Genomic DNA, 57,671 nt, shown 5'->3' with positions numbered 1-57,671 from the left:
GCACCGTACAGCTCACCATTATCTCGCACGATTCCGGTACGGCTCCCTTGACGATGCTGCAAGATGACAAAGTCCGCGGGACGATTGGCGATACGGAGATGATTGACGGAAAAGCCGAGCGCTCCGTCAACAACCAAAACATCGCCCATACCTTTACCATTCCTGCGATTGGCTTAAACTTGCCCATACCCGCAGCACCCGCAGGCCACACAGTCACCGTCACCGCCAAAATTCGGATGCCTCAAGCAGGCCGTTACGGCTGGCAATGCATGGCCCCTTGCGGCACCTCTCCCATGGGCATGGGCGGTCCCATGGTCACTCCAGGGTATATGCAAGGCACTATTACTGTCACTCCAGCGTCTTAAGGACCGCGCCAACAGACGTGACGCCTTGGAGATAAGGCAGGTCACGGTCTCTAAGCTCAATATCAAGAGGCGAGACCATGACCTGATTAACCCAATGCACCTGGCCACCATGACGATACCCCACAAAAGCATGCAGGGCATAAGGACGACCACGGTACATACCTAAGTAAACCATCACGTGCCCTGGCATAAAGAGCACATCGCCCGCTAACGCTCCTTCTAATGCGATCCGGCGCTCATCATATGAGCCCGATAACCGCTGACGCCAAGACACCGCTTGTTCTTGGGCACTGCTATTGCGCGGCATATGAATGCCTAGGGTTTGAAAAACATCGCGAACAAAACTCGAGCAATCATGCCGGTCAAAGCTATCGCCCCAGCCATACCGCTCGCCTAATAAGCTGAAAGCGACACGTAGGAGGTTGGCACGCGTCGCCGGCAAAAACCCCTGGTGCACACCCGGCCCTTTTACCATAAGCGCCGGACGAACGCTCAAGGATCCATCAGCCGCACGCTGTGGCCACCACACCGCCACATGAACCAGCGATGCTTGATGGCCCACTGAGAACGTCGTGGCCTCTGGCAACATGGTGCCTACACTGACCACGTGGGGCTCCTCATCGCTCCCCGGCTCCGGTTCCACCACCTGCCTGGGGTGGGTAATGACAACAAGATGGGAACGATCCGCAAAACGCGTAAACGTCAGCGCGTCACACCAGGCCACATCGTCTTGGCGAACCCATCCCTGATAAATGGGTGACTGCACCAAAAACCATTGGCCATCTGCGCTTTGTCCTAAAATCAAAAGCGGTTCAAAAACCCCAACGCGTGTCTGTTGCAACTGATCAAATTCCTGGTCCTTTGGCGTGCGAAAGACGGGGTCTAAGGTAGGCCATGACCGTAGTGCCGCCCGCGTCACAGAAAATCCCCATCGCTCAGGAAATGGTTCCAGAATGGCATTCTTTTGCACCTGCCCTTGCCACGCCGCTGTCACGGGTTGCCCATGACGGTCATAGCCCTGGGGCACTGCACCCGCAGGGAGAATTAACGCCGCTTGGTCCCCTCCTTGACGAAGTGTTTGGATTGCCTCTTGAAAGGGGAGATGAGGAGGCTTGAGCGCCTGGTTAATAGCCTGTGGATTATAAACACGGTGTGCCGCCTCTTCCCCCATGCGAGCGATCCAGAATTCTGGAGACAGCATGGCCTCTTCGACGTGCAAAATCATACCAGCCCCTCTTCCTGGCCTTGCCATGTGAGCGCCAAACCCGGCTTGTCTGGAAACACAATGGCCCCATGTTCATAGCGAATGCCCCCTTGCGCTTTCGCCTCGTGTAAAAAGTAGCCGGCATCCAAATCAACATAGTGACATTGGTAGGCTTGGGCCAGCGCGGCGGCCGCACTGACCGATGCCGGACCTTCCATCATGCTGCCCACCATCAAGTGCAATCCGGCTGCTTGAGCCCACGCTAACAAGAGCGCCCCTCGGGTCAATCCTCCTGCCTTCATTAATTTGACATTGAGAATATCGGCTGCACGCAAATCCAACAGCCGTTGCAAATCAAGAGGCCCATACACCGCTTCATCCGCACAAATCGGCAACGCGCTGCGGCTTCGTACCTCGGCCATCCCCCGCATGTCGTTAGCCGGGAGTGGCTGTTCAATAAATTCCACCCCATAGGGACCAAGCGCTTCGGCTTGGTCCAACGTTTCTCGGACGGACCACGCTTGATTGGGGTCTACCCACAGACGCACATGGCCGCCCACGGCCTCCCGAATTCGGCGCACGCGCACCGCATCGTCTCCGTCGCGGCCACCCACTTTAATTTTTAGCTGCGAAAATCCTTGAGCCACAAGCGACAAAGCTTGACGCTCCATGGTCTCACTCGTGTCCAAACTGACAGTCGCATCCGTCAACACCGTGGTGCCCTTCCCCCCCAGTTGGCGCACCAACGGCATGTCATCAAAGCGGGCATACAAATCATGTAACGCAATATCCACCGCCGCTTTTGCCGACGTATTGTGTTGCAGCGCATCTTGAACCGCTTGATACGTCGCGTTGCGGTCATCGAGATCGCGCCCATAGAGCGCAGGCAATAGATATTCCCGAATCGCAGCCACGATGCCCGCCGTCGTCTCACCCGTAATCGCCGCCGTAGGAGACGCTGACCCCAGCCCTTGGTGGCCGGAATCGGCTAGCAAGGTGACACGGACATCGTCTACCGCTGTCACTTCCCGTAAACTTGTACGGAATGGGGTCACAAGCGGCAAACGAGCAACATGGACCATCCCTTCTATCAATCGCACCCCAGACCCCTCCTCTTCACCTGTGACGGCCAAGCTTGTTACCAAAAAGATTCGCTTTGGCAGGTGAAAGTTCCTGTCTTTGGGGTGGGATTTTTCTTTCAATCACAGAGATAGCATCTTGGCAATGTCCGGCAGAGCCTCAATCGCCGCATGGCGCCCTAAGGCGATAAGGCGATGATAGTCGTGAAAAGCCCAAAATGGCGTCCCTTCAGTCGGTGGACTTATCACGACTGAGAGGTAGTGTTGATTCTGCACATCGGACAATTCTTGGGTCACAAAAGCCTCCGACCGCGCTAAAATGTCGGCAATCCCCAAATCGGCGCCGTTGACCGGTTTCGTGGGCGCGACATTGACCCCAATAACCGGCCCTGGGCAAAGTTGAAAAGCCCAATTAATCGGCAACGTGTCGGAAATCCCGCCATCGACATACAAGGCCGCCTTGTGGCGCACCGCATCAAATAACGCAGGAATCGCCATCGTCGCCCCTAAAGCCCAACGCAGGTAAGCTTGTTGGATAATTTCCCAGCCCGGCCCTGGGGGCTTAACCCCCAAAACGGGCGTAAAGGCCGCGGGCTGCATTTGCGCAATATTCGTCGCAATCACCGCACAGGGCATCGCCCAATCCGCAATGGTTTGCACAGTGGGAGATAGCGCAATGAGACTCTCCAAGAACTTTTGCGGATTAATGATCCCGGTAGCGGGCTGATGTACCCCCGGCCAAATTTCTTTAACAAATCCCTCCGTATTCAGCTCGAAATAGTCCTCCGGGTGTTCGGTTACGGCTTGGCCCCACGCGACCATATCCTCCACCCCTACCCCTGACGCGACCATCGATGCCACCAATCCTCCGGCCGATGTTCCTGCCACTGCCGACGGCCACAAACCGTTTTCCTCCAAGACTTGCAGCACGCCTAAATGCGCGGCTCCCAGCAAACCTCCCCCAGACAATGCGAGTGCAAACATAATACGATTGCCCCCCTTCAGTGGTCCTTTTACACCATATTCCAAAGGTCCCATGTTTCTTCGGGAAGGCAATAACTGGGGCAAAGAAAAGTTGAAAATCAACCGAAAATCTTAAGACGGATCCCTGGCATCTTCTCGTGCCCATCCATCGCTCTCACTGGCCACCTGTTGCGCCGGATCCGATGAGGGAATGCGCCACGGCCAATACGACGCCCGCCCCAATAAAACGATGGTGCTCGGTACTAACAACGAACGGACAATCCATGTATCCACCAACACCGCAAAGCTCAATCCAAGCGCTAAGGTCTTCATCACCTGCAGCGGGCTGACCATCAAAGATAAGAACACCACTACCATAATCATGCCTGCCCCCGTAATCATCGAGCCGGTGGTCGACACCCCCGAATACACCGCCCGGGATACGGGCGCCCCCGTTCGCAGCGGCTCTTGAATTCGGTGCAATAAAATCACTTCATAGTCCATGGATAAGCCAAAAAGCAACACAAAGATCAACGGCGTAATCGAACTATCTAAGGGTTGGGCTTGGAAGCCCCACAGACCGCGCTGAACGACCAGCACCAACAGTCCGGCTGTCGCCAGCGCAACCAACGCATCAAATACTACGCCTAATACGGCCTGCATAATGGACCCCGTCGCAATGGACAGCACAATCAAGGCAACAATCAGGGCCGCGCCAATAATCCACGGAAGTCGGTGCGCCGTCAGCGTATTAAAACTGCGCAAAATCGGCACCTGCCCCCCCACCGCAGCGCGGGTACCCCGCGGCAGCCACCGCGGCAACTGATGGTCAATGCGAGCCGCCAAATGGGCGGTCGCTGGATTATCTGGTCCGGTCGTGGCTACCACGTAAACGACCACGGTGCGGGGAATAACATGGGGATTGATAAAATTGGACAAGGCCGTTTTCAAAGCGGCAGGCTCTGGCAGTTTATGTCCCACCATCGCAGCTAAACCCCCTGGGGGCACGCCCAAGTCCCTGGGAGAGGAAACTTTCTTGACCCCCGAAAGATTTTGCAAATGGGCCGTGACGTCATTCACAGCGCTCCACGTTTGTGCCTGACTAAGCGGCGTGGCAAAGCGCATCACCACCCCTAATGGGGCAATACTGCCTGGCCCTTGAATTTTCTGCTCGAGGATGACGGCTTGCCGAATCGGACTATTTAAGGGCAACATACTGGCCAAATTAGCCGGAGTCCGCATTTGCATGCGCGGCCCCAATAACGCCAGGGGCACTAACAGCAATACGCTTAGGATCAAGCCCCACCACGGCTTATCGACGGATAACCGGCCGACAAACCGCCAGAATCCCCAATTGGGCACCCGCTTCAGTCCACCCCAACGCAAGTGTTTGCCCATGACCGCCATAACCGCTGGCAACAGCGAATGGGTAGCCAACAGCACAGAAGCAATGGCGACAGCGCCTCCCAAAGCCAGACCTTGCCAATACGCATTGCCTCCCAACAGCAATGTCGCCACCGCCAACGCTACCGCGATTCCGGAATAGAGCACAGAGCGCCCCGCATGACGCATGCTTTCCACAACGGCCTCTTCAACCCCGTGACCGCGGTCTAACGCTTGGCGAAAACGCGTGCTAATAAAGAGCGCATAATCAATGCCGACCCCTAAGGCTAAAAAGGACACAATGTCTGTCAAAAAGACGGACAATTGAATGTGTGTTTCCACGAGAGTAATCACCGAAAGCGCAATTTCCGACCCCGCCACCGCAATGATGAGCGGCAAAGCAATCGCCGCCACCGATCCGAACACGGCAAACAAGAGCACGGCTAAAAAGGGGATGGCGAGTACGCCGCTTAACGCCAAGGTTTTCGCGCTATCATGGGCCACGGTTTTCCCCACAGAGCCTTGGGTCACATCTTGCCACTGTCCATGGTGGGCCGTAATCACGGTTTCAAAATGGCGTGACATCGACACCGACGTCTGGGGAGAAGGCACATACAGCACCCCGCCCCCGTGCAGGGGATGCAAAGTTTGACGACCAATATGCGCATCTTGGGCAATCGCGATCACGCGGCCTTGAGATAATCCCTGAATCAAAAGGGGGTCAGGGGCAGGCGGAGGATTCAGCCGGGAGAGTTGATCCGTCGCCCACCTCGCCTCACTCCGAGGATTATCAAATCCATTGGCCGTGAGATGGCGGGTGACTTGCATCGCTAAGGGGATAGTCGCAACGATTAATAGCACCCACACCATAATTACCAGCCATCTAGACCGTACTGTAAACCGCGTCCACCCCGCATGCATTGCGCGCAATCATCCTTCCGTTCTCTGTCACTGTTTGGTTTAAGCATACCGTGCCGCTATGCCAAACACAACGCACACTGGTTGTTCCCGATTTGACAACGAGGCCCATCATTGGATCATAATACAAGCAGAGGACTTCTTCCTCACGCAACGCGCATCGGCGCGTCAGCTAAGACTTCACACTTAGGAGGATACACTGTGGCACTCGTAGGAAAACCCGCACCATCTTTTGACATGCCGGCTATTATGCCGAACGGTGAAACCGAGCAAGTACGCCTTGAACAGTACCGCGGTAAGTGGGTTGTCCTATTCTTCTATCCCCACGACTTCACCTTTGTCTGCCCGACCGAAATCACTGCCTTATCCACCGCCTATGACCGCTTTGCGAATCTGGGCGCAGAAATCATCGGTGTCTCCACAGACAGTCCGCATGTACATAAGGCATGGATTCAGCAAAGCCCAGACAAAGGCGGCATTGGACCCATCAACTACCCGTTAGCCAGTGACTGGACTCATGACGTCTCACGGCGTTACATGGTCTATGTTCCTGAAGAAGGTGCAGCGTACCGCGGTCTTTTCATCATCAATCCAGACGGCGTCGTAGAATATGAAGTGGTGCACAACCTCAACGTCGGCCGTTCCGTAGATGAAACCTTGCGTGTTTTGCAAGCCATTCAAGCGGGTGGTTTGTGTCCTGTGGACTGGACCCCTGGCAAGCCCTTGCTGAAAGTCTAAGGACCCCTTTTTGGCGTCACCAGCCGCCCTCTTACGGGGCGGCTTTATTATGTTGGACAAAATGCGACCTTAGGTATTGGACTTGTTGCATTGACAGCGGCTTTTGCCACCTCTGCCTGCCCTCTCGTTCCCACCCAAGACTACAAGGGCACAGCACATAAGCAAAGACCACTAAGCGCAGGGGGCCGAAGTCTCCCCTGCGCCTCTAGCAAGGTTAAGACGTGCCTTTAAGCGCTATCTCCCACACTGCCTTTAGCCGTTACATCGGGATTCGCCTGCGGAGCCATCCGCGAGGCGATTCCCCACGGCAAAAACAACACTAAACACACCACGACAACAATGACGCTGCCTATATCAATATTAAACCACTTCAGGGCTCCGACGCTGCCAATATAGGTCATGAGCGTCAAAAACAGCACATAGGCGATATACCAGATGGCATTAACAAATCCCCCTTTGACCTTGTACATGAGGCCAAAGACAACAGAGGCCAATGCCAGCAAGACAGTGGCATAGGGGACTGAAGGCCACCCACTCCAATAGACAATGAGTGACGCGGACGCAAACGCCAACACTGCGACGAGTGAACCATTTTTCAACTTGCCGGCATGACCTTCCTTGCGCAAGGCCAACATCACCACAGGATTGACTGCAAAGCCCAAATAGCCCGCCACGACGGCATCGGTAATCAAACTGTAAATCGATGGCAAGGGTGCCGCAATATACGCCACAACCGCTCCGATGACCGTAAAGACAAGCAAGGCCCATACAGGAATCGCATAGCGATCGCTTAATTCTTGCATTTTGGCGCTTACCAAACCGGAACGGCCCATGGCCAAAAGGATACGACTCCCTGCCCCTTGATAAATGTAGCCGGTCACAAACGGACCAATGACGGCGATGATGACAGTCAGGAATATCAGCCACCCAACATGCGCACCCTGGGCTATTGTCAAAAAGGGATTGCCCGCAATAGACGCAATGGCGCTCCACGTCCCAGGATGAATCTTGAGCTGGGACCAATCCAGGGCCGTAAGAAAACCCAAACTCAACAAGACATAGATAATGGTTTGACCAAGAACTGACCATAATATCGCATGACCTAAGAGCCTTGGCTGTTTAACCTCTTCGGCATAGTCGGGAATTACCCGTATGCCGCCAAAAGCAAACATCCCAAGTGGTATGGCCGCAAACACGCCCCCCATCCCGAAAGGCATGAAGCCACCATACGCCGTGAAATTCTGACTATGCGCGAAGGATAGAAAGCCAATTCCGACCACGACATAGAGCAATAGCTTGGCGATGCCAAAAACATTGGTCGAATTGGCAAACATGCGAACGCCATAATAATTGAACGGCAGAAATAAGAGCATCAACACGACCCCAAGTACGGCTCCAGCCGTCGTGGGATTGCCTAACGCATTAATAAAATGCGGGTAAAAATAGTTCAGCCCTTCTACAGTCGCCAATGCTTCAACCGGCGGAATAAAGAGATACCAAATCAGGTCAGCGAACGCATTAATCATATTGGTCGTTTTACCATAGCTGTACAGACTGTACCGTGAGGGTCCGCCCGCTTCGGGATATAAATAACTCAAATCGACATAGGTCAACCCCACGAAAAGATACATCACAGCCCCAATCAACCACGCTAAAACCACGCCGGGTCCCGCCACCGCAGCCATCCCCGCTGAGCTGAAAAGAACACCGGTTCCGACTGCTCCTGCGACCCCAATGACGATTAGGTCGAACAATGTAAGATGCTTTTTTAAGCTGTTCAGCACTGTCACGTCCTTTCGCCCGAAATGTTCTGCCGAGCCCTGTGAAGCCAATCCGTTTAGGCTAGCCGTCTAAAACACTTCCATTGGTGCAGCCAGCCAGTCTTTCTTATTGTTCTCAGCCATTGACTCCACGCTTTAATTGTATAGAATTATCTGGCTATACAATAGGGATGGCGCACAACTTCTGACTATCACTGCATTTCGAGGTATTGATTTGATATAATATATCTATCAATACTCGTAGATGATTCACCTCATCACAATGCGGCGGCAACGCGCTGAGGAAGCAGGCAGAGGTATGGAGAACAAAGCATTTGAAACCAAAAAGGACTATATCTTAAGAAGGCTGCGAGAAAAAATTCTCGCAGGCGAGTATGCTCCTGGCGACCGACTGAAAACACGCCAACTGGCCGAAGAGTTCGGAACCAGCGAAATCCCTGTACGGGAGGCCATTAACCAATTAGCCTCAACCGGTTTGGTGTCCATTACGCCTCATGTGGGAGCCACGGCAAGTTTAATCTCTTCACGGGATTTGGAAGAAATTTTTCAGATCCGGACTGCGTTGGAAAGCTTAGCCATTCGTCTCGCTACGCCCGCGTTAACCGATCAGGATTTGGACGAACTCGACCGCATGGCGCACGAACTGGAGGAGGCTGTTGCCCAGAACGCGCCGCCTGAACAATTAAACGCGTTGAATCGGCGGCTCCATATGGCCATCTATCAGCACTCCGGCAATCGCAGACTTATCCAAGGCATCGAAGAGCTGTGGAACCATGCGGGCCGCTATCCCGGTCCTCTAACGGGTAGCGACGACAGCACACGCCGCTCGATCGAGGAGCACCGTGCCATATTAGACAGTTTGCGCGACCGCGACGCAAATACAGCGGCAGTTTTAACGGAGGCGCATAAGAGCCGCGCCATGCGCGGCATCTTACAACGCGTTCGGGACATGGAGCAACAGCAAAAACACTCTTAACTCAAGTTCTTAGGCCCAGTGATCAAAAAAATCCCGAACGACGCCTACGATCTCCGGGTGGGCAAAGTGAACATAATGTCCTCCAGAGACTTCGTACAGCAAGATCGGCAAACCCAGCTCATCAATCGCTGTCAGAGGCCGCCTATTCATCATCGACTCTGGGACGACGAGTAGCGTGGGCGGCTTAAGTCGGCAAAATGCTTGCACGGGCTTTGAGCGGTAGATCGCCAGAAGAAATGCCAAGCCGCCTGGGGTAACGACCACCTCTTGCATTGCTGTATAAAATGCAACCCGCAAGGACGGGGTAATGGGTATATGTTGCTCATGCACGAAGGTCAAAAACGCCTGCTCAAGACCGGCAGGACTCATATCGCGCACCACCGCACGGGTGGCAACGCGCGCTGCCCAAGATGTGGCGCCGGTTTGGGTCATGACACTCAGCACCGGCGTAAAATAACGTAACGGTTTCGACACACCCGTTGGAAAACGGGGAATTTTTTGATATCCGGCATCGAGCAACACCAATTGGTGAACGCGCTCTGGATACTGATCCGCAAACGCCAAGGCCACCACACCTCCCGTCGAATGCCCGATCAGACGCACGGCACCAAATCCTTGACTATCGCAGTAACTTTTGACCCAGAAGGCCACATCATACCAGTTGGCCGCATGCGGTAAGGGCGCACTGCGTCCCAATCCCGGCAGGTCTAAGGCATGCACCGTATAGCGATCTTGAAGGAGCCGAAACGGCCAGACCGACTCGGCCGTCCATCCCATTCCCGGAAGAAAAATGACGGGGCTACCCACTCCGGCGACCTTAGCAAAGACCTTAATGCGCATCCCTCTTTTCTCTCACCCATCTTCCCATGACTAAACGGCCCAGCGCCCACGCCTATTTGCCACACCTCGTATCATCCTAATAGATATTTCTTGCGGACGCATAGAGCAAATTACACCAACCCCGGACTCTATGGAATGTATAGCACACGCGGTGGCCAGTTAACCGAATCCCCCTTTTAACAAACCAGCCATTCACTTTCCTATAACCAAAAAATAACTCCCTTTCCGTATTCGAAAAAGGGAGTTTAGTGCGTATATGGTTTAAGGTTACTCGTCTTCACTTTGGGCAAAAGCATAGCCATAACGTCCTTTTACACACAACATGCCATGCGTCACAGGATGATCTGCAGGCGATGTGACTTTGACAATTTGGTTGTCTAGGACATGTAACTGCAGATCGCAGCCCACGCCACAATAGGAGCAAACCGTTTCGGTCGTGGTGATCTGGCTTTCATCCCACTGCCCCTCCTGCCGCAATTCGTATTCCTTTTTGCCAATCAATGCTCCTGTAGGACAGACTGCCACACAATTTCCACAAAAGACACAATCTGACTCCGGCAGTTCGCGCCCGAAGCCCGCATCAATATGAGCATCAAACCCTCGCCCCGCCACCGCAATCGCAAATGTATTCTGCGCGTCGTCGCCACACGCTTCAACACAACGGTAGCACAAAATGCACTTGGACAAGTCCCGCACATATAAATTGTTGTCATCGCGCATCGGCTGCGCCCACGTGGCCCCCCCTGCAAAGCGATTGGGATCCGCTCCCGATATTTGGGCCAATTCCTGAAGACTCGGCGCCAATGTCGCATCCGATGTAGATAACAGCAATTCCGCGACTACCTGGCGCGCATTCTGAACACGCTCGCTCGCTGTCAACACTTCCATCCCATCTTCTGCGACACGCGAACATGATGCCACGAGCGTACGCGACCCTTTCAGTTCAACAACACACGCTCGGCAAGCATTAGCCGGCGTCAAGTTTTCATGCCAACAAAGCGTGGGCACCGGATGCTGCGCCTGTTCGCATGCGGCCCGCAAGGTCGTGCCAGGCGCTACCGTTACGACTTGGCCGTCAATGGTCAGTGATATGGATTTCTCCATCATAGCCTCCTCCTTCTTCGCCTCAGGCATGAGGCCTCAGTTGCGGCCGTTCGATGAATGACAGGAGAGCTAAGGGCGCTGTCTGGCCTAAGCCACAAATCGAGGCATCGCGCATCGCCTGTGCTAACGCCCGCACATCGTGTACGCGACTTTCCCACTGCTTGGCTTCCACGATCTCTAAGAGGCGGCGGGTGCCAATACGGCACGGCACACACTGGCCACAAGATTCCTCTGCGAAGAAGCGGGCAAGCCTTGCGACCACCCAGCCCAAATCCACGGTATCGTCAAAGAACATCATTGCGCCTGAGCCAATGCTGGCTCCTAGCGCTTGCAGCGACTCATAGTCCAAATGGTGGTTCATGACCTCCTCCGGTGTCAAAAAGGTGCCAGCCGCTCCGCCAAGTAACACCGCTCCCAAGCGGCCGCTCCCTGCCACCTGTCCACCCAAGTCCGGATCGCTCACAATATCGGCCAACGGCACACCAAACGGCACTTCATAAACACCAGCACGGCGAATGTGTCCGCTTAAGGCCACTAATTTGGTGCCCGGCGTCTTTGGGGTCCCGTACTGCGTAAACCACGACACATCATGAGCGAATAACACGGCAACATTGGCCAACGTTTCCACATTTTGAATGAGGGTCGGTGAGCTCCATAGCCCTTTCACCGTCGGAAAGGGTGGTTTGACCCGCGGTTCGGGCCGCTTTCCTTCAATGCTATTAAACAAAGCCGTTTCTTCGCCGGCAATATACGCCCCCGCTCCCCGCCGGATTTCAACATCCACCCCGCGCAGCCAATCACCCTGGCGTAAGGTTTCCAAGGCATTGGCTAAAGCCTGCTCGACCTCCCGGTATTCGCCGCGGATATAACAAAAGGCTTTTCGAGCCCCGACGGCATACGCCGCAATGAGAAGCCCCGTCAATGCGCCTAAGGGATCTTGCTCTAACAAGACCCGGTCTTTGAACGTCCCGAGTTCGCTTTCATCCGCATTCATCACCACATACTTTATCTCTCCAGGCGCTTGACGCACACTCGTCCATTTGATCCCGGTGGGGAAGGCAGCACCCCCGCGCCCCTTAATCCCACTGGCCGTGACCCATTCAATCACCGTTTCCGGGCTCATCGCCCAAATCGTGGCCAACGCCTGATCAAAACCCCGTTCACGCATCCGCTCAGCACTTTGGGGATCTGAACGGACCTCATGGGGTGGTAAAAGGCGGCGAATTTCACCCATGATGCACCGCCTTCACTGCCTCTTGCACCACTTGAGGCGTCGCCCGGCGCAAAATTTTCTGTCCAATCCATGCGGCCGGAGCATGGTCACATTGGCCCAGGCACGCCGATTCTTTCACGGTAATAGGGAGGCCCGCCGCAGCTTGTTCGGCCCAAGCCTTTAACTCCTCTGCGCCCTGCAGCGCGCACATGACATCTGTGCAAATATGCACCGGGGTTGTGCCCTCTATGTTGTCAAAGAGCGTATAAAAAGAGGCCACTCCATAGACTTCGGCATAAGCAACGCCTAACACTTCGGACACGGCGCCAATTAAGGCTGGTGTCAGTGCGTGATAATGCTCTACGACCCGCCATAATGCGGGTAGCAACTGGCCGCGTTCTGCGGGCAAGTCTTTTAACAACCCCGCAACCTCTTGCACCCCTTCTGTATCCATCCGCCTCACCTCATTTACTGTAGCTCACGCGTGCATCGGGGCCTTGGCCACCAAGCGTTCTAGCCGCACCGCGGCGGCCTTGAATTCTGCCGTACCCGACAGCGGATCAGTCGCCTCAATCGTCAACACATTGGTCATGACCTCATCGGGGAAGTGAAACGTCATAAAAACGGTCCCCGGCATCACAGACGACGACGCATAAGCAGGCACTTCGACCCGGCCTCGCCGTGAAATGACGGCCACCACCTCTCCATCGACAATGCCTAACGCTTTAGCATCGTGCGGATGAATTTCCATCCATTCGCCAATTTTATGGGGATGGTCATAGACATTGGACTGCACCCCCGTGTTATAAAAGGCCAGCCGACGCCCCGTGGTGAGCTGAAACGGATACTCCGGTGTCGGCATCTCCACAGGAGGCGCCCACTGCACTGGCATAAAGGGAGCTTTTACCGCCACCTCCGGCGCCCACAAGCGTTCATGTAAAACTTTACTGCCCGGATGGTCCAGCTCCGGTACAGGCCACTGCAAGCCGTGCGCTTCCTCTAATCGTGCATACGTCATGCCCCGGAAATTCACCGTCAGTTGCCGCATCTCGTCAAATACCCCTTCGGCATCGAGATAAGGCCACGGATAACCCATCGCCCGCGCCAGTGACGTCACAATCCACAAGTCGTCTTGGGCCTGGCCCGGAGCTCTGCGGGCCGCGCGAACACGCTGCACTCTTCGTTCACTATTGGTATACGTTCCGTCGCTTTCCGCAAACGACACCCGAGCGGGGAAGACCACATCGGCTATTTCCGCCGTAGCGGTTAAAAAGATGTCTTGAACCACCAATGCACCCAGTTGGCCAAACAGCGCCCGCATGTAGCCACTGTCCGCTTCAGACTGGATCGGATTCTCTCCGATGACGTAAAGTCCACGCAGTGTTCCCTGCTCAATGGCGTCAAACATCTGCGTTTGATTCCAACCAGGCTCAGGTGCTAGCGGAACCCCCCAGGCCTTTTCAAATTTTTCTCGCACGGCCGGATCGGTGACATCTTGAAACCCTGGCAAGCGGTTGGGCAACGCCCCCATATCTCCGCCACCTTGCACGTTATTTTGCCCGCGCAAGGGATTAAGACCGGCGCCGGGGCGACCCACATTGCCACAGAGCAGCGCTAAATTGATTAAGGCGTATACGTTGTCGACGGCATTATGATGTTCGGTAATCCCCAAAGTCCAACCAATCATCGCTGTCGGAGCTGCCGCGTAACGCCGCGCCAAGGCTTCAATGCGTTCGGGCGCAATCCCCGTAATGACAGCAGCCCGCTTAGGTGTCCAATCTGCCACACTGTCGCGAAAGGCATCAAAACCTACGGTTGCGCGCGCCACAAAGTCTTCCCGGTACAAATGCTCACGAATAATCACATGCGCCATGGCATTCAATAACGCAATATCCGATCCGATAGCAATTTGAAGATGCTCATGAGCGCGTTTAGCGGTCACCGTCTTGCGAGGATCTACGACGACCAACTCCGCTCCATTGTGCACCCCTTTCATAATGTGGTGGAAAATAATCGGATGCGCTTCAGCGGCATTGGACCCCACCAACAAAATAAAAGACGTGTGATGAAAATCTTCATAGGAACTCGTACCTGCTCCACTCCCGAATACCGTCGTGAGACCCACGACAGAAGGAGCGTGTCACGTCCGGTTGCACGAATCGATATTATGGGTTCCAAAAACAACACGAGAAAACTTCGAAGCTAAATAGTTGAGCTCGTTTGTCGACTTGGAACAACTGAAAACACCCAAGCCATTAGGGCCGTACCGCGTTTTGACATCCTGAAAGAGCTGGGCTGCCCGCGTTAAGGCCTCTTCCCATGTCGCTTCCCGCAGCTGCCCATTCTCGCGGATGAGAGGTTTGGTAAGCCGGGTGTGTTCAAACTTCCGGATGACCGTAGCCATGTGAACCCTCCTCTTGGAACTCATTCGTCATGCGTCTGCCTTATTCTACGCCAGAACCTTGTTATGGTACAGATCGAGCACCCCCTATTATCGTTATTTACGGAATATTACGAATTATGATGGCGACAGTCCCCCCTGTCCTTGTGCCACGCGGCGCCGTAACGCTTGAAGTTCTTGAAATTGCCGCGTGACATCGCGCAACACGGCGGCGATTCCCGTCAACACGTGGTCTTCATTATAAAACGGGACTACCGTAAATTCCACCGAGATTCGGACCCCGTCTTTGCGCATCGCCGGTACCGCCAGTACGGCTCCATCTGGATAGCGCCGTTCTCCCGTCTGCACCATGTGGTCAAAGCCTTCCCAATGGCGAGCCCGCAATTTTTCCGGAATAATCAGATCGAGAGACGCCCCCACTGCCTCCTCCGCGCTAAAGCCGAAGATGTGCTGGGCTCCTCCATTCCACACCCGAATCGTTCCTTGCCCATCGGTGAAGATAACGGCATCGGCCATCGCCGTGACGAGGCCCACACAAAATTGGGCGAAATCAAATTCCATGGGTCCCTCCTCTTAGGTCTAAGCCAACCCACTTTTCGGATTCAGATTTTGAATATGGCCGCTCTCCGTCCCCGCCAACGGATCAATCACACAATTGATGAGTGCAGGACGCCTGGCTGCCAACGCTTCTTGGAGAGCTTGCATCAATGCCTGTGGATCTTCGACATGGTAGCCCTGGCCGCCAAACGCTTCAATCAACCGGTCATAGCGTGCCCCCGCCACAAATCCCGTCGGAGAGGGCGGCCCATTGCCCACATCGCCACGGTAAATTCCCCCATTATTCATCACGAGCACCACTACCGGCAGACGGTAGCGGCAAATCGTTTCTAACTCCATCCCGCTAAAACCAAAGGCGCTATCGCCTTCAATGGCTAACACTATGCCCCCGCGCGCCGTAGCCGCCCCTACAGCATAGCCCATGCCGATGCCCATAATACCCCACGTCCCACTGTCAAGCCGCATGCGCGGGTCTTGCATATCAATGATATTGCGCGCAAAATCCAAAGCGTTAGCGCCCTCATTGACCACATAAACCCCGGAGTGTTCCTGTAAAACCGCCCGGACCGCCCCGAGCGCGCTCGAAAAATTCATAGGGCGCGGGTCTGCGGCCAGCCTCGCCGCCATCCGTGCGATGTTTTTTTGTTTCTGCTGATGCAAAGCCTCCAACCATTCACGTCGTGCCCCGATGGGATAGTCTTCTAACGCGGCCACCAAAGATTCCATGCTCGAATGGATATCGCCTACAACGGGCGCTTGAATCGGGCGGTTGCTATCCATTTCGGTCGCCGCAATATCCAACTGGATATATTGGGTGTCTTCGGACCATAAAGGCCCTTTGCCATGAGATAGCAACCAGTTCAGACGCGCCCCCACAAGCATGACGACATCGGCGTGGCCAATCGCGTATGAGCGGGCGGCGGCCACTGAGAGGGGATGAGCATCTGGCAACAACCCCTTGGCCATAGACATGGGCAAGAAAGGGATGTGCGTCCGTTCGATAAAGGACCGGATCGCCGAATCGGCCTGGGCATAAGCGGCGCCCTTGCCCAGAATAATGAGAGGCCTTTGCGCCACCGACAGAAGTTGAATGGCTCGTTGCACGGCCAAAGCACTAGGCATCTGAGCCGGGGCCGGATCGACCACTTTCACTAAGCTTTTTTGCCCCGCATCCGCATCCAAGACCGCACTCAGCGCAGCGGCAGTGAGATCCAAATAGACCCCGCCAGGCCTGCCCGATACCGCGGCGCGCACCGCGCGCGCGACTCCGATCCCAATATCTTCAGGTCGGTTGACGCGAAACGAAGCCTTGGCAAAAGGTTTTGCCGCGGTCATTTGGTCCAGTTCTTCATAGTCGCCTTGCTCCAAATCTACAATGGCACGGTCGCTGGATCCGCTAAGAAGAATCATAGGAAAACAGTTGGTGGTGGCATTCGCCAAAGCCACCAGCCCATTCAGAAAACCAGGCCCTGAAACCGTCAAGCACACCCCAGGCTGTTGAGTCAAATATCCCGCAATGGCCGCCGCATGGCCGGCACTTTGTTCATGGCGAAAACCAAAATAGTGTAGACCTTCTTGCTGCGCGAGGCGGGCCAAATCGGTAATGGGAATCCCCGCAACTCCATAAATCGTCTCAATCCCATTAAGCCTCAGAGCTTCTATCACTAAATGAAAGCCGTCGGTCATTGCTCCACTCATCATAATCCCCCTTCTGCTGCGACTCTTCCGGGGCTCGGTCAAACGACCCGCGCCGCGCGCAATTTCGCAATCTCATCCGCCGAATAACCCAACTCCGTCAGCACTTCGTCGGTATGCTCACCCAACAACGGCGACTCTAAAATGGTGGGTTTGAATCCGGAAAACTTGATGGGACTGCCCACGGTGAGATAGGGCCCACGCACTTTATGCTGAACTTCCACCACCGTGCCACTCTCGCGCAGGGCTGGATCATAAGCAATTTCCTTCATCGTCAGGACGGGTGCACAAGGGATGTCAAACTTACGGAGAATATCGACCGCTTCGAATTTTGTCTTATCCGCGAGCCATTTTTCAATGTCGGCGAAAATCTCAAAAATATGGGATTGGCGGGCTCGAGGCGTGGCATAATCCGGATCATCAATCCATTCAGGCTTGCCTATCGCCTTGCACGTCGCCGCCCACGCTTGCTCTTGAATCGTAAAATAAATATAGGCGTTGTCATCCGTCTCCCAACCCTTGCATTTTAGCACCCATCCCGGTTGCCCGCCGCCGCCAGCGTTGCCGCCGCGAGGCACCACATCGCTAAAGGTTCCATTGGGATATTGCGGATATTCTTCAAGATATCCAACGCGCTCCAAACGCTGTTGATCGCGCAATTTCACCCGCGCCAAGTTCAGTACACAATCTTGCATGGACACCGTGACCTTTTGCCCTTTGCCCGTTTTCATGCGGTCAATAAGCGCAGTGAGAATGCCAATAGCTAAATGCATTCCGCTGTTGCTGTCCCCCAACGCTGCACCGCTAACGGTAGGCGGCCCATCCCAAAACCCGGTCGTAGAAGCCGCGCCCCCCGCGCACTGCGCCACATTTTCATAGACCTTAAGGTCGGCGTATGGAGAGTTTTCACCAAATCCCTTGACCGACCCAAAGATCAAACGAGGATTAAGTTCTTGAATGCGTTCCCAACTAAACCCCATCCGGTCCATGGCCCCTGGCGCAAAATTCTCGACTAAAACATCGGCGCTCCGAATCAACTTTTCCAAAATCTCCCTGCCCTCAGGGCTTTTTGTGTTCAGTTCCAACGACTTTTTATTGCTGTTGAGCATGGTGAAATAAAGCGCGTCGACGTCAGGAATGTCACGCAATTGTCTTCTCGTGATATCCCCTACCCCAGGGCGCTCCACCTTAAGCACATCAGCCCCAAACCACGCTAGCAATTGCGTGCACGCAGGCCCCGCCTGCACCCCCGTAAAGTCAATCACTTTAATCCCTTCCAGCGGCAAACTCATGCCTCATCACTCCTCGTGGTCATATTCAGTCGGTGTTAAAACATCTTCATCGTTGGCTACACGCCATCACTCAAGGGATTGCCCGCCAGCTTGGTGTTTTGGCGGATAGTCGAAGAGGGTTACCTGAAGTACGGGTTCATTCTAAAATTGCTATCTGACTACTTCAATGATTGTGCATTATCCGTTAATATAATTATTCCTTATATCCTCTTATACTTGCGCTTCACCGAGGCTCGCGGCGGCTATCTCTCCACACCGCCCACAACATCATCGCCGTCCGCGGAATAATAATCACGGCCAGCATCACCCCCAACAGCCACCACTGCGGCCCGTGACGGCCCGCAAAGAACGACAATGCCCCAAGTTGCTCCATACTCGCCGCCCCTTTCTAGGAACCCCAACCTAAGGTCATAAAATACGAAGTATTCGGTTTTTTGTAGTCAAAAGCATGCGCAGCCCTTGTGGTCATCGTATCGCCATTTTCCCCAGGTCATAAGGAGGTGACGTTATACTCCCCTATAAAGATGGCTTATGGAGATTAAGACATTTCCGGCCAGCGGTTGACCACATAGCCCCAATAACACGCAAGCGCCCCAATCATGACCGCCAACAACACATCCATCTCGCGCCACTGCACCATAATTTGCTGCTGACACCAAGGGCTTGACCGGAGCCAGCCGCAGACATCTGCCTGATGCGCATCCACATCAATCTCGCAACCGGTAACAATCCCTCCAATGCGCCCAGAGATATGCATGCCGTTTTGATTTAGGCGCAAAGTGTGTCCTCCCAAACGGCTTCCCACACGCACGACTAACATATCCCCCGGCATGTAGAATCCCCGGACGGAACGCTTCCACAACCCCCATCCGCAACGCCCCGTAATGTATTGGGACGCATCCACCCACAGCGTCAATTCCCACCTGCGCTCCCCTTCTTCAAACCGCGAGTGAATGGCCTGACTGGGTGCGCTTTCCGCCCACAAAACGGTTTGCAACACCCCCACCTGCCCCAACATCACACCCATAAACCTTGCCTCCCCCATGTCTCATGCGCTTTCCCGATTAGCCATTGTGGTCGGCCACCCGCTGCTTTTCTTGGTGAACCCGCGTCCTGGGAACCTCTTCGGAGTAAGACCGAATATAATGCATAAACACTTCGACAGCTGCACCAATTTCCTCGCGCGCCCGAAACACCATCGCCAAGCGCCGATAGGCTCTGGGCTGCAGCGGCGCGGTACGAATGAGTCCAGCCTCCGCTTCCAGCAAAATCGTGTCCTTCGGCACAATCGCTATCCCAATCCCGGCAGCAACAAAGCCTAACAAGGCATGAATGCTTGTCGCCTCACTGACAACGCGCGGCACAAAGCCCGCCTGCTGAGCAAGGCGTGATATCGTAAGATTGATACTATAACCGGGTTTCATAAACACGAAGTTGCGGTCGCGCAAGGCATCCATCCGCACAGGTCCCTCTAAAGGCTCTTCGGGGCTGGCGATTACCACCAGCTCTTCGGCCCATAAGGGCTCGAATTGGACTTTCGTCGTAAAAAGCGGCAAAGGCGTAAGCGCCAGGTCCACCTGATTTTTTCTCACCTGCTCGGCAAGATGCAAGGCTTCATTCTCGAGCACTTCAATGCGAATTTCAGGAAAGGCCTTATGAAAAGGGCGATAAATCCGCGGAAAATGGTGAATGGATACCGGAGATAAAGGGCTGACCCCTAACACAATTTTGCCCGCAATAGAATTTTTTGCGTCCTCTATCGTCATTGGAATTTGGCGCACTTCGTGTAAGACCTTTCGGGCCTGAATCACCGCTTTTTGACCACTTTCCGTTAATGTGGCGCCCCGGACGCCCCGTATCAAAAGCGGCGTCGCCAATTCCTCTTCAAGTTGTAAGATTTGATTGGTGACCGCAGGCTGGGTTACCCCAAAATACTCCGCACACGCTGATAAACTCCCCAAATCGGCTATCCCAATCAAAAATTCCAATTGCCGCAGCGTCATCCCCATCGCCCCCATCATCTAAAACGTCAGGTGCCTCAATGGCCTGTCCCGAACTGCTTATACCATTATATTCCAGTTGTTAGCTGCACTATGCCAAGACGTTGAAGACACCCGACACCTCCTAAAGACTTGGGGCGTCAATCCGTTCGGGATGGCTATACACACTGAGTTCTTCATCCCGAACAAACCCTACTGCCGTAATGCCCAGCGCCTCCGCCAAGGCAATGCCTAAAGTGGTGGGGGCCGCATTGGAAATTACCGCCGGCACGCCCATTCTCGCTATTTTAATGATGACTTCCGATGACAACCGTCCCGAAAACACCACCGCAGCCTCTCCTAAAGACAGCGCATGTAACAAGCTGTAGCCATATAGTTTATCGAGCGCGTTATGACGCCCCACATCGGCGCGAATCGCTACTAGGCGTCCCTCCCGCCACAACCCCGCGGCATGCAAGCCTCCTGAATGCTGCATTTGTGTCCATGCACTAAACTCGTTAAACAACGACCCAAGGATGTGGGCCTTTAACCGCAAAGCGCCTTGTGGCACCGGCCTGATATCGGCATCTTCCGCAAAATAGAATCCCGTTCGTCCGCGCCCACAGCAATTGCTGATATAGCGCTTACCGCTTTGCGCCAAAAGTTCCGGCCGTAATCCTGGAATGCGCACCCACACTTGCCCCTCGGATTCTCGGATCTGACAAATGCTGATTTCTTGCGGCGCCACAATAAAGTGTTCGGCCGCCAAAAACCCGACGACCAATTCATAAAGGTCTGTCGGCGTAACGATCATCGTCGTCCATTCCCGCCCGTTGATAAAGAGAGTGAACGCTTCCTCGCGCACAATTTCTGCTGATTCCCGCCGCCACTCTCCTTGGTCGTAATGGTCACGGGTCAACATGCGCACAGCATCTTGCAGACGTTTTGGCACCTCCACCGGAAATCCCCCCAAGGTGACCCCACACTTCCCACCGCGCGCGAAAACGGCCAGTTTCCGCGAACGAAAACTGGCCCAAGCATTGCTACTCGTGAGAAACAGCCACCGCGTCCGTATGGCGGGCAGCAACTAATCGCGCCGCTCGTTCCACCTGCTCAGCGGTTGGCCGCTTTAACAGAAACAGCGCGATTAACGAAGCCAACAGGGCCATGATGCCCGCAATGACGAAGGCCACGGGATAGCCGCCGATCCCAACCAAAGACGCCGTGACAATACCGCCATAGAAACCGCCAACAATCTTTCCCGCATAAATTGTTCCGTAATTTTGCGTCACGTGATTTTCTCCATAATAATCACTGGTCATCAAGGGATTGAGCACAAACAACGATCCTGAGGTTCCCCCTGCCAGCAAGGCGAAAATCACAAAGAACGGCACACTGTGCGCTTCACCTGCCAGTAGCACGAGAATCGAGGAAAACCCTAAAATCGCATAGACATAGACCATAGCGCGCTGCCGCCCAATATAGTCCGACCACAAGCCGACAAGCGGTCTACCAATCCCATCGGTAAAGGCAAAGCCCGTTGCGCCAGCAATAATCACGACCGTTCCTAAATGCATCGCTGTGCCAAAGGGGTAATAAAAGCCCACGCCGAAGAGCGATGTCCCTGCAATTAACATGAACTCAATCAGCATCCAGAAAGGTTGGGGGGTTTTCCACATTTCCGCGGTGGTCATTTGCCGACGTGCCGGGGGATTATGCCGCAAAGCCAGCAACTGCTTGTTCTCGGCCCATTTCAGCGGATCGACGTCTTTAGGCCACCAATTCTTGGGCGGATCTTTGAACCAGAAGCTAATGATAATCAGACCGCCACCCAAAATCACGCCGGTCAGGTACAAAATGCTGATGAAATCGTGCGTGTTGAAGTCTGCACCATAGAGAATAATAAAGGGAACCGCGCCATAGGCCCAGCCTCCATCCACAAACCCGGTCCGCCAGCCCTTCTTCTCCGGGTACCATTTGCTGACCGTATTGACACAAGTCGAGTACACCAACCCCGACCCCAAGCCCCCCAGTGCTGCGTAGCCCACATAAGAAATCCAAGGCTGTACCGCATGGGCCAAGAAATAGTAGGCGGCCGCCACAAGCACACCGCCTATCAGCACCGCATACCGCGTCTTTAACAAGCCACGTTCCCTTAAAACCCCATTAAAATACGATATCCCCGCCTCAAAGAGCACATAGACGGAGTAATTCCAAAAAGCCGTGGTCAAACTCCAATGATACTCATTCGCCACCGTCGCGGACGCAGCGCCCCATCCGTATTCCAGTGTTGAGGCCAGCATCATCCCAATCCACGGCAAAATAATCATTACGATACGGCCTTGCCCCATAATATCGCGAGGACTTTCCCCAATCCGGTAAATGCGTCCATTTTGATCTCTGACTTCTTTGTAAGGCACCGCGTTTGCTGTCATAGACACTGACGCCTCTCCCCCTTCTTCATGGGCCAACGGGATGTGTACAATATAGCTAAACAATTGCTCAATCGATTGGGCTCATTTATTTTATCTTTAACTTTTTGATTAATTCAAGAATTGTATATTATCGCTCATCATAACAATTGCTTATAGTCATTAGGAATGTCTGGATTTAAACCATCTGTTCATTGAAGCTATTCCCATCCGGAAATGCCGCAAAGTATTCCCTGCAATTTCTGTTCTCATCACGTCGATGCCCATCACATAGCCCGGGAGTTTAAGCGAGCGGCGATTTGTCTTTGCCACGGTGGCAAGGGGGGATTGATCACGGTCTTTCGAACCCCGTGTGAACGCCATGATTAACTTCAGCCGTTCTTCAGGGCCAAACGGTATTCATGCCGGACTGTCCTAAGTATCATGGAATGCAAGAAGGATAACCATGCCTAGACAACGAGTATGACATATCCGCATGTAATTTCGCTTTGGGAGGCGATGCTTCGATGGCGACATCACAGACTCCAGAAAGCCTGAAGCTTCACCGTAAACTGCCGTATCCGCGTGTCATCCTTTTAGCGGCGGGTACCGTGACCGTATTGTCCGCGCTGACCTATGGCGTTATCCGCAGCACCGAACCCCCGTCTCCGGTAAAATATTTGACGGCAATGGTCCGCCGTGGATCGTTATCGGAAACAGATTCCGCCACCGGCGAGGTCGTGCCCGCCGAAACCGATACGGTCGCAGTGCCCAGCAACGCCGTGGTCAGCACAGTACCTGTTCACTTAGGCGAGGTCGTCACCCAAGGCACCACCCTCGCCACCTTTAGCGATCCCACTCTCGTCAGTACCGTGGCCGCCGAACAGGCGGTCGTCTCCGCCCAATCCGCACAGGTCAATCTTCTCACGTCATCCAGTTATACCGCTTCGCAGCAAGACAGCATTACGCAAGCGCAAGATAACCTGATCCAAGCCGAAGAGATTCTGTCCGCTGATAAAAGTGCTGGGAATGTTGTCTCTCCCGCTGGAGGCATTGTCAGCCAACTGACCTCGGCTGGCACTGCGGTAACCGCGGGGCAAAGCATTGCGATGGTCGACGGTAAACCGGTTCAAGCGCCCATGACTGGCACCGTACAGACCATTTCCGTTGTCAACGGTCAGACCGTGAATCCCGGCACACTCCTTCTCACCATCACTTCCCCTGCCCTGCAAGCAAAAATTGTCGGGGACGAAGGACAAATTGCCGGGTTGCAAGCCGCTCTAGATAAAGCGGAGGCACAAGACAGCCCCGCACAAAACGCCACGGCCGCCGCCGAAGCAAGAGCCCAGTTACAGCGGGATGATGAAACCTTGGCCCAAGAACAGCAAGCCCTAGCTGGATTAGTCGTAAAAGCTCCTTTTGCCGGCGAAATCACCGCCCTCAATCTTTCCTCACCAGCTAAACTCCTGACCCTCAGCAGCTTAGCGCAGCAAGTAACAGTGCCCATTCCGGAAACCCAGGTGGCCATGATTCATCTCGGACAATCGGTCCAGTTGAGTTTACCCGCACTCCCCGATCAAACCCTTGCGGGCAGCGTGCAGAACATTGCCCCCGTTGGTACCTACTCCAATGGAGTTTCCAGTTTTCCTGTCAATGTCAACCTAACCCATTCTTCAGAGGTTCGGTACGGGATGAGTGCGCAAGCTAACATCGTCATCCGTACCGTGCATAATGCCTTGCTTGTTCCCTTATCGGCAATCCAAACGCACGGATTACACCATTTTGTGCAATGGTTAGGTGCGAACAATACCGTCACACGCACTCCTGTGCGCGTCCTCTTAGAGAACGCGACCACCGCAGCGATCAAATCGAAGCATCTAACGACCAATATGCGCGTCATTACCGCGACTCTGACAGCCTCCAATGGCAAATTACACTTGAAAACGAAGGGACGTGCACTCCATAGAGCCCATCCTAAAGGCCCACGAGGAGGAAAAAAAGCATGATGATTCGCTTGGTATCCGTATCGAAAACCTATCAGGTAGGAACAGAAACTTATCCGGTCTTGCGCGATATTGACTTGGAAGTACCCCACGGCATGTTCACCGCTATCATTGGTCCCTCCGGATCAGGCAAAACCACTTTGCTTAATATTTTAGGCGGTTTAGACGTTCCGTCTCAGGGATCATATTGGCTTAACGGCCACGACGTGAGCCATTTCAACCGAGAAGAATGGGCTCATGAGCGCAATCACACGATTGGCTTTGTCTTTCAATCCTTCCAACTCATTCCCTCGTTGTCGGCCCTAGACAATGTCGCATTGCCGCTCATTTACCGAAGAACGCCCCCCAAACAACGCCGCATCTTGGCCCAAGAAGCGCTCGAGCAAGTCGGGCTTGCCAAGCGAATGAATCATCGTCCCACCCAGTTGTCAGGAGGGCAGCAACAAAGGGTCGCCATCGCTCGCGCTCTCATTGGTCAGCCCCCTCTCATTTTGGCCGATGAACCCACAGGCAATTTAGATCATCAAACCGGTGAAGAAATTCTCGCGTTGTTGGAATCGTTAAACCGTAACGGCAAAACCGTCATCATTGTGACGCATAGTCACGAAGTGGCCGACAAATGCCGACAAGTTGTTCACGTCGAAGACGGCCATGTCACCTTGGCGGGGGTCCTATCATGATGTGGCGCGATGGCGTAGCGTTAGCACTTCGGGGCTTGACAGGCAACAAACTGCGCGCACTATTAACCATGCTAGGAGTGGTCATCGGGGTCGCCGCGGTCATCGTACTCGTAGCGATTGGGCAAGGCGCATCGTCCTTAGTGACCTCTCGAATTGAAACGTTGGGTACCAATGTCGTCTTTGTCACACCTTCAGCGGGAACTTTCTACCCTGTGTCAGAAACAACCACCGTGGCACGTGTGTTACCATCTGGAGATCACGTCGTACCCGTAATGAGCACCGGTGCCAAAATTTCAACCCCTGACAATCAAAGCAGCGCCCTCATTGACGGCACCACCCCAAAGTATTTTGCGCTCGGCGGCCTCTCCTTGGCTTCGGGACACTTTTTAACCACGCCCGAACTTGAGCAAGCTCAGCATGTCGCTGTGCTAGGAGCCAACCAAGCAGCCAATTTGTTTAACGGCATGAACCCGGTCGGTTCGTCGGTCATGATATTAGGCCAGCAATTTACCGTCATAGGCGTTTTGAACGCAGTGGGTCAAGGTCCCGGAGCGAGTCAAGACAACGCCATTTTTATTCCCTTGTCAGTCTCCGAGTTCCTATTTAGCACCAATCAGCTTAGCGAATTGATTATTCAAGCGCCCAGCCCCAATATAGCGAATTTATCGGCAGACGAATTGACCCGCCTTTATACGAATGCATTGGGATCGGCCAACGCAGTCAGCGTGGCTTCTGAAGACCAAGTTTTGCAAACCCTTCAGGCCACCCGGTCGACCTTTACCGACCTTTTAGCCGGGACGGCTGCGATTGCGCTCCTTGTCGGCGGGATTGGCATTATGAATATCATGCTCGTATCTGTTACCGAGCGCACGCGAGAAATCGGCATACGCCAAGCGTTAGGGGCAACGCGCGAAGACGTGCTGTTGCAGTTTTTAATAGAATCTATGGTCCTAAGCTTATCGGGAGGGATCTTGGGTGCCGCCATTGGGGTGGGACTGACCCAACTCGTTCCTGTCATCTTGAAAACCCCTGCCATCTTTTCGCCTTCAGCTTTGGTATTAGCCTTCGTCTTTAGCACGGCTGTTGGGCTCATTTTTGGTCTCTATCCGGCCTTTAAAGCGTCCGCCCTCGAACCCATTCACGCTCTGCGCTATGACGGCTAACCCAAAAGACAGTCCTGCATGATGCTGTCGAACCCAATCTTTAAAATGTGTTAAGGAAATTGATGACCCGTCTTAGGAAAGTTTCCGCCTATGGAAAACACAACGAGTGCGGCTCAGGTTACCAAGACATTAGGGGTGACGGTAAAAACCATTTCGCATTAAGACCACGCAGGCCGTCTGACGCCGGCACAACGCACACAGCGTAGTCGCCGCTATGACACGCCAGACGAGTACACCGATTTCGCCAAGCATTCCACCAAAACCGCGACAAAAGCGGGTCGCGAATCTTCGACATCCTCTGAAACACATCGCGCTGTCTCCGACGTAAAAACAAAGAAGAAGAATCGAAACCGTGGGGAAGGCATGGTGAAGAATCATCATTGGGGGGTGTTCTTCGTGTGAGATGACGCCTGCCCGTGATATCCCTGCCTCACAGCATGTGCACCGGCGAGCGACCAAAACGGCGACGTGTTCCGCAATGGACGCGACGAAAAAGTCACGCCTGTATGATCTGCACCGAGACCCGCTGGCTATAGGTTGAAGGATTTAGGGCAGTGATCCCTATCGATTATAAGATTGTCTAGCAGGTATTAACGACCGCACGGGCTTTGAGTGAAGTCCTCTAATGTCCACCCAAGATGGGCGCAATGGCCTTTAAGGGTAACGCCGTTAGAGAAGGTGCCCGAGTCCCCACGATGACGGTTTGACCGACTAAAAGTGGCACACTGGGCATAAACGCTCCGCCCACGGCTGTTTGATGCAAGACGTCCCCGGTCTTCGCATTCACGTCCCATAATGTGCCTTGGCTATCGCCCACCAAGAGTTGTCCTTGTACATACAAAGGCGCCTGCGTAATCCCCTTGTGATTCAACCCATTGCTCCAAAGCACCGCCCCGGTCCGAGCATTAAGTGCATAAAGTGTTTTTGTAATCGGACTGCCAAGATAAAGCACACCAGCATGAAAGGTGGGAATGCCCGATTCATTGCTTGCTCTTCCACTTGCCGAATACGGCAAGGGCCCGGTTCCTAACGCGTGTTGCCATCGAATATGTCCCGTCGCTTTATCGATATCGATCGCGTAGAAGGTATTGCGCCCATCCACCGTTTTCACGGCTTCGGTATAAATGTTGTGCCCCACCAGCAAAGGAGGACAATCATCTAACGCTCCTGTGGCACCAGACACGGGTGTCTGCCATTGGACGCGCCATGTCCTTAAATTCACCGCATAAAACGTGTAGGGATAGGCACCGCCAAAATAGAGCACGCCTTGCGAAACGACCGGGGACGACATACTAACATAACTCGGAATCGGCAACGTACGAAGAATTTGGCCGGTGACAGGACTAATCTCCATGAGTTGGTCTGATCCGCCGACAACATATAAATCCCCTTGCCAATAGACGGGAGTCGGCATATCTTCTCCCTGTGTAGGAACTTGCCACAGCACTTGTCCCGTTTTGGCGGATAAGGCCATGACACTGCTGCTGCCAGTGCCCCGGATATTCGCCTGACCTATTTGCGGCACTTCCGGAAATAGACTATTGCCCTTTCCCACAAACACCCGATTGCCTATGACAAGCGGCATGGTCATGACCTGATTATTGACGGGGGTAGCCCACAGCGGATGACCATTTTTAATATTGAGCGCCACCACTTCAAAGGGCGAGGAAACCGTTCCTCCATATACCACGCCTCGCACGGCCACGGGATTCATAACGGCGCCTCCGTCATATCGCCAGTGCACCGCGAGTGATTGTTGCAAGACGTTCGGTTTTGGGGTTCGAGACGCATCGATCCCAAACATCTTTGCCGATTGCAAGCCATAATTCCCGAAGATTTGACCTGCTGTGGACAAGACGGTCCACCTTACAGTTACCGCCACGATAAAGAGAACGGCAAGCATGGCCCCTGTCCTAAACGACGATTTATGCAACACACGTGAAACACTCATGCGCTTTCCCCCTTGTTCTTCCCGGGGGATTTTAACAAGACAAGCTGAAACGGTCCTGAATGTGAGCTGAACATTACCTGAATCACCAAGGGGCTCCCGAGCACGCGTTATCTGCCGCTGATTGAGAACCGTATGCCCAGTTCCCCTTTGAAGCCCATCAATCCTGAAGGCGTTATGCGCACAGCGCGCCCCACGGGAACTCGCTCGACCCACTTGAGTTCGATAAGGCGATTAGTGAGTGCCGCCCCCAGCGCCCCGGCCATATGATGCCGGCGTTCGCTCCAGTCCAAGCATTGCCGTGCAAAATGGCGCCGGCTGCGTCCAAGATCTTCCACGTCTATCCCGAATTCGCGAAACCACTGTGTTCCATTCAACGTCACGACAAAGTCTCGCCCTTGGGAGCGCACCAGACCCAGTTCCCCCATCTTATCGGTTAACGCCACCCCAACCTCCCCAGCGAGATGGTCATAGCAGGTCCTGGCAAAGCGCAAAGCACGTGATTCCTCCGATTCACGAAGGGAGCGAATCGGCTTAGGGGACGCAACGGCATTGAGTGCCTCCAATGCCAACCCCACCTCAATGCTCGCTAAACGATAATAGCGATGCCGGCCGTAGGATTCGTGGACCAATAGGCCCCCTGCCACCATCTTGGCGAGATGTGAGCTGGCGGTTTGGGGCGTCACATGGGCCGCGCGGGCGAGTTCACTAGCTGGTAGCGCCTTGCCGCCCAGCAAACACAGCAACATCGCGGCCCGTGATTCATCCCCTATTAAGGACGCAACCTCCACCAAATTCGGTACCGTCATTCCATACCTCCATTCATTGGCCCATAACATGTATAGTTCGATACTAGTCGAATAGATTGCGTCTTACAATAGCGGCGGAATCCACTAAGCCTTAGGGAGGTCTTGCCATGACGCAACATCTAGAACCCAAGTTCCCCACGCGGATTGTCCATCCAAGGATCTTATATTTCGGGACACCGGTCGTCCTGCTCAGCACCTTAAACCTAGACGGCAGTACTAACATTACTCCGATGTCCTCAGCCTGGGCATTAGGTTCTCGCATTGTCTTGGGATTGGGGGAAGGCGGGCACGGGTTAACCAATCTCCGGCGACATGGCGAATGTGTCGTGAACGTCCCCAGTCCCGACCTGTGGGAGCAGGTGGAGGCCCTTGCTCCCTTCACCGGAGCCCAGCCGGTCCCGGAACATAAGCGGGGCGTGTTCCGGTTCGAACCCGACAAGTTTAGGGTCTGTGGCCTAACGCCTCAGCCTTCACACGAGGTTCGCCCCCACCGCATTAGCGAATGCCCACTCCAAATCGAGGCTAAGCTCGTCACGCTGCACATGGCAGGCGCGCATACTCGTTTTGCCATTATCCAGGTCGAAACCGTCCTGGTCCACGCCCACGAAACCATTGTGGTTGACGACTCGCATATCGATCCGGCACTTTGGAGTCCTCTCATTTATAACTTCCGTCACTATTTTGGCTTGGGACCCCAGCTAGGCAAGACGTTCCGCGCAGAGCTCTAAAATAAAAGGACACGTGGCACACCACGTGTCCATAGAGCCGAGATCTTGCCAACAAGAAGATGACCACACACTGCGGCACCTGCCTTAATGCCCCCCTATCACAATAGCTAGGTTCACCGCACATACCAGCACCACGTACAAACCATCTTGCCATCCCAAGGGGATCCGGCGGTAATACGTTCGGGCCTGAGGGTTGTCTGCCACTACCCCACGAAATCCGCGCGCTTCCATTGCGACGGACACGCGTTCTCCCATGCGGATGGCTTGACTTAATAAAGGTAGGGCATAGGTCACAATCCGGGTCAGGCGGTAACGTCCGGCTTTTCCTCGCAGTTGGCGAGCTTGGCGAATCTTGCGCCATTCATCCTCGAAAAGAGGAAACACGCGAATGCCCGCCAGACTTCCGTAGCTAAAACGCGGCGGTACCCGCAAGTTTTGCGACAAACTCACAATGAGATCCGTTAAATCGGTTGTGGAGACAAATAATACGCCAAATGCGACGGAAGCGAGCATCCGAAACGCTAAAATCAGCCCGTTATCGAGCCCGGTCCAACTCAAGCGATACCATAGAAAATAGAACACGGGCGTATGCGGTCCGACACGGGAATACGCGGTCAGCGTCCACGTATATAACACGAAGAAAATTACAAATGGAGCCATGCGTTTGGCAATTTGGCCAAGCGTCAACTGCGCTCCCCACCACATCAAGAGCACGGGAAAAATCGCCAGCGCGACCGCTTCAGGGATATTTGCCGCAAACATTGCAATTCCCATCGCTAGTATAGTCGCAATCAGTTTTACGGAGGGATTGAGCCGCCCCAGCCATGATTGTTTTTGTGATTCCTGCACTTGCGCAAACCGGCTCCAGCCCCGGGTTTGTGGATCCACGGCCGTTTCGCTCGGCACGGGTTCTTCACCCACTAATTCAGGCACGAGATGCGCTTGGCGCATCAGCGCGGGATTTGCAAATAAATCGGCCGGAGCGCCATCAAACACGATCTTCCCTTCCATCAAGACAAAAACACGGCTGGCGTAACGCGCCACCAGCTCCATATCGTGGGTTGTGATGATGACGGTACGACCTTGCTGGTGCAGCGTTTCCAATTGGTTCACAATCGCTTCTTGTGTCCGCGCGTCTTGGCCAAACGTCGGCTCATCTAAGACATAGGCTAGGTGATCATCTTTCAGCATAACGGCCACCGCAAGCCGCCTTTTTTGGCCTTGACTTAATGCGAATGGACTATGTCGCTCATAGCCATCAAGACCAAATTGCTGTAGTAGCGCCCCGACCTGGGGAGGCGTCTCATCCTCGACATAGCCATCTGCGAGTTCGTCCACGACCCGTTCATAGACAAACTGATGCTCCGGATTTTGAAACCCCAACACCACCGGTACCGGCATCATCTCCGTGGGTTGCGGCCTGTCGAGTTCTCCTCCACTGGGTTTCGTCAATCCGGCCAGCAAGGCGAGCAACGTGGATTTTCCCGACCCGTTTGGCCCCACAATGACGACTTTTTCGCCAGCATGAATCTCAAAATCTAATCCATGAAGCACCTCTCGCGATGCTTTGCGTTTGCCGTAGGCATAACGCAACTGACGGGCTGCAAATAACGTCTCTTGGTCCCTGCCGTCAGGTTCTTTTGAGGAGCGCCGGGCTTGCGCCAATGCCTGCAGCGTGTGAGGCTGTCCCCAGGCCCCGTGGGCATCGGTCCACCATGGCGGCACCATACCTTCTTGCACCATCCATGGCCATTCTCTTGCGATCACCTCACGGGTCGGGCCTTGAGCTCGAATGGTACCCTCGCGACCAATGAGAATGACTTGAGGCAGGAGATCCATAAATGCTAAAAACTTATGCTCAATGACCATGAGGGTGCGGCCACTACCGTGCAGCCGCCGAATTTCATGAAACACCTCGGCCGTGCCTTGCGGATCGAGATTCGCGGTCGGCTCATCGAAGATCAAGACGTCGGGATTCTGCGCCAACGCCGACGCAATCGCTAATTTTTGTTTCATCCCGCCTGACAAGGTCAAATTGTATGCGTCCGGTGCCACGGCCAAATGGGCCCGTGATAATGCGTCACGAATGCACCCATCCATCTCTTCTCGTGGCACACTTTGGTTCTCCAATCCAAACGCAATTTCTTGGCCGGCTGTTAATTGGCAAAATTGCGATTCCGGATCTTGAAAAATATAGCCGATGCGTCCCGAAGCCTCAAGTTCTGGGGCGCGTTCCACCCGTCCTGTGACCAGGGCTTCAACGCTATCGGGGATAAGGCCCGCAACTACCATGGCCAGCGTCGATTTACCGCTGCCGCTGGGACCGATCACTAACACGGATTGGCCTTTGTAGAGCGTGAAATCAACGTGGTCTAACGCCAAGCGCCCTTCGTAGCGAACGCTCAAATCCCTTGCCGCAAACAAAGGCGTTTCGAGCTGGCGCTCCGGACGCGACAAAGAGGTCATCATAACGAATTTTGAGCCTGCCGGCCGATGGCAAAGTTGCGCAAGACGCCGGTGCGTTTGAGAGCATTGCCGATCCATGTGGACAGTAAGCCGGAAAAGATAGCCCCACTAATTAACGTGACCACCACATAGCCGACTTGGGTTAAAATCGTATAATCATTGACACCATAATAGAAGTACGAATAGATGTAATTGCCGACGCCACCCATAGCCGTGGCAAACAGCATCATGGGCAAATTGTATCGGCGATAGCGACCTAACGCAAAGCCCGCTTCGACGCCTAGACCTTGGGCAATGCCAATTGTAAACGCCTGAATCCCATAGGGGCTACCTAAAGCAAATTCGACAAATCCGCCAATCGATTCCGCTAACACAGCAGCGCCCGGCTTGCGCACAATATAGGGAACAATTCCTGCAGCAATCCACCATAAGCCATTAAAACCCGCTGTTAGTACGGGGCTTACCGTACTCGGCACAAATTTATAGAGGAGGTCCCAGCCCAGATAGATGGCACCGCAAGCCGTAGCTAAGACGGCTGTGACAACAATATCACGCAGTTTCCACTGCATCGATGAATGATTTTGCATGAATCCCATCCTCCCTAGTGAAGGACAAGGAGTGAGGGCTCCAGAAAAGGATACACCTTAAGAAATGAGGTGAATCGCAGTCACTGGCACTTTCCTCCCGCTGGCATTATCCAGATCGAGTTGAAAGGGTTAGCAACGGTCACGTTGCTTCTCAGCCTCTAGGCACCCCTAGTACCATGTCACAAACAGTATTGTGTTTGCTTCTTGATTATAATCCACGATCCCTCTTATGAGATCAATCCCGACAGATTTTTTACAGGGCTCAAAAACGGCTCAGCGACAAGGTCACCGTGTTTTTTAGAGTCTAGCACCGGATTGATACCCACAAGATTCAAGAAATACTTGAAGTTCTCTGGGGTATTTCGTAACGTGAAGAGAAGAGCATAGCCTATTGACAAGGAGACTACTCATATGCCGTACCCCAGGTCCGTCGCGCTGATAACGGGCGCAGGCAGTGCCCAAGGCATTGGCTTTGCCACCGCTAAGCTTTTGGCCCAAGCGGGTATAGCCATCGCTATCACATCCACGACAGCCCGCATTCATGACCGTGCGCACGAACTGCGTCAAGCCGGCTTCAACGCTTTTTCGGTCGAAGCTGACCTCACCGACTGGTCAGCCGTTACGCACGTTGTGCACGAGACCCTTGCCACATTTGGCCATCTCGAGATTTTGATTAACAATGCGGGCATGACACAAGTTGGTACCGCAATGGGTGACCAACCGGTCGAGACGCTAAGCCTTGAAGAGTGGGAACAAGGGCTAGCACGCAATGCGACGACGGCCTTCTTATGTTGTAAAGCCGTCCTTCCTGTTATGAAAGCTCAGCGCTACGGCCGCATCGTCAACGTGGCATCGGTCACGGGCCCAGTCGTGACCAATCCCTTTGAAGCTGCCTATGCGGCGGGCAAAGCCGCCATGGTGGGACTGACGCGCACCTTGGCTCTGGAGACTGCAACATGGGGCATTACCGTCAATGCGGTGGCCCCAGGATGGATTGCGACTGCCTCTTCAACACCCGAGGAACACCATGCTGCCCGTTATAGTCCGGTGGGCCGAGCCGGAACTCCAGAAGAAGTCGCCAGTGCCATTAGGTGGCTAGCGGCCCCTGAAGCCAGCTACGTGACTGGACAGATTCTGATTGTCGACGGAGGAAATTCTCTTATGGAAAACAAAGCCCCAAGCCTTAGCCTTGGGATTGCGCCTGACTCTGAATCCAACGAAACATAAAGCCCAACTCCCACAGGTAGCCGGGATCTAAAGGGCGTTCTAAAATCTGCTCTAACTGCTGAACACGGTACCGCAAGGTATTGCGATGAATTCTCAGCGCCATAGCCGCCTCAGACCGCGATCCATGATGCTCTACGAGCACTTGTAAGGTGAGACGCAAGACAGGATCGGTAATCCGGTCCCACGTCAATTTCACCAATGTCCCCATCACCTCCGGTGGCAATTCTGCAATCAATCGCGGAAATAAGAGGCTACTTAGGTCCATCACCTCGGTTCTCGCCGTACGCGGCATCACGCGAATGATAGCGCGGTATGTTTCGGCGAGTTTGGTCGTCTCCACCGCATCAGAAAACACCGCAGTTAGACACCCGTTCTCACGCAACAACCGATGGATTTTATGATTTAAAGAGACCAAATTGATGGCGGGCTGTTCTGGCAAAACCGCGACAATATACTCTTGCGACAGCGTCGTCAGGACCTTCCATTCGCTTAACACATGGCGCAGCTGATCTTCCAAATGGGTTACAGGCTCAAAGCCTTGTTTGGTCTTGCAAGGGCCCGTACGAACCACCGCCACCACCAATAGATGGTGACGCCGATGCATATGAAATCCAATCAGTTTGGCGCGCTCCACCAAGCCCGGATCGTGCGTGACGTTGCCACTCAGCGCCATATCTAAGACAGAACTTTGTAGACGCGCTTCCGTGCGTGCTGCCACCTGTTCGCGTAAAACCCAAAGACCGGTTACTAAGGCCATATGCTCAAAGACATGGGTTTGCCAATCTTCAAGCGGCTGGGGTAGGGCTACACGCAGAAAATGCGTATGGGCATGAAAGGTTTGAATAGGAAACTGGGTAAAGGCCGCCATAGGAATCGCCCGATTGAGCAGGGAATTGCCCTCACTATCGGTAACGTCCACGGCATGGCCACATAACGACGACAAGTCTTGGCATAACTGCGTCAACGACCGACTTTGTACCGCCACGCGCACCATCTGCGTTTGCAAGCGGTCAATATTGGCCATCACCGCAAACTGCTCTTGAATCACCAATTGGTGCACTGCTTCGCTCACCCGCACAAAGGGCAGCGCCCACGGCAAAACAATAATCGGTAAGCCTAGGCGATCCGCATCCGCCAGCGCCTCATCCGGAATTTCTTGGATGTAAGGCCCCAGTGCTACCATAATGCCACTCAATTTTTGCGCATCTAGCTCCCCAATGATACTGGTCCACTGAAAGCGACTATACCCCGTGGTCATCAAAAGCATTTGTGGCAAGATCCATTGCGTGATATCGGGAATATCCACCACATGGACCAGCCGTACCGGCCGCTCCAACCCCGAATTCCCGGCCACAACCTGCGCTTGGGATAAAATGGGCAAGCCTAGGACATCTTTGACCGTAGCCACTGTGCCACCTCTTTACCCGAATCCATTCCCGAAAGACGCTGCCAAAATCGCTAATAGGGCGTCACCGATATACTGTCGCCACGAATCCTGATTTAATACAGAATAGCGCGAAATGTTGAGCCATAAAAGGCCTTATGGGGTGTTTTTGCAAATTACTGGGCTCTAGCCCTAAAAACCAAACGGAGCAGGATATTCCTACTCCGCTTCCATCCTGATCGGCCTTTCATTCTATCCGTTATTCTTCAGGTACGTCGCCTAAGACCGTAAAATGCCAAGGTTTGATGGCATCGGTGTGGATCTCTGCCATGACGTGCTTCACAACCGTGTACTCCTCGAGTGCATAGCGCGAGAGATCGTGACCAAAGCCACTTTGCTTGATGCCCCCATGCGGCATTTCCGAGGTCAACGGCAAATGGTCATTGAGCCACACCTCGCCAAAGGCTAGATGCTTGCTCATGGTGAGCGCGCGGTTCAAGTCCTGGGTCCACACCGAGGCGGCCAAGCCGTAGTCCACGTCATTCGCCTTGGCGAGCACGTCCTCGTCCGTGTCAAATGGCATGACCGCGATGACCGGCCCAAAGATTTCCTCTTGGACACAGGCCCAATGCTGTTCGACGTCCGCTAAAATCGTAGGGTCCGCATAAAAGCCCGTTCCGATGCCTGGTAAGTGCCTGCCTGCGGTGATAATCCGCGCCCCTTGTTTTCCAGCCTGTTCAATGTAGCCCGTGACTTTTTGCCATTGCGCCTGCGAGACTAAGGGGCCTAAATCGGTGTCTTTTTGCATGGGATCACCTAAGCGGGCTTGATCAAACACCTCTTGCAGCCCTTCTAAAAACTGTTCGTAATGCTTGCGGTGAACATAGGCCCGGGTTGCTGCGGTACAGTCCTGCCCGGAATTGACTAAGGCTGCAACGGCAATCCCGTGGATTGCCGCATCAAGAGGGGCATCGTCAAATACCACCGCCGGAGCCTTGCCGCCCAATTCCAAGTGCAGGCGCTTGACTCGCGAAGCGGCCTGCGCCATAATCTTCCTGCCTGTGTGGGTATCTCCCGTGAGGGAAATCATCGCCACATCAGGATGGCGAACGAGCGCATCCCCCACCAATGCCCCAGGCCCCGCGATAATATTAAGCACTCCCCTAGGAATCCCCGCTTCTTTGGCCGCGGGCCCTAATAATAACGCGGTTAAAGGCGTAATGCTTGCCGGCTTTAACACCACCGTATTGCCTGCTGCCAAGGCAGGAGCAATTTTCCAAATCGCCATCATCAACGGATAATTCCATGGGGCAATAGCCGCCACGACTCCCACCGGCTCGCGGCGAATCCATGAAGTATGAACGCCGTTATATTCTTGAGTCGCTTGACCTTCTAGCACGCGCCCAGCGCCTGCAAAATACCGCAGATTGTCTAACGCAAAGGGAAAATCGGAATAGGTCACGAGCTTTATGGGTTTTCCCGATTGCAACACTTCCCAGCGAATCAAGTCCTCGGCCTGGCTCTGGAGGACATCCGCCAATTTAAAAAGGGCAGCGGCTCGCTCTGCGAACGCCATGCGCGGCCATGGACCCGATTGCCACGCCTTCTTGGCAGAGGCCACGGCCTGATTGACTTCTGCAATCCCTGCCGTCGCGACTTCTGCCACCGTTTCCTTTGTGGCCGGATTGATCACGGTGCCTACGCTTTGCTCCCCAGACGTCCATGCTCCGTCAACCCACGAATGCCACTGCATCAATGCGCCCTCCTCCTGCTTCATAATTGTGCCATTTCTTCTACTAAAGCCTGACGCAAGGCGTCAATAATGTCTTGGCCTTGCTCCTTGGTCATAATAAGCGGGGGAGACAACGTTAAAATATCTTGGGCCGTTCGGACAATCACCCCGCGCTCTTTCATTTTTTGGGCTACGCGTAAAGCCCGCTGTCCTGGCTTGTCGGCCTTCCCCGGCACAATCTCAATGCGCCCTAACAAACCAATGCATCCCGGATACTGCGCGGCATCGGGATACGCCTCACTCAAGACCTTAAGCTCCTGGCCCATCCATTCTCCGACATGCTGGGCATTAGTGGCGAGATCTTCTTTTTCGATGATTTCCAAATTGGCGATGGCCGCCGCGCACGCCACCGGATGGCCACTGTAGGTATTGCCGTGTCGAAATTCCGGACCGTCAGCGGCTTGTGATGTAATGGTGTCAAAAACGTCGCCACTGACCGCGGTGGCACCAAGCGGCATATATCCTGAGGTCAGGCCCTTGGCAAATGTCATCATGTCGGGCTGTATCCCGTAGTAGCGACTTCCCGTCCACGTACCCAAGCGCCCAAACGCCGTTACCACTTCATCGGCGATGAATAAGACATGATAGCGCGTACACAAGTCCCTGACCCGGGCCAAGTAGTCCGGCGGTGGGATAATGACCCCACCCGCCGCCTGCACCGGCTCCGCAATGAACGCCGCAACGGTGTCAGGATCCTGAAATTGAATCATCCGTTCGAGTTCGGCCACACACGCGTAGGTGCATCCTGTTGTTGGACCATGAAAAGCGCAATGGGACACGTAAGGTGCGGGCGCGTGGTAGACGTCGCCGACAAAAGGCTCGAACAACGTGCGATTGGCGGTGATACCTGCCACGGACAACGCCCCATATGTCACGCCATGATAGGCGTGATGCCGCCCAATCAACTTGGTCTTGCGCGGCTGTCCCTTGCTCTTCCAATATAATCGCGACAGCTTCAGCGCCGTTTCCACCGCTTCTGACCCGTCATTGCTAAAGAACACGGACGCCATACCTTCAGGTTGTAAAATCTCTACCAATCGCTCTGCTAAATCTAACGAAGGACGATTCGCCATCCCGCCAAACGAGGGAAACCATGCCAACCGCTCAGCTTGCTCGGCCATTGCCTGGACGATTTCCTTGCGTCCGTACCCCGCGTTGACCAGCCACAATCCCGCGTGCGCATCGAGATAGCGCCGGCCGTGCTCATCAAACACATATACCCCCTTGGCGGTATCGACCACGAAATCCGGTGCACTCTCCATGGCCTTCATATTGGTAAATGGACCCCAACGTGTCTGCACAAACTCACCTCTATCAAGGATTTTATGGCCTCTCGTATGAACGTTAGACCTTTTCCTGCAACGCGTCTTCCAGCGCATTTAAAACATAATCGATTTGTTGATAGCTAATCGAATAGGGCGGTTCAATGCGAATCACTTGCGAATTGCTAAGGGTCCCGCCCACTAACACGTTTTTCCGAAAAAGCCGCTTGGCCACGTCATACCCCGTTTCGTGATTATAGAATTCCATGCCCATGAGGAGGCCGCGGCCTCTGACATCACGCAAGATCTCAGGATGGCGCTCGCGAATGGTCTGAAGACCTTCCAGAAAATATGCGCCCTTTTCGGCGGCAATGCGCGGCACATCCTCTTCCATGATGACCTCAATGGCAGCAATCGCGGCGGATGCCACCAAAGGATTACCGCCAAACGTCGAGGAGCCCAAAATAAATGGATTGTCTTCCATCTTCCCCCACCACCGGTGCTGTGCGACCATGCAAGCAATTGGTGCCACCCCGCCACCAAAGGCTTTACCCAAGGTCATAATATCGGGCACGACTCCGCTGTGATCGACGCCGAAAAGTTTGCCTGTCCGGCCCATCCCCGTTTGAATTTCGTCGACGATAAGCAAGCATTCATAGCGGTCGCAAATCGCGCGCAAGTCGGGGAGATATGACGGCGGGGGAATATTCACGCCCCCTTCGCCTTGAATAGGCTCCACAATAATCCCGGCCACGGTTTCACCGGAGCGCAGCAATTGCACAATAGCTTGCTCGGCGGCTCCTGCATCGCCAAAAGGCACATGCTGAAATCCAGGTACCAAGGGTAAATAGGGCTGGCGAAACAATCCTTTGCCGGTCGCTGACAACGACCCCATGGTTTTGCCATGAAACCCCTTTTCCATCGCAATGAAATGTTTTTTGCCCGTCGCAAGCCGCGCCAGTTTTAATGCCATTTCATTGGCTTCGGTGCCGGCATTGACAAGGTAAGAGTGTTGCAAATCTCCGGGCGTTATCATCGCGACCAGTTTTGACAAATACCCCCGCAACGGATCAATTAATTCTTGGCTGTGCAGCGCATAGCGGTTCAATTGACTTTTGACCGCTTCGACCACTTTCGGATGGCGATGACCCAGGAGATACACGCCATAGCCGCCTAAACAGTCAATGTATTCATGACCATGGGTGTCGCGAAATACCGCCCCTTCGTCTTCCCATTCCGCCACTGAATAATCGTCAGAATAAGATTTGCGGCTTTTCAGAATCGCTTCGGTCACGTAGAGCGGAAAGTTTTCCAAAGAATCCGCGACAATGCGGTCGCGATCGGCCTCGCTCAGCGTATCTGCTTTGATATACCCAAGGATTCTCTGCGACTCCCGTACAATCTCTTCTGATGATGCACGCATTCATACCGTCTCCTTCGTTTTATTGCGCCCGCACGCACGCGCAAGCAAAAATAGCACTTCATAGGCCGTCGTCGCTGCAAACAATGATGAGGTCCGGGTCACATCCAAGTCAGGACTAAGTTCCACCACATCGGCACCTGCCAGCGGTGCGGAGATGAGGCGCAAGGCTTGCAACACCATGTAGCTGCTTGGCCCTCCCGCCTCCGGTGTGCCGGTTCCGCACGCATAAGCGGGATCGACCACATCAATATCGACACTTAAATACGCCACGTGTGTTCCGACGCGCCTGTGAATTTGTTCGGCAAGCCATGACGCTGAGTGTGCATACCAATCGTCCGTTGTGATCTGTTGAATGTGTAGGTCCTCTCCAAAGTGGTCCTCCTCCGCTTGGTCAAGCCCGCCCCGCAATCCCACCTGAAGACTGAATGCAGGATCAATCAAACCCTCTTCGATTGCTCGCCGAAATACCGTGGCATGACTATACTTTTCACCCCACGAATCGTGCCACAAATCATGGTGCGCATCGAAATGGATGAGAGCGAGAGACCCTACCCGCTTACTTAGTGACCGAAGCGCGGCCAGCGACACCGAATGATCCCCACCGAGCAGCAAGACCGCGGCCTCTCCCAACTTGTCCAGCTGTTCTGTCATGCGCACAAGTGTCACGACGATATTGCCCGGAACCACAATGAGGTCTCCGCCATCCGCCACGACGGCTTCATGGGTGAGAAACTGCCGGTGTCCTCGGTGGTAGGGATATAAGGCGCTTGACGCCTCGCGAATGGCACTAGGGCCCATTCGAGCTCCCGGCCGAAAGGTGGTTCCGCCATCAAAAGGGGCGCCAACGACAACGATATCAGGGTCGTTAACCTGTTCCAAAGACGGCAGTTTCATAAACGTGGTAGGGCCAGAAAATCGTGGCATCAGGTGTTCTGCAACGGGATCATAATTGGCCATAATGCGTCCTTTCTTGGTTCTCTCATCATGCGATATTGGCTTATTCTTGGCTCATCGGACTGTAGTGGTAACGCACGATCACCCCTATACCTCTGACGTATTCAGATATTTCTTTAGAATGACCATGAGATCCTTCGTCGCTCTGCCCTATATTCCAGGCAATATTCCATCGCCTTGCACAAATGCCAAGTGTTTTGGGCGTCAAGATGCATTCCATGCCGCGTCGTTGTTCATCCTGCCTCAAGGAATTTCAACGAGACAGCGCGAATCTTCCCCAAAGACAGACTGTCTAAAGAAGCTTTTTGAATCGGCAAAGGAGCGAATACAGATGCCCTATGGTTATCAGCGCATGTATATCAACGGTAAGTGGGTTGACGCGGCGAATCATGCCACCATTGACGTCATCGATCCCGCTCGGGGTAGCGTCATTGCCACCGTCCCCCGGGGCATGTCCCATGATATTGATCAAGCCGTACAGGCCGCCCGCCAATGCTTTGACACGGGGGCTTGGCCAGGTCTTGCTCCGCGCGAGCGAGAACAAATGCTGCTTGACTTAGCCCAGATGATTCGCCAAGACCGCCTACGCTTAGCCGAAATGGAGGTCGCAGATTGCGGCAAGCCTTTAAACGATGCCCTAGCGGACATTGATGAAGCAGCCTTTATCTTGTCTTATTATGGCGGGTGGATTACGAAAATCGCCGGCGACATTCCCCCCGCCAGCCCCGGAGCCATGAGCTTAGTGGTCAAAGAACCCATTGGGGTGGCAGGATTGATTGTGCCGTGGAATTATCCGTTTCTCATGGCCATTCAAAAAATCGCGCCGGCCTTGGCCGCAGGCTGTACCTGTATCCTCAAACCCGCCGAACAAACGCCCTTAACGGCTTTAGCCCTGCCGCGCTACCTTGAAGCGGCACATCTGCCACCAGGCGCCGTAAATATCGTCACAGGGTACGGAGAGGAGGCTGGGGAAGCACTCGTCAGACACCCGGATGTCGATATGATTAGCTTTACAGGTTCCCTAGAGGTCGGGCGCCATATCCAGCAAGCCGCCGCCCATACCATCAAACGGGTCACGTTAGAATTAGGCGGCAAATCACCCAACATTGTGTTTGCGGACGCCGACATGGACCTAGCCGTGGCCAAAACGTGCTTTGGCGTCTTTTGGAATCAAGGAGAAGTCTGCTCAGCGGGCAGCCGGGTCTTTGTCCAAGAGAGTATTTACGATGCCTTCATCACCCGCGTGTCAGCCTATTTGGCCACCATTAGAGTAGGCAGCGGCGATAACTCCACCACCACCATGGGCCCGCTAATCAGCCGCGAGCATCAAGCGCGCGTGCTAGGCTATGTGCAATCCGCCTATCAAGAAGGCGCCCAATGTATCGCCAAAGGGTCCGTTCCGGATGACCCCGCCCTTCGCCAAGGATTCTTTGTTGAACCCATGGTTTTTGCCCATGTCACGCCCTCTATGCGCATCATGCAAGAAGAAATTTTTGGACCTGTTATGGCCGTCATGCCCTTTGCCACCGAAGACGAGGTCATTGCCCTTGCCAATGACACACCGTATGGACTAGCGGCAGCTGTGTGGACGCGTGATATTCAGCGCGCCCTTAGTGTGGCCAAGAAACTGCGGGCGGGGACCGTATGGATAAATGACTCCCAACCCGCGCCCTCGGAAGCACCATGGGGCGGCTACAAGCAATCGGGCAACGGGCGCGAGTTGGGCCGCTTAGGGCTCGAAGAATATTTGGAAACCAAGCACATCTATATTCGCTTAGATAGCTAACGCCTAAGGTCTGTAGGCCCCCAAGCGCTTAGTCCTGGCCATCATCACATTGTCATCATTTACCCGAGTCCATCATAGACTGATAACAGCCCCATAGTCTCACCGCACAAGCTGTGCATTATAAACATTAAAATTATGAATTTTAGGGCGGGTTGCTCAAGGAATTTGCGCTCGGGACCCCGAATGTACTGAAGGATGAAATATTTGGAGATGGGGCGTTTGACGATGCGGGAAATTTTTGGCGTATCGGCTGTCTCCTTGAGCGCGCCACAGGAAGCTTTGTATTTTCTGTGTCTGGACCGTACCGAGCCCCATTTTCTGTGCGCACAAGGAGTGTAGAAGAGGAGGACTTTATGAATGGCGATAACAAACGTGGTGTCTTAGTTTTGGGAGTGGGCGGAGTGGGAGAGGTTGTCGCAAAAGGCTTGACGCGACTGCCCGCGGTGGAGGCGATTATTGTGGCTGACCTGTCACTCTCCCGCGCTGAGATGGTGGCCGCCAAACTGCATGATTCTAGAGTGCGCGCCCTTTCAGTAGATGCCCGTGATGTCGAGGCCGTCTACCGTGCCATTCCCGATGATTGTGCCATTGTGATTCACGCTGGAATTCCTCGCTTTAATCTGACCGTCATGGAAGCATGCTTGCGAGCAGGCGTCCACTACATGGATATGGCCGCAGACGGCCCTGTAGAACTTCCGGGGCTCGTCACCGTGCAGCGCCAAATTCGGGAATATCATGAGAAATTTCAATCCGCAGGACTCTTAGCATTGCTCGGTATTGGCGTCGATCCGGGTGTGACCAATATTCTGGCACGCTGGGCCTCAGACCATTTAGCATCGTTAGATGAAATTGTGGTCTATGATGGAGACAATTCCATGTTAAAAGCCAGCTATGCCTTTGCCCTTCCGTTCTCACCAGACACGAGCATTGAAGAATGCCTGCAACCGCCTTTGAGTTACCTCAACGGCTCTTTTGTGACGGGCACTGCGCTTGACACCGGGATCGAAGTCTTTGATTTTCCCGATCCCGTAGGCCCCTTGACCGTCCGCTCCGTGTCGCACGAAGAAGCGGGAACCTTGCCGGTGTTTCTCCCGAACAAGGAACTTGTCCGCTGCGAATTCAAATATGCGCTGCCTGATGAATACATCAATATTCTCCGAGTGCTTAAGACGTTAGGATTGGACTCCGAAGACGCGATTGACATTAATGGAACCAAAGTGGTGCCTAGGCAAGTCGTCACGGCGCTTTTGCCGACCCCAACAGATTTAGCGCATGCCTTTGAAGGTACATCGTGCGTTGGCACTTGGGTGCATGGCCAAACCTATGACGGCGATATGGTCGAATGGTATCTGTACACAATGGGTACACACGCCGCGAGCTGGCGGGACATGGAAGCCAACGTCACCGTCTGGCAAGCCGGATTGCCTTCGGTGATTGCCACCGAACTTCTCTTCGCCGGCGATATCCCCGAACGCGGCGCGTTAGTGCCTGAGCAGTTAAATCCGGAACCTTGGATTCAGAAACTGCCCCAATGGAACATGCCCCTATTTAAACGCGAGTTGCGTTCCACCGTCCTTAAACGCGCCTAATAAGCGACTTCTATAAAAACCCGCTTCAGTCCTTAAGTGGACCGAAGCGGGCTTTTGGGGTTGAGCGGGGTCTCGAGCTATTTAGGATTGTTTGAATTTCTCCCAAATCGTATTGAACTGCTCATTGGCCGACGCAGGAATCGCCTTCATGACTTCCCCCTGCGTAATCACCCACTGCGGGGGATTCAACCACGGATTTTTCAACAAACTCTTTTGAATATAGGGATCGGCTGCGGTGTTGGGATCGGAATATTCTTCGGCATTTTCTAACTCGGCACTAATTTTGGGCGACAGCAAGAAATTAATGAACAGTTCTGCCGTGTACTTCGCCTTGGAACTGGTAGGAATGATAAAGTTATCAAACCATCGGTTCACACCAGACTTCGGATAGACCGGCAGAATCCACGGATCCTGGCTGTATGCCAATGCACCTTCTCCACTCCAAACAATCCCTGCTGTCGCTTCCCCGTTGAGCAAATCCACATGCGGATCATTGCTGTTGAACACCTTGACCTGCGGGCGGAACTTGTCCAAAGTGACGGCGGCCTGATTCAAGGCGCTCAGGTTGGTATCATTGAGGTTATGGCCATTCATCATAAGCGCAATACCAACCATAGTGCGCGGCGAATCCACCACCACCAAATTGTTCTTAAACACCGGATTGAGCAAGCTTCTATATCCTGTCACAGGCACATGGACAGCGTGGGTATTGACCGCAATCGGCACGGTGCCCCACAAATACGGCACGGAGTATTCGCTGTGGGGATCAAACGGCAAATTGCGAAATGGCGGCGCGATATTTTTAAAGTTCGGAATATCCTTGAAATTGAGCTTGTCTAATAGCCCCAGTTTGGTCATGGTCTGCACCATATAATCGCTGGCCACGGCGACATCAAATTCTTGGCCCGCTTGCATTTTCGCCAACAGTTCGGCGTTGCTCGGATAGGTGGAATAGTTGATATGCACATGGTATTTGTTCTCAAACTGATGCAGGATTTCATGCGGCAAATACGCCGCAAAATTCCCTACATCCAACACAGGGGAAATGGTATGCGCCCCATTCCCCGCCGCGGACGGCGTAGAACTTCCGCATCCCGCAAGCGTCGAGGCAAGCACTAGTGTGCCTAAGGCCGCTGATATTATCGGTAAACGCACTGAGTAATTCCTCCTTATATGGAATATATAGAATGATATAGAATGGTCGATGAACATTGATGCGGACTATTCCTCAACGCCTGTATGTCGTTGCCGCGCCCTCACCCCCTTACCTGTAATCAGCCGCGCTGTGCGCGGCGACGCTGTGTCCTTTGCCCGATAAATACGATAACAAGGGTTGCCGCCACAATAATCGTCGATAACGCATTGACAGACGGATTGACCCCATGGCGCAGCATTCCATAAATTTGCACGGGTAACGGCGTATTGCCTGAACCATCCACAAAAAAGCTGGTCGTAAAATCATCAAAGGATTGTGAGAACGACAACAACGCGCCCACAATAATGCCCGGCAGGATCACAGGAACCGTCACCGTCCATAACGTCTGCAGCTCACTCGCGCCTAAGTCCCTGGCAGCCTCTTCTAAGGTGGTGTCAAATCCCGCCATAGCGGCGCGTACGACCAAAACCACATAGGGAATCGTAAAGGTCGTCTGGCCAATAACCATAGCAGGAACGCCAAGCGGCACGCCAATATGGGGAAAATAGATCAAAAGCGCCACCGCCATCACAATTTCCGGGATGACAATGGGCACATACAGAAAGTAGATCAACGCTTTCTTGCCCCAAAACGTGTACCGATGCAGCGCAATCCCGCCCAATGTGCCTAATATCGTGGAAATAATGGTTTGAATCACGGCCACTTCCAGACTAATCACCAACGAATGCAGAAGCGTGGGCTCTTGCAGCAGCACATGATACCAATGAAAGGTAAACCCTGTCCATAAGGCGCTGAGGTACGAGTTGTTAAAGGAGAACGCAATCAAGACCACAATCGGCACATAAAGAAACCCTAGGACCGCGACGATAATGGCTTGGCGCACCCAACTAGGCGACGACGGATGTTCACGCCCACGTACACGCGGAGCCTCAGTAGCCATATTACCGCTCCTCCTCTAAGAAGGCATTATTCATATAGCGTGAGCTCAACCCGATGAGCAACAGCGTAATGACAATCACTACGGCAGACGCAGCGGCTCCAAACGGCCAATTGTCGGCCGCAAGAAATTGGTTTTCAATGAAATTCCCAACGAGGACGACTCCTCCACCGCCCATCAATAGCGGAATGAAAAAGGTGCCTAAGGTGGGAATAAACACAAGCAAGCTGCCTGTTGCAATCCCTGGAATCGACAATGGGGCTACGACTTTCCAAAAAGTCTTAGCCGCGCCTGCCCCTAAGTCTTTCGCGGCTTCCATGTATTCAGGATGGTCCATAATGCCTTGCAACGACGCGTATAACGGCAAAATCATATAGGGCAGCATACTATAAAATTGTCCGACATAGGTTGCTCCCATGGTATAAAGCATGTTCAGCGGCTGGTGAATCAGGTGCAATGATAGCAAGACCGAATTGATAAAGCCATCGGTTGCAATTAAAAACATCATGGCAAAGGTTCGGATCAGCGAGCTCGTCCAAAATGGCACAATCACAAGAAATAGCAACACAATTTTACGTTTGGGTGAGGACGTTGCGATAATGTAAGCAAAAGGGTAGCCCACAACTAAGCAGAATATCGTCACCAAGAAAGAAAACAACAAGGAATCGGCAATGACTTTAAATTCGACCCAATGAAACAGCAAACCATAATTGGCGAGGGTAAAGTGATAGACGATCCCTCCATAGCCACCTACCTGCATAAAGCTGATAAACAACATGTACAAATTAGGAATGGCAAAAAACAGCACCATCCATGCCACCACGGGTAAGACTATGGTCCATCGCTGCCGTTTGAGCCAAGCACGCCGGCGATGCCAGGAAGAGTGCTGGATGGCGGTTTGTCCGTCTGGCAAAACGCGAGGGAATGATTGGGATCCCACTGCACATCAACCTCCTCTCCAAGGGCATACGTCTGATTAACCCCGTGACTGACACAATGCAAGGTGAGGTCGGGCGCAACGCGGATCCACAAATGCACGAGCGAACCGCCAAAAATGCGTTCGGTGACAACACCACGGCACAGCGCCTGATCCCCAAAGGCCCCCAAATGCAGTGCCTCCGGCCTCACACTCAGCACCACCGGTGCACCCAAAACGTGGTCCGCCCGCATGGGGGTTTTGGTGAGAAAATACGGGGTTTGCACAATGGTATAGCCTTTCGTCACATCGACAATGGACCCCGTCAGCAAATTAGTCTCACCAATAAATCCCGCAACCGCCGGCGACGACGGGCTGCTATATAATTCTTCGGGGCTGGCGTATTGTAAAAGCTCCCCCTGCGCTAGCACCCCAATCCGATCGGATAGGCTCATCGCTTCTTCCTGATCATGGGTGACATACAGAAATGTAATGCCTAATTCGCGATGCAGTCTTTTGAGTTCCAGCTGCATTTCCTTACGCAGCTTCAGGTCTAAAGCACTGAGCGGCTCATCGAGCAACAAAACCTTGGGCTCATTGATGAGCGCTCGCACAATAGCCACGCGCTGCTGCTGACCCCCGCTCAACTGACGAATGCGGCGACTCGCAAACTTTTCGAGTCCTACCATCGCCAGGGCGTCATAGACGCGCGTTCGAATGGTCTGTTCGGGGACTTTTTTAATCCGGAGTCCAAAAGCCACATTGTCAAAGACATTCAAATGCGGAAACAGCGCATAATTTTGAAAGACGGAGTTCACGGGCCTTTGATTGGCGGGCATTTGGGTCATGTCGACTCCATCGATGATGATATGACCCGTCGATACCGACTCAAACCCGGCAATCATGCGCAAGATGGTCGTCTTTCCTGACCCGCTGGCGCCCAATAGGGTGACAAATTCTCCCTGATAGATTTCCATTGAAAAGTCTCGGATCGCTTGCGCACTAGCAAAGTGTTTTGCGACATGATGGAGCCCGATCATGACTTTTGCCGACACACCACTGCCCCTTTCCTGCCCCCCAAAGGCCCTTTCCTGTGTTGTTTCCTTATGCCTTGCATCATCTTTCGTTCCCGCCTCAAAGGAATCCTTCGTCGGCGTGAACAATGTACCAAAATAAATTGCATCAGCCCGCACAAGACGTCTAAACCCCAGTCTCATGCAAGGTGACATTGGATCATTAGCGGCGAGGGACAAAGGTTGCCACGCTTTCTCTACCCGCATTATTTTAATGCATCGCTGCATAATTGCTAGACTTCTGGGGTCTCTTCGCAAGAAAAACTCACCAAGCGCCATAGCCCGCTATCACCCCAGATGTGTCGACCGTCTGGGTCAATATGATATGGTAATAGCGTGTCAACACGAAGGGATATTGGTTTTGGGAGGTCATATTGATGGGTTTCTGGTTTGAGGAAACGGCCTCTTCCGGGCACCGTTTGCAATGGAAAGTCATTCGAGAACTTTATGCAGGGAAGTCTCAATATCAACAGATCCAGATTGTCGAGACCGAAGAATTCGGGGTCGCCATGGTCCTCGATGAAATTATGCAGACGACAACAGGCGATGAATTTATCTATCATGAAATGCTCGCGCTCGTGCCGTTGTTGTCGCATCCCCATCCGCGCCGCGTTCTCATTGTCGGCGGCGGCGATGGCGGACTTGCGCGGGAAGTGCTTAAAGTGCCCAAAGTGGAGCGCGTCGTCATGGTCGAAATCGATCCGATGGTCATCGAAGTCGCCAAGCGCTTTCTGCCAGGACACACGCAGTCGCTTGATGATCCGCGCTTGACCATTTTGTGTCAAGATGGCGCCGCTTACGTGAAAAATATGGCCCACGCCCAGGAAAAATTTGACGTGATATTGGTCGACTCGACCGACCCCGAAGGTGAAGGCCCAGGACAATTTCTTTATACGCCCGCATTTCACGAGGACGTCATGAATGCCTTGAATCCTTTAGGGGTCTACGTCCAGCATACCGGAGCCCCCTTTTATAATCCCGAGGTACTCCGTGACGTGAGTCGCGACGTGGCACGGCTTTTCCCAAGACGCCAAGTCTACTGGTGCACGATTCCCACCTACCCCGGAGGCATTTTTACCTTTACCGCCGGATCACTTGGTCCCGACTTGTCGGAACCGCTGCAGTCATGCTCTTACCCGACGCGCTATTATTCGCCTGCTATACACCAGGCAGCCTTTGCGCTTCCCCCTTTTCTCGAAGAGCTCATTGATAACGCCCAATAGATAGCCACGTTTGCCCAGAAGAGACCCCTGCCGGTCCTCACCACGAGAATCCGCAGAGGTCTCTTCTGCTCATATGGGGGGGAAGCTGTTACGTTACGCCTAAAACCAATCACCGACAGCTAAGACAATGCCAAACCTCTTTCCTCTTGGGTCAGCGCACAAGCCCTGGGTTCCCGAGGAGACCGATAAAAATGACCTGCACAAAGCCATCCCCAAGGCTAGCCGGTTAACGGAACTTCTTTATATTTTATGGGACAAGGTTAAAAATAGAGCATCTCAGCTTAAACCGATGAATTTCTAGGGGCCTTTCACAGGCAATGCGAATGGTAATAAATTGCAGCAGAATTTCTTGAAAATCTGGGGTTTTTGTGGTTTGCCTGACAGGGATGCGAAGGGCTACGCTACAGATGTGCCGAGTCGATGAACAAAGCACAAAAAACAATCCTCCATGAGGATGGTGATGAATCTGGAGTAGTGATAATATGTGGGCCCTTGTGGTTGCCCAATTCTTCTACGCCCTCGGGGATGGCTTCTTATACCCGTTTGTCGTCTTTTACTTAACACGTGATTTGCATCTTTCTATGGCTCATGCCGGACTGTTAATGGGAATTGCGGGCATCGGGTACATCGCTGGGCAATTGCCAGCTGCTTACCTAAGCGACCGCTTTGGACCACGCAGAATCTCAGTGGTGTCTTATGCGATTGCCGCTATCGCCGTGATGACAGCTGGTCTCGTGCATAATGTGTGGGTGTGGACCATTGCTTACGGTCTCACCTTAATGATGGTCGGAGCCGCATTCCCGGCGGTAATTCACGCCATGACCCTCCAGGTCAAGCCTGAACACCGAACCCAAGGATATAGCTTGTTGCTCCTATCCCAAAATGCCGGCATTATTGTCGGGCCTCTGGTCGGCTTATCTTTGGCTCTCTATCAATTTCAATGGATATTCTGGATCGATGCCATTTGCCTTGTCATAAGCAGCCTCGTGCTGACCCGCGGTATTCCCCAGATCGTGCCCGCCCGTCCCATGGATTCTCCAAGGGCGCATGTCTCCATTTGGCGCACGTGGCTGTATTTCCCGCCGTGGAAACAGTCGGGATTTTGGTCTGTCGCCTTAGGCGGCACCCTTATTGGCATCATTTATAGCCAGCTGATGTCGACGCTCCCCATGGAAATGGAGCATACGGTGGGCATCTTGCGCTGGTACGGCTTATTATGGGCTATGAATGGCGCTCTCATTACGGTATTGCAATGGCCTGTGTCTCGTGTATTGCGCCATGGAAACCGTCGCTTCTGGATGGGGTTAGGCGCCATCTTGTACGCCGCTGCGATGATTTTGCTGGGCATGTCCGCTGAAATCATGCTCATTGTCGCCGCCTTTGTCATCGTGACGCTAGGTGAACTCATCTATGAGCCGTTGCCCCCTACAGAATATGCAGCGCAAGCCCCCAAAGGCTATGGGGCACGCTATCAAGGTGCTGGCAGCTTCTTTAGCGCATTCGGCATGGTCATTGGTCCCGTTTTAGGCGGCGTGTTATTAGCCGATGCTGGGCATCTGGTATTGTGGCTCGCCATGGGCGCCTGCGGTCTCATTGCCACCTGGCTGATTATGCACCACTCCACATCGGGCACGTTGCGCTCAGATTTCACGAAAACAGCCCACTAATATCGAAGAATGTGCAACCAATCATCGGGTGAAAAGATCAAAACTTAAGCGCTCCACAAGTGGGGCGCTTTTGCTTTTCATTTCCTCCATAAGGCACGGGTTGTAAGAAAGATAGACGGGCATAGTGAAATAGCCGCAGCATAAAAGGCTCCGGAAATTTACGCGGTGAGGCTCGAACTAGGTCGGAGACAGCTCTTGCGAGCGCATGCTTTGGCGGCGCTTGCGATGCGCGCGTTTTCTAATCCCTTCCGCTGTAATCGTATAGACAATCGTGCCATCGTCATCATGTTTAAATTCCACGGTACAGGTCGAACAGAAATACCAGCCGGGCGCCGTCAGCCGCCCCACCCACCGATTTCCGCATTCAGGACAAATGGGATACTTTTCACGCATAGCCATTCTCCTTTGCTCGCTTTATACCTACCATAACGACAGACACGAATTGTTGGTAACAAGAAATCGAAAATATTTTCCTAATCCTTCCTGTTTGTGCCCCAAGCCTAAAATTCGCTCACAAGTCAGGACGCGCATCCTGCCATTTTTGTGCCAAGGCCGCTAATCCGATAAACAAAACGGCGTACACCCCCAATATCAGCACATCATTGATTGCCACAGGCTTGTTTTCTAAAATAGCCCAAGCGGGTGCGGCAAACCGGTAGGTCGGCATCAGCCGGGCTACCGGTTGTAAGGGAGAAGGCATTGTGGAAATAGGAGTCCAGAGTCCGCCTAAAAAAGATAGCGTCAAATACACCAACGTGCCCAAAATTTGAGCGGCGTTCCCAAAAAACCCTATGACCACGCCTAATGCCGCAAAAGGAATCGACCCTATCCACAACCACCCTAAAATTTCTGCCCACTTTTCCCCCTTTAAAGTGACTCCTTGGTCAAAATGCGCTACGGCAAAAATCGCCGCGACAATTAGTAAAGACAGTACTAGCTGCGTCAAGATTTTCGATAGGGCATAAGCGACGGGCGACAAAGGCGTCGTTTTAAACCACCGCACCCACCCACTCTTGCGTTCCGCCGCAAGGCGTACTCCAAGGGTATTGACGGCCGAACCCACTACCCCAAATGCCGCCATCGATACCATAAAATATCCTTTCCACAACGGTGCCGAAGCCGAAAGATGCGGATTGGTTTCGTCAATAAAAATGAAATAGAAGGCAATCGGCATGCCCATCGTCAATAAAAAGACACGCCGGTCGCGCACCGTACGCAGCATATCCATTTTCCATTGTGACCATAAGGCTCTCACAGCTCACCCTCCCGTGCCGTTAAGCGAACAAAGGCTTCTTCTAATCCAACACCGGTAATCATAAGGTCACTGACAGGCCAGTCCTCTTGGATAAGGCGCTTGACGACGGCATCCGAATTTTGCGTTTGCAAGATGACGTGACGCCCTGCTATCTGGACCTCCGTCACGTCCGGCCAGTGCCGCAAATCTACCGTGCGCGATGCGTCTTGGATGACAAATGAGACTTGACGCCCACCGATTTGCATTTTAATGTGCTCAGGAGATGCATCCGCGACAATACGTCCACGATTCAACACGACCACCCGGTCCGCGATTTGGTCGACTTCATGCAAATCATGCGTCGTCAAGATCAACGTGCGCTGGTCCTCCACAAATTGACGCAGCATTTCCCAAAATAAGCGCTTAGATTGAACGTCCATCCCGACCGTCGGTTCATCCAAAAAGAGGACGTCAGGATTGCCCACCATGGCTAAGGCAAACTGCAGGCGCCGCATTTTACCCCCAGAGAGCCGAGACGCCATTTGCCGTCTATCCTCTTCTAGGCCCGCCATTTCGAGAACTTCGGCCGCAGGCAGAGGATGCGGATAAAAGCCCCGGAACAAATTCACACTTTCGAGCACCGTCAAGCGGTCCGGCACGCTGACATTTTGCAACATCACCCCAATTTTGGCATGGATTTGGGGCGAAGCCGGCAGCGCACCCAAAAGCCGCACTGAACCGTGACTCGGCGATGTTAAGCCCATCATCAGGGCAAGGCTTGTCGTTTTGCCCGCGCCATTTGGTCCTAACAAGGCTACTGCCTGCCCTCTAACAATGCGCAGCGTGACATCCGAGACGGCCACGTGCTGACCATAGTGTTTACTGCAGGCCTGCATATCAATCACCGTATCCGTTATCAGCAGCCTTTCACCCCTTGAAATCTTGCCCTCTCTATTCTTTCATCTTAGCGTTTTTTCTTCCCAGTTATTACGGTCATTGCATATCCAACAATTATTCGATAACAAAACTTTCTCAGGAACTCTTCAGATGCGCGTAACAACTTGGAAACACCTTTTGGGTTTACTATCAATGGGACGTCAAGTGAGCCCCAAATGTTGTTGAGGAGAGTGACACAGCATGTTGAAACCGATTACCATCATGGCGGCAGGCATTTTAGTCGCGGGAGGCGCCGGCCTGGCGGTGACTGCGCACGGAGGAACACATAGTGCATCGACGCTTCAAAATATTGAGCTGTCAGCCAATGCCCAGGCATCGGGATCAAATAGCCCGGCTCATTGGGGACATCGTGACGGATTCGGGCCTAGGGGCCAATGGATGAAAGACGCCGCCAAAGCATTAAACCTTTCGACTAGCACCTTAAAGGCTGATCTCAAGGCGGGCCAAAGTCTAGCCACCATTGCCCAAGATCACGGCTCTTCCGCCAGTGCCTTGGAAAGCACCTTACTGTCAGATGCGAAGGCTAAAATCCAAGCCGCCGTGTCTGCGGGCAAAATGACTCAAACCCAAGCCACTCAAATCGAGTCACATCTCAGCACCATGATTGATCAGATGGTAACTCGCACCGGCATGATGCCCAAAGGCGGTGCTTGGAATCACCGTGGCGGCTTCGGCATGATGGGTAACGTCATGTCCACTATCGCTAAAGATCTCAACATCTCCACCAGCACCTTAAGGGCTGATCTCAAGGCGGGCCAGAGTCTAGCCACCATTGCCCAAGACCACGGCTCTTCCGCTAGTGCCTTGGAAAGCACCTTATTGTCAGACGCCCAGGCGAAGATTCAGTCCGCCGTCTCTGCGGGCAAACTGACTCAAACCCAGGCCACTCAAATGGAGTCACATCTCAGCACCATGATTGATCAGATGGTGACTCGCACCGGCATGATGCCCAAGGGCGGTGCTTGGGGCCATGGTCCTCACCATTTTGGCATGATGGGCCACGCCGTCTTGTCCACTATCGCTAAGGATCTCAACATCTCCACCAGCACCTTAAAGGCTGATCTCAAGGCGGGCCAGAGTCTAGCCACCATTGCCCAAGACCACGGCTCTTCCGCCAGTGCCTTGGAAAGCACCTTATTGTCAGACGCCCAGGCGAAGATTCAGTCCGCCGTCTCCGCTGGCAAACTGACTCAAACCCAGGCCACTCAAATGGAGTCACATCTCAGCACCCTAATTGATCAGATGGTCACGCATTCCGGACCCATGGGACATATGCATTACCATGGCTCTTGGAGTCACGCACCGTCATCCCCGGCCGCTTCCTAAGCTTATGCAACACACAAGCGCCACGCCAAGAATTAGGCGTGGCGCTTCTCGTTCTGAGATACGGTATGCGCGTTCCCGAAATTATGCGTTAACGATCATGAGAGGAATCTAAGGGCTTTTCCGATGACGAGGCGTCACCATTCATCGCGCGTTTAAATTCCTTAATGCCTTTAGCTAAATTGCCCCCAATTTCCGGCAAGCGTTTGGGCCCAAAGATCAGCAAAGCTACGATTAACAGCACAATGATGTGCATCGGAGACAACAAATCATCCATGTTATCGCTTCCTTTTTTGAGCACCTCTTGGCCCTATTATACGCCTGCCACAAGGTCTTCGCGCAGCGTTTTTAAGCGCGTTGGTCATAACGATATGGGGATCACCAAAACACTTGTTTTCTTGTTATCCACAATTCCACACAGGTTTATCCACATAATTCTCACACGCTCAAGCTTTTAGGCGTCATAATGCCAAGCGCTTCCATGACCAAAACGCCGGTCAACAAAAGGCGGCTCATAACGAGCCGCCTTTTGTTTTAATGGGATTGCTAGCCTTTCGGGACTGCCTTTATAACGCGCCCGTCTCGCGGGTTTCCTCGAGGGCTTCCAACACTTCATCCGCCGCTTTGCTGCGGTAGCCACTCGATACCCCCCAGTAGTAAAACAGCAACGAGACGACCGCAATCACTACCAAGTCCCACGGATACGGAATAAAGCCCTTGCCGTGGTTAGCCGGGGCTCCAAAGACACCCGAGCCGTAATAAGACATCGCCAGCATGAATAGCAGATAGAACACCATCCATACGCTGGACTTAAATGACTGTGCCGACGGCTTCGCAATCGTCTGCGGCACAATGGCGCTGATAATCAAATACAGGGCCACGCCAATCAAGATAATGCCCAAGAGTTTCTCGTCGGCCACCCAGCCATCCCAGTAGATAATCAAGGACGCGCCAATAAACGCCACCGGCGCAATCCACGACAAGCCGCCTAAGCGAATGGGCCGCGGTACATTGGGCATCGTGCGGCGAAACACGGCGGCCGAAATCGGTCCCACCATGTAGGTAAAGACGGTGGCTCCCGACACAATCGCCACCAGCGACTGCCACGCCGGGAACGGGGCCAAGAAAATCAAACTGATGATGGCCGCGACCACCAAGGCAATGCTGGGAATCCCCGTCTTGGGGTTGATTTTCGCTAAGCCCTTGGGCAAATAGCCATTGCGGCCCAGCGCGTCTAAGACGCGCGTCGTGGAAGCCAGATAAATACTGCCCGTGCCAGCGGGCGACAAGAACGCATCAATAAACAGCAGGGTCGACAACCACGACAAGCCCGCAAAAATGGCCAACTGGGCAAACGGCGCCCCTGCAATTTGCGCATTGGACGCAATCGCGGCCCAGCCTTTCCCGAGGACCGAGGTGGGGAGCGCTCCGATAAAGACCACCTGCAACAAGGTGTAGAGAATAATGCCGATCACAATCGACACAATCAAGGCGCGAGGCACGTCCCGTTGGGGATTTTTCGCTTCTCCCGCCAAGTCCACCGCTTGCCGAAAGCCCAAGTAGGAAAACACAATCCCGGCCGACGCGACCGCGCCCAACATTCCCGACGATTTCATCGGCATGAAGCCCCCAATGTGGCTGAAGTTGACGCCATGCAGCCCGACAATGGCCAACACAATTACCGTCAACGTCGGCATCAAGAATTTCCAGATCGTGAGCGGTGTGTTAATCCGTGCAAACACCTTAATCCCAAAGTAGTTCACGGTGAAAAAGGCCACAATCAACAGGGCGGCGAAAATCAAGCCCGACGTAGTCAACGTGGACTTGACATACAGTCCCGGGAAAAAATGACTCATATACTGCACTGTCGCTTCGGCTTCCACGGCGGGTACAGAGGCATATGCAATCACCGCGGCCCACCCGACGATAAAACTCGTCAAGTGCCCATGCGAGTATTGCGTATAGCGCGCAATGCCCCCCGATTCCGGAATCATCGAACCTAATTCGGCATAAACCAAGCCAATGAACAAGACAATCACACCGCCAATGATCCAACTAAAAATCGATGACGGTCCCGCCAAATACGCCGCCGTAAAGGCCGCAAATAACCATCCGGATCCAATAATGGCCCCCAGCGAGGACATGGTCAGATCGAGAAAGGATAATTCACGTTTCAAGCCCCGCTCTAAATTAATCACGTGTTTCCTCCTCTGTGAGTGACAGAAATAGCAATTATCTGAAATTAAATAAGTGCTCTAAGACGTCTCGGGGCAATCCTCAGCAAGGCGTCTAATGGAAATAATGATACCCTTCAACTTTCGACATCGGACGATAAATTCCTGCCTTGTCAGAAAATAAATTTTCATGCCAGCATGTGAATAATTGTACAAACACCTGGTTAAAAAAACCTACGATAATCTCTTTCGGCTTTTCTCGGCCCCTAACGGGACCCGCAGTCCTCACAGGATTCGTCTGCTCGGGGGT

General features: G+C 53.5%; 50 protein-coding genes and 1 riboswitch (1 of these 51 running past the window's edge). Of the genes, 13 read left to right on the top strand and 37 right to left on the bottom strand.

Going from position 1 to position 57,671, the window contains the following annotated elements; genetic code table 11:
- A protein-coding gene (locus CO251_RS09505) for a hypothetical protein (protein ID WP_103375575.1) crosses the window boundary here: on the top strand, positions 1-365 show its 3' portion. The gene continues 196 nt to the left of window position 1, outside the view; the window shows 365 of its 561 coding nt (coding positions 197-561); its start codon lies off the left edge, out of view; it ends in the stop codon at positions 363-365.
- Here CO251_RS09505 and CO251_RS09500 read toward each other — a convergent pair.
- From CO251_RS09500 to CO251_RS09485, 4 genes are all read right to left on the bottom strand, one after another.
- The gene (locus CO251_RS09500) at positions 349-1,590 is read right to left on the bottom strand and encodes an SH3 domain-containing protein (protein WP_158246262.1); all 1,242 of its coding nucleotides are present in this window, start codon (positions 1,588-1,590) and stop codon (positions 349-351) included. The two genes, CO251_RS09505 and CO251_RS09500, sit on opposite strands and share 17 nt — an antisense overlap.
- Complete coding sequence (locus CO251_RS09495) at positions 1,587-2,669, bottom strand: dipeptide epimerase (RefSeq protein ID WP_103375573.1); 1,083 nt, start codon at positions 2,667-2,669, stop codon at positions 1,587-1,589. Before CO251_RS09495 ends, CO251_RS09500 begins: the two co-directional genes overlap by 4 nt.
- 102 nt (positions 2,670-2,771) lie before the next feature.
- A complete protein-coding gene (locus tag CO251_RS09490) occupies positions 2,772-3,632 on the bottom strand; it encodes a patatin-like phospholipase family protein (protein ID WP_158246261.1) in 861 nt (286 codons plus the stop codon).
- A gap of 111 nt (positions 3,633-3,743) precedes the next feature.
- Positions 3,744-5,915, bottom strand: a complete 2,172-nt coding sequence (locus tag CO251_RS09485) for an MMPL family transporter (RefSeq protein ID WP_103375571.1) — start codon at positions 5,913-5,915, stop codon at positions 3,744-3,746.
- A gap of 198 nt (positions 5,916-6,113) precedes the next feature.
- On the opposite strand from CO251_RS09485, the gene CO251_RS09480 reads away from it, so the two are divergent.
- Positions 6,114-6,650 carry a peroxiredoxin gene (locus CO251_RS09480; protein WP_103375570.1) on the top strand — a complete coding sequence of 179 codons (537 nt, stop codon included), beginning with the start codon at positions 6,114-6,116 and terminating at the stop codon, positions 6,648-6,650.
- A 227-nt stretch (positions 6,651-6,877) separates the two neighbouring features.
- On the opposite strand, the gene CO251_RS09475 is transcribed toward CO251_RS09480, so the two are convergent.
- Positions 6,878-8,434: an APC family permease gene (locus CO251_RS09475; protein ID WP_242968512.1), complete on the bottom strand. Its 1,557-nt coding sequence runs from the start codon at positions 8,432-8,434 to the stop codon at positions 6,878-6,880.
- Between the two features lie 295 nt (positions 8,435-8,729).
- On the opposite strand from CO251_RS09475, the gene CO251_RS09470 reads away from it, so the two are divergent.
- Positions 8,730-9,407 carry a GntR family transcriptional regulator gene (locus CO251_RS09470; RefSeq protein ID WP_103375569.1) on the top strand — a complete coding sequence of 226 codons (678 nt, stop codon included), beginning with the start codon at positions 8,730-8,732 and terminating at the stop codon, positions 9,405-9,407.
- A gap of 9 nt (positions 9,408-9,416) precedes the next feature.
- On the opposite strand, the gene CO251_RS09465 is transcribed toward CO251_RS09470, so the two are convergent.
- The 13 genes from CO251_RS09465 to CO251_RS09410 all read right to left on the bottom strand — a co-directional run bounded on the left by CO251_RS09465 (position 9,417) and on the right by CO251_RS09410 (position 22,924).
- Positions 9,417-10,247, bottom strand: a complete 831-nt coding sequence (locus CO251_RS09465; RefSeq protein ID WP_103375568.1) for an alpha/beta fold hydrolase — start codon at positions 10,245-10,247, stop codon at positions 9,417-9,419.
- 267 nt (positions 10,248-10,514) lie between these two features.
- The gene (locus tag CO251_RS09460) at positions 10,515-11,354 is read right to left on the bottom strand and encodes a 2Fe-2S iron-sulfur cluster-binding protein (RefSeq protein ID WP_242968510.1); all 840 of its coding nucleotides are present in this window, start codon (positions 11,352-11,354) and stop codon (positions 10,515-10,517) included.
- A gap of 19 nt (positions 11,355-11,373) precedes the next feature.
- Positions 11,374-12,585, bottom strand: a complete 1,212-nt coding sequence (locus CO251_RS09455; RefSeq protein WP_103375566.1) for an NADH-quinone oxidoreductase subunit F — start codon at positions 12,583-12,585, stop codon at positions 11,374-11,376.
- Positions 12,578-13,018 (bottom strand): NAD(P)H-dependent oxidoreductase subunit E, encoded by a 441-nt coding sequence (locus tag CO251_RS09450; protein ID WP_103375565.1) that lies wholly within the window; start codon positions 13,016-13,018, stop codon positions 12,578-12,580. Before CO251_RS09450 ends, CO251_RS09455 begins: the two co-directional genes overlap by 8 nt.
- 24 nt (positions 13,019-13,042) lie before the next feature.
- The gene (fdhF, locus tag CO251_RS09445) at positions 13,043-14,968 is read right to left on the bottom strand and encodes a formate dehydrogenase subunit alpha (RefSeq protein WP_103375564.1); all 1,926 of its coding nucleotides are present in this window, start codon (positions 14,966-14,968) and stop codon (positions 13,043-13,045) included.
- A gap of 114 nt (positions 14,969-15,082) precedes the next feature.
- Positions 15,083-15,526 carry a PAS domain S-box protein gene (locus CO251_RS09440; RefSeq protein ID WP_103375563.1) on the bottom strand — a complete coding sequence of 148 codons (444 nt, stop codon included), beginning with the start codon at positions 15,524-15,526 and terminating at the stop codon, positions 15,083-15,085.
- Positions 15,527-15,544: 18 nt separating this feature from the next.
- Complete coding sequence (gene oxc / locus CO251_RS09435; RefSeq protein ID WP_103375562.1) at positions 15,545-17,224, bottom strand: oxalyl-CoA decarboxylase; 1,680 nt, start codon at positions 17,222-17,224, stop codon at positions 15,545-15,547.
- A 35-nt stretch (positions 17,225-17,259) separates the two neighbouring features.
- Positions 17,260-18,510 (bottom strand): formyl-CoA transferase, encoded by a 1,251-nt coding sequence (gene frc, locus CO251_RS09430; protein WP_103375561.1) that lies wholly within the window; start codon positions 18,508-18,510, stop codon positions 17,260-17,262.
- A 223-nt stretch (positions 18,511-18,733) separates the two neighbouring features.
- Positions 18,734-18,883 carry a hypothetical protein gene (locus CO251_RS17390; protein ID WP_158246260.1) on the bottom strand — a complete coding sequence of 50 codons (150 nt, stop codon included), beginning with the start codon at positions 18,881-18,883 and terminating at the stop codon, positions 18,734-18,736.
- Positions 18,884-19,048: 165 nt separating this feature from the next.
- On the bottom strand, positions 19,049-19,537 hold the full coding sequence (locus CO251_RS09425) for a hypothetical protein (protein ID WP_103375560.1): 489 nt from the start codon (positions 19,535-19,537) through the stop codon (positions 19,049-19,051).
- Positions 19,538-19,574: 37 nt separating this feature from the next.
- Positions 19,575-20,513, bottom strand: a complete 939-nt coding sequence (locus tag CO251_RS09420) for a LysR family transcriptional regulator (protein WP_158246259.1) — start codon at positions 20,511-20,513, stop codon at positions 19,575-19,577.
- 121 nt (positions 20,514-20,634) lie between these two features.
- Positions 20,635-21,447, bottom strand: coding sequence for a formate dehydrogenase accessory sulfurtransferase FdhD (fdhD, locus tag CO251_RS09415; protein WP_103375558.1), 813 nt, complete (start codon positions 21,445-21,447; stop codon positions 20,635-20,637).
- 85 nt (positions 21,448-21,532) lie between these two features.
- Positions 21,533-22,924: an OFA family MFS transporter gene (locus tag CO251_RS09410; protein ID WP_242968514.1), complete on the bottom strand. Its 1,392-nt coding sequence runs from the start codon at positions 22,922-22,924 to the stop codon at positions 21,533-21,535.
- 503 nt (positions 22,925-23,427) lie between these two features.
- Here CO251_RS09410 and CO251_RS09405 point away from each other — a divergent pair.
- The 3 genes from CO251_RS09405 to CO251_RS09395 are packed head-to-tail and all read left to right on the top strand — an operon-like array spanning position 23,428 to position 26,746.
- On the top strand, positions 23,428-24,906 hold the full coding sequence (locus CO251_RS09405) for an efflux RND transporter periplasmic adaptor subunit (RefSeq protein ID WP_103375556.1): 1,479 nt from the start codon (positions 23,428-23,430) through the stop codon (positions 24,904-24,906).
- Positions 24,903-25,583: an ABC transporter ATP-binding protein gene (locus CO251_RS09400; RefSeq protein ID WP_242968509.1), complete on the top strand. Its 681-nt coding sequence runs from the start codon at positions 24,903-24,905 to the stop codon at positions 25,581-25,583. Before CO251_RS09405 ends, CO251_RS09400 begins: the two co-directional genes overlap by 4 nt.
- Positions 25,580-26,746 carry an ABC transporter permease gene (locus CO251_RS09395; protein WP_158246258.1) on the top strand — a complete coding sequence of 389 codons (1,167 nt, stop codon included), beginning with the start codon at positions 25,580-25,582 and terminating at the stop codon, positions 26,744-26,746. The genes CO251_RS09400 and CO251_RS09395 overlap by 4 nt, the downstream gene beginning before the upstream one ends.
- Positions 26,747-27,368: 622 nt before the next feature.
- On the opposite strand, the gene CO251_RS09390 is transcribed toward CO251_RS09395, so the two are convergent.
- Together CO251_RS09390 and CO251_RS09385 are read right to left on the bottom strand one after the other, a co-directional pair.
- Positions 27,369-28,697, bottom strand: a complete 1,329-nt coding sequence (locus CO251_RS09390) for a PQQ-binding-like beta-propeller repeat protein (RefSeq protein ID WP_103375554.1) — start codon at positions 28,695-28,697, stop codon at positions 27,369-27,371.
- A 107-nt stretch (positions 28,698-28,804) separates the two neighbouring features.
- Positions 28,805-29,503 carry a helix-turn-helix transcriptional regulator gene (locus CO251_RS09385; protein ID WP_103375553.1) on the bottom strand — a complete coding sequence of 233 codons (699 nt, stop codon included), beginning with the start codon at positions 29,501-29,503 and terminating at the stop codon, positions 28,805-28,807.
- Between the two features lie 107 nt (positions 29,504-29,610).
- Between CO251_RS09385 and CO251_RS09380 the strand changes: the two genes are divergently transcribed.
- Positions 29,611-30,231 carry a flavin reductase family protein gene (locus CO251_RS09380; protein WP_103375552.1) on the top strand — a complete coding sequence of 207 codons (621 nt, stop codon included), beginning with the start codon at positions 29,611-29,613 and terminating at the stop codon, positions 30,229-30,231.
- Positions 30,232-30,315: 84 nt separating this feature from the next.
- Here the strand turns inward: CO251_RS09380 and CO251_RS09375 are convergent, their stop codons facing one another.
- Together CO251_RS09375 and CO251_RS09370 are read right to left on the bottom strand one after the other, a co-directional pair.
- The gene (locus tag CO251_RS09375) at positions 30,316-32,700 is read right to left on the bottom strand and encodes an ATP-binding cassette domain-containing protein (RefSeq protein ID WP_242968508.1); all 2,385 of its coding nucleotides are present in this window, start codon (positions 32,698-32,700) and stop codon (positions 30,316-30,318) included.
- Entirely contained in the window at positions 32,697-33,284 is a 588-nt protein-coding gene (locus CO251_RS09370; protein WP_242968507.1) for an ECF transporter S component, read from the bottom strand. The genes CO251_RS09375 and CO251_RS09370 overlap by 4 nt, the downstream gene beginning before the upstream one ends.
- A gap of 74 nt (positions 33,285-33,358) precedes the next feature.
- Positions 33,359-33,464, bottom strand: a riboswitch (TPP riboswitch).
- A gap of 231 nt (positions 33,465-33,695) precedes the next feature.
- On the opposite strand from CO251_RS09370, the gene CO251_RS09365 reads away from it, so the two are divergent.
- On the top strand, positions 33,696-34,511 hold the full coding sequence (locus CO251_RS09365; protein ID WP_103375551.1) for an SDR family NAD(P)-dependent oxidoreductase: 816 nt from the start codon (positions 33,696-33,698) through the stop codon (positions 34,509-34,511).
- Here CO251_RS09365 and CO251_RS09360 read toward each other — a convergent pair.
- From CO251_RS09360 to speB, 5 genes are all read right to left on the bottom strand, one after another.
- Entirely contained in the window at positions 34,468-35,919 is a 1,452-nt protein-coding gene (locus tag CO251_RS09360; RefSeq protein WP_103375550.1) for a PucR family transcriptional regulator, read from the bottom strand. The two genes, CO251_RS09365 and CO251_RS09360, sit on opposite strands and share 44 nt — an antisense overlap.
- Positions 35,920-36,154: 235 nt before the next feature.
- Positions 36,155-37,648: an aminobutyraldehyde dehydrogenase gene (locus CO251_RS09355; RefSeq protein ID WP_103375549.1), complete on the bottom strand. Its 1,494-nt coding sequence runs from the start codon at positions 37,646-37,648 to the stop codon at positions 36,155-36,157.
- 20 nt (positions 37,649-37,668) lie between these two features.
- Positions 37,669-38,988 carry an aspartate aminotransferase family protein gene (locus tag CO251_RS09350; protein WP_103375548.1) on the bottom strand — a complete coding sequence of 440 codons (1,320 nt, stop codon included), beginning with the start codon at positions 38,986-38,988 and terminating at the stop codon, positions 37,669-37,671.
- A gap of 43 nt (positions 38,989-39,031) precedes the next feature.
- The gene (locus tag CO251_RS09345; protein ID WP_103375547.1) at positions 39,032-40,372 is read right to left on the bottom strand and encodes an aminotransferase class III-fold pyridoxal phosphate-dependent enzyme; all 1,341 of its coding nucleotides are present in this window, start codon (positions 40,370-40,372) and stop codon (positions 39,032-39,034) included.
- A complete protein-coding gene (speB, locus tag CO251_RS09340) occupies positions 40,373-41,329 on the bottom strand; it encodes an agmatinase (protein ID WP_103375546.1) in 957 nt (318 codons plus the stop codon). It abuts the gene before it with no gap.
- A gap of 328 nt (positions 41,330-41,657) precedes the next feature.
- Here speB and CO251_RS09335 point away from each other — a divergent pair, with 328 nt between their 5' ends.
- Positions 41,658-43,112, top strand: a complete 1,455-nt coding sequence (locus CO251_RS09335; protein ID WP_103375545.1) for an aldehyde dehydrogenase family protein — start codon at positions 41,658-41,660, stop codon at positions 43,110-43,112.
- 353 nt (positions 43,113-43,465) lie between these two features.
- Positions 43,466-44,701, top strand: a complete 1,236-nt coding sequence (locus tag CO251_RS09330) for a saccharopine dehydrogenase family protein (RefSeq protein WP_103375544.1) — start codon at positions 43,466-43,468, stop codon at positions 44,699-44,701.
- 81 nt (positions 44,702-44,782) lie between these two features.
- Here CO251_RS09330 and CO251_RS09325 read toward each other — a convergent pair whose 3' ends face one another.
- The 4 genes from CO251_RS09325 to CO251_RS09310 all read right to left on the bottom strand — a co-directional run bounded on the left by CO251_RS09325 (position 44,783) and on the right by CO251_RS09310 (position 48,765).
- Positions 44,783-45,856, bottom strand: coding sequence for a spermidine/putrescine ABC transporter substrate-binding protein (locus CO251_RS09325; RefSeq protein WP_158246257.1), 1,074 nt, complete (start codon positions 45,854-45,856; stop codon positions 44,783-44,785).
- A 119-nt stretch (positions 45,857-45,975) separates the two neighbouring features.
- Positions 45,976-46,797 (bottom strand): ABC transporter permease, encoded by an 822-nt coding sequence (locus CO251_RS09320; protein ID WP_103375542.1) that lies wholly within the window; start codon positions 46,795-46,797, stop codon positions 45,976-45,978.
- A gap of 1 nt (position 46,798) precedes the next feature.
- Positions 46,799-47,734, bottom strand: a complete 936-nt coding sequence (locus CO251_RS09315) for an ABC transporter permease (protein ID WP_242968506.1) — start codon at positions 47,732-47,734, stop codon at positions 46,799-46,801.
- Positions 47,626-48,765 (bottom strand): ABC transporter ATP-binding protein, encoded by a 1,140-nt coding sequence (locus CO251_RS09310; protein ID WP_207654665.1) that lies wholly within the window; start codon positions 48,763-48,765, stop codon positions 47,626-47,628. Before CO251_RS09310 ends, CO251_RS09315 begins: the two co-directional genes overlap by 109 nt.
- A gap of 395 nt (positions 48,766-49,160) precedes the next feature.
- Between CO251_RS09310 and speE the strand changes: the two genes are divergently transcribed.
- Together speE and CO251_RS09300 are read left to right on the top strand one after the other, a co-directional pair.
- Positions 49,161-50,006, top strand: coding sequence for a polyamine aminopropyltransferase (speE, locus tag CO251_RS09305; RefSeq protein ID WP_103375540.1), 846 nt, complete (start codon positions 49,161-49,163; stop codon positions 50,004-50,006).
- Between the two features lie 482 nt (positions 50,007-50,488).
- On the top strand, positions 50,489-51,673 hold the full coding sequence (locus CO251_RS09300) for an MFS transporter (RefSeq protein ID WP_103375539.1): 1,185 nt from the start codon (positions 50,489-50,491) through the stop codon (positions 51,671-51,673).
- Positions 51,674-51,850: 177 nt separating this feature from the next.
- Here the strand turns inward: CO251_RS09300 and CO251_RS09295 are convergent, their stop codons facing one another.
- The 3 genes from CO251_RS09295 to CO251_RS09285 form a co-directional block, all read right to left on the bottom strand.
- A complete protein-coding gene (locus CO251_RS09295) occupies positions 51,851-52,066 on the bottom strand; it encodes a hypothetical protein (protein ID WP_103375538.1) in 216 nt (71 codons plus the stop codon).
- A 118-nt stretch (positions 52,067-52,184) separates the two neighbouring features.
- Positions 52,185-52,928: an ABC transporter permease gene (locus CO251_RS09290; RefSeq protein WP_103375537.1), complete on the bottom strand. Its 744-nt coding sequence runs from the start codon at positions 52,926-52,928 to the stop codon at positions 52,185-52,187.
- Entirely contained in the window at positions 52,925-53,803 is an 879-nt protein-coding gene (locus tag CO251_RS09285) for an ABC transporter ATP-binding protein (RefSeq protein ID WP_103375592.1), read from the bottom strand. The genes CO251_RS09290 and CO251_RS09285 overlap by 4 nt, the downstream gene beginning before the upstream one ends.
- Before the next feature lie 241 nt (positions 53,804-54,044).
- On the opposite strand from CO251_RS09285, the gene CO251_RS09280 reads away from it, so the two are divergent.
- Complete coding sequence (locus CO251_RS09280; protein ID WP_103375536.1) at positions 54,045-55,190, top strand: hypothetical protein; 1,146 nt, start codon at positions 54,045-54,047, stop codon at positions 55,188-55,190.
- 88 nt (positions 55,191-55,278) lie between these two features.
- On the opposite strand, the gene CO251_RS09275 is transcribed toward CO251_RS09280, so the two are convergent.
- From CO251_RS09275 to CO251_RS17635, 3 genes are all read right to left on the bottom strand, one after another.
- Positions 55,279-55,464, bottom strand: coding sequence for a twin-arginine translocase TatA/TatE family subunit (locus CO251_RS09275; protein ID WP_103375535.1), 186 nt, complete (start codon positions 55,462-55,464; stop codon positions 55,279-55,281).
- A gap of 289 nt (positions 55,465-55,753) precedes the next feature.
- A complete protein-coding gene (locus CO251_RS09270) occupies positions 55,754-57,385 on the bottom strand; it encodes an APC family permease (RefSeq protein WP_242968505.1) in 1,632 nt (543 codons plus the stop codon).
- A 91-nt stretch (positions 57,386-57,476) separates the two neighbouring features.
- Positions 57,477-57,671 (bottom strand): hypothetical protein (locus CO251_RS17635; RefSeq protein WP_207654664.1); only part of this gene is annotated, 195 nt, incomplete at its 5' end.

The sequence above is a fragment of the Sulfobacillus sp. hq2 genome, from assembly GCF_002903155.1.
In the GTDB taxonomy this organism is placed as follows: Bacteria; Bacillota; Sulfobacillia; order Sulfobacillales; family Sulfobacillaceae; genus Sulfobacillus; species Sulfobacillus thermotolerans.
The sequence above is the reverse complement of the archived record's forward strand: the minus strand, read 5'-3'. Positions and strand labels throughout refer to the sequence as shown.

Coding starts and splice junctions, on each gene's coding strand:
- CO251_RS09460 (WP_242968510.1), bottom strand. CDS start 11,354: ATGATGGAGAAATCCATATCACTGACCATTGACGGCCAAGTCGTAACG.
- CO251_RS09440 (WP_103375563.1), bottom strand. CDS start 15,526: ATGGAATTTGATTTCGCCCAATTTTGTGTGGGCCTCGTCACGGCGATG.
- CO251_RS09470 (WP_103375569.1), top strand. CDS start 8,730: ATGGAGAACAAAGCATTTGAAACCAAAAAGGACTATATCTTAAGAAGG.
- CO251_RS09425 (WP_103375560.1), bottom strand. CDS start 19,537: ATGGGTGTGATGTTGGGGCAGGTGGGGGTGTTGCAAACCGTTTTGTGG.
- CO251_RS09405 (WP_103375556.1), top strand. CDS start 23,428: ATGGCGACATCACAGACTCCAGAAAGCCTGAAGCTTCACCGTAAACTG.
- speB (WP_103375546.1), bottom strand. CDS start 41,329: ATGGCCAATTATGATCCCGTTGCAGAACACCTGATGCCACGATTTTCT.
- CO251_RS09320 (WP_103375542.1), bottom strand. CDS start 46,797: ATGGCTACTGAGGCTCCGCGTGTACGTGGGCGTGAACATCCGTCGTCG.
- CO251_RS09395 (WP_158246258.1), top strand. CDS start 25,580: ATGATGTGGCGCGATGGCGTAGCGTTAGCACTTCGGGGCTTGACAGGC.
- frc (WP_103375561.1), bottom strand. CDS start 18,510: ATGAGTTTGCCGCTGGAAGGGATTAAAGTGATTGACTTTACGGGGGTG.
- CO251_RS09285 (WP_103375592.1), bottom strand. CDS start 53,803: ATGCAGGCCTGCAGTAAACACTATGGTCAGCACGTGGCCGTCTCGGAT.
- CO251_RS09400 (WP_242968509.1), top strand. CDS start 24,903: ATGATGATTCGCTTGGTATCCGTATCGAAAACCTATCAGGTAGGAACA.
- CO251_RS09420 (WP_158246259.1), bottom strand. CDS start 20,513: ATGACGCTGCGGCAATTGGAATTTTTGATTGGGATAGCCGATTTGGGG.
- CO251_RS09455 (WP_103375566.1), bottom strand. CDS start 12,585: ATGGGTGAAATTCGCCGCCTTTTACCACCCCATGAGGTCCGTTCAGAT.
- CO251_RS09280 (WP_103375536.1), top strand. CDS start 54,045: ATGTTGAAACCGATTACCATCATGGCGGCAGGCATTTTAGTCGCGGGA.
- CO251_RS09485 (WP_103375571.1), bottom strand. CDS start 5,915: ATGCATGCGGGGTGGACGCGGTTTACAGTACGGTCTAGATGGCTGGTA.
- CO251_RS09370 (WP_242968507.1), bottom strand. CDS start 33,284: ATGCAAAATCATTCATCGATGCAGTGGAAACTGCGTGATATTGTTGTC.
- CO251_RS09380 (WP_103375552.1), top strand. CDS start 29,611: ATGACGCAACATCTAGAACCCAAGTTCCCCACGCGGATTGTCCATCCA.
- CO251_RS09365 (WP_103375551.1), top strand. CDS start 33,696: ATGCCGTACCCCAGGTCCGTCGCGCTGATAACGGGCGCAGGCAGTGCC.
- CO251_RS09490 (WP_158246261.1), bottom strand. CDS start 3,632: ATGTTTGCACTCGCATTGTCTGGGGGAGGTTTGCTGGGAGCCGCGCAT.
- CO251_RS09410 (WP_242968514.1), bottom strand. CDS start 22,924: ATGACAGCAAACGCGGTGCCTTACAAAGAAGTCAGAGATCAAAATGGA.
- CO251_RS09300 (WP_103375539.1), top strand. CDS start 50,489: ATGTGGGCCCTTGTGGTTGCCCAATTCTTCTACGCCCTCGGGGATGGC.
- CO251_RS09355 (WP_103375549.1), bottom strand. CDS start 37,648: ATGCAGTGGCATTCGTGGGTTGACGGAGCATGGACGTCTGGGGAGCAA.
- oxc (WP_103375562.1), bottom strand. CDS start 17,224: ATGATGAGTGGAGCAATGACCGACGGCTTTCATTTAGTGATAGAAGCT.
- CO251_RS09330 (WP_103375544.1), top strand. CDS start 43,466: ATGAATGGCGATAACAAACGTGGTGTCTTAGTTTTGGGAGTGGGCGGA.
- CO251_RS09335 (WP_103375545.1), top strand. CDS start 41,658: ATGCCCTATGGTTATCAGCGCATGTATATCAACGGTAAGTGGGTTGAC.
- CO251_RS09500 (WP_158246262.1), bottom strand. CDS start 1,590: ATGATTTTGCACGTCGAAGAGGCCATGCTGTCTCCAGAATTCTGGATC.
- CO251_RS09450 (WP_103375565.1), bottom strand. CDS start 13,018: ATGGATACAGAAGGGGTGCAAGAGGTTGCGGGGTTGTTAAAAGACTTG.
- CO251_RS09385 (WP_103375553.1), bottom strand. CDS start 29,503: ATGACGGTACCGAATTTGGTGGAGGTTGCGTCCTTAATAGGGGATGAA.
- CO251_RS09295 (WP_103375538.1), bottom strand. CDS start 52,066: ATGCGTGAAAAGTATCCCATTTGTCCTGAATGCGGAAATCGGTGGGTG.
- speE (WP_103375540.1), top strand. CDS start 49,161: ATGGGTTTCTGGTTTGAGGAAACGGCCTCTTCCGGGCACCGTTTGCAA.
- CO251_RS09375 (WP_242968508.1), bottom strand. CDS start 32,700: ATGATGACCTCTTTGTCGCGTCCGGAGCGCCAGCTCGAAACGCCTTTG.
- CO251_RS09275 (WP_103375535.1), bottom strand. CDS start 55,464: ATGGATGATTTGTTGTCTCCGATGCACATCATTGTGCTGTTAATCGTA.
- CO251_RS09465 (WP_103375568.1), bottom strand. CDS start 10,247: ATGCGCATTAAGGTCTTTGCTAAGGTCGCCGGAGTGGGTAGCCCCGTC.
- CO251_RS17390 (WP_158246260.1), bottom strand. CDS start 18,883: ATGGAGCAACTTGGGGCATTGTCGTTCTTTGCGGGCCGTCACGGGCCG.
- CO251_RS09390 (WP_103375554.1), bottom strand. CDS start 28,697: ATGAGTGTTTCACGTGTGTTGCATAAATCGTCGTTTAGGACAGGGGCC.
- CO251_RS09345 (WP_103375547.1), bottom strand. CDS start 40,372: ATGCGTGCATCATCAGAAGAGATTGTACGGGAGTCGCAGAGAATCCTT.